The organism is Kitasatospora sp. NPDC036934, from assembly GCF_055608425.1.
The window spans coordinates 154,159-210,726 of the sequence record NZ_JBVJQR010000009.1 but is presented as its reverse complement, the minus strand read 5'-3'; the positions used below and the strand labels follow the sequence as shown (position 1 = coordinate 210,726).

Sequence of the window (56,568 nt, the reverse complement as noted above, 5' to 3'; positions counted from 1 at the left end):
CACGGGCCCTCGGTCGGCTTCCTGGTGCCGGCCATCGGCGCCGGCCTGGGGCTGATCGCGCTGCTGTCGATGCGGCACCTGCTGGTGGCCCCGGGCGGGCCGGGCCGGGTGGTGGCCTCGTCGGCCGAGCGCGGCAACGCGGCGCAGCTGGTCGGCGCGGCCAAGGGCTGAACGCTCGGTGGGCGGTGACGCGGTACCGGCTCATCTCACACCGGATTCGCTGGACTGATCCAACGGAATACCGCATCATTGACCATCGTTAGCACTCATCAGGCGAGAGTGCCAGGAGGAAGACAAGTGCCCACGTACCAGTACCAGTGCACCGAGTGCGGCAGCGGCCTGGAGGCGGTGCAGAAGTTCACCGACGAGGCGCTGACCACGTGCCCCGAATGCCAGGGACGACTCCGCAAGGTCTTCTCGGCCGTGGGCGTCGTGTTCAAGGGCTCGGGCTTCTACCGGACCGACAGTCGCTCGTCCTCCAGCAGCTCGGTGGGCGCGGGTTCGTCCGCCAGCTCCTCGACGTCGTCGACCTCGGGTTCGGGCTCGGGCTCGTCCGGTTCGTCGAGCTCTTCCAGCTCGTCCAGCTCATCGACCAGCCCGGCTCCGGCCGCCGGCTGACCTCGGTCTCACGAGAAGGCCCGTCGGCCCCGCTTCGCGCGGGGGCGGCGGGCCTTTTCGCGCACCATCGTCAACCTTCGAGGGTCGGATTAGCTCGTGTGAGTGTACGAAGTTATCCACAGGGGCGGGTTTTCCACAGGCTGTGGGAATCGATTTCCCAGCCGAGGCGGGAACGCGCAGGGTAGGGGTCACCGAGCAAGACCCGACCGAGTCCGGAGGCCCCCATGACGACCACGAGCCTGCCCTTCTCCCTGCCCCTGCCCGCGCCCTCCGTGCCGCCCCGGCGGGAGGTGCCGAGCTTCCCGCCGATCCGGCGCGGGTGCGGCGGCTGGTACCGCTGGCGCCGGGCCGTCCGACGGCGGGGCGGGGTGCCCGCGCTGGTGCTGCTCGCGGTCGCCGCGGCGCTCGCCTCCGGGCCCCTGCAGGCCGGACTGCCACCGCCCTCGGGGGCCGCGGTGGGCCGTACGGGTTGTCAATCCGGGCTCCCGGAAGATCACCCGTAACCCCGGAACGACTTCGTCGTTCGAGGCGGCATGAAAGGCTTCAAGGAATTCCTGCTGCGTGGAAATGTCGTCGAACTCGCCGTCGCCGTGGTCATCGGTGCGGCCTTCACCAACATCGTCAACGCCTTCGTCAAAGGCGTGATCAATCCGATCGTCGGCGTGTTCGGGACGAAGGACCTGGCGTCCTACAGTTCCTGCCTCAAGGGGCCCTGCGGGGTGAGCGCCACCGGTGAGGTCACGTCCGGAATCCTCATCCTGTGGGGGACGGTGCTCAGCGCCGCCCTGCAGTTCCTGATCACCGCCGCCGTCGTCTACTTCGTCCTGATCGTGCCGATGAACCGGATGGCGGCCAGGCGCAAGAGCGTCGCCGAGGTGGCGGCCGAGGCCGAGGCCAAGGAGGTCCAACTGCTGACCGAGATCCGCGACGCGCTGGTCACGGCGCGTTAGAACAACGTCTTCAGTCCCCGTGGTGCGGCGGGCGCTGGCTCAGGTACCAGTCCAGCCCCCGCCCACCACTCTCCCCAGCACCCGGGCGGTCGCCCCAGCCGGCGTCGGTGTCGTCCCGGGACTGCTGGTCCAGCGGGTCGCGGAAGACGAGCCGGGCCTTGGCGGGGGCGGGGGTGGAGGGAGGGGAGGAGGGGGAGGGAGGGGCCGGGGTGCCCCGCTCGCCCCGCGTCCCGTCCCGGCCCTGTTCGCGTCCCGGTTTCTGTGCTTGCTCTTGTTCCTGCTCGCTCACCTTGTCCACTCCCCTACTCGCGGTCCGACCCTGTCCTTTCAGCCTAGAAGCCTTGCGAGGCTCCCGATGACATGCGCCGGCCCGGGTGCGGAGCACTCCGCACCCGGGCCCGGGCGGTCGACCTCGGCCGTCGGTCATCAGGCGGCTTCGAAGCCCGCGTGGTCCGCGATCTTCTTCAGTTCGGCCAGCGCGTGCTTCTCGATCTGCCGGATCCGCTCGCGGGTGAGCCCGTGCTGCTTGCCCACCTCGGTGAGGGTGCGTTCGCGGCCGTCCTCCATCCCGTAGCGGGAGCGGATGATCGAGGCGGTGCGGTCGTCCAGCCGCCCGATCAGGCCGTCCAGCTCCTCGCGGCGGAGCATGACCATCACGGCGTCCTCGGGGGACGTCGCCCCGGTGTCCTCCACCAGGTCGCCGAACTGGGTCTCGCCCTCGTCGTCGACGGACATGTTGAGGCTGACCGGGTCGCGCGCCCAGTCCAGCACGTCCTTGATCCGGGCCTCGGTGGTGTCCAGCTCGGCCGCGATCTCGGCCGGCTCGGCCTCCCGGCCCAGCTCCTTGGACTTCTCCCGCTGCACCCGGCGGATCCGGCCCAGTTCCTCGACCAGGTGCACGGGGAGCCGGATGGTGCGGGACTGATCGGCGATCGAGCGGGTGATCGCCTGGCGGATCCACCAGGTCGCGTAGGTGGAGAACTTGAAGCCCTTGGCGTAGTCGAACTTCTCGACCGCGCGCACCAGACCCGCGTTCCCCTCCTGGATGAGGTCCAGCAGGGGCAGGCCACTGCGCGGGTAGCGCCGGGCGACCGCCACCACCAGGCGGAGGTTCGAGCGGATGAAGACGTCCTTGGCGCGCTCGGCGTCGGCGGCTATCGCCTCCAGCTCCTCATGGGTGACGCCGTCGGGGAGTTGACCGTCGGGGCGTTCGCTCTCGTCCAGCAGGTGCTGGGCGTACACACCGGCCTCGATCCGCAGCGAGAGCTCGACCTCCTCGGCGGCATCGAGCAGGGGCGTCCTGGCGATCTCGTCGAGGTACATACCGACCAGGTCGCGGTCGGCCTCAAGGTTGGTCGGGCGGGCCGCGCGAGTCCGGTCGGCCCTGTCTCGAACGACGGCACGGGTGGCCATGCTTGCTCCCTTTGACTGGTGTTGCCGAGGTCTGCTGCCTGCCCCCCAGGAGGGCAAGAAGTGCGGGCCCCTGGGGGCTCACACGTAACGATCCAACGAACAGATTCCGGACAACATTCCCAAGTCGTTCAGATTCTTCCTCGCGATGCAGTATCCTGCCGGTTTTCACTCCGGTCTTCGACAATCGGTGACCGACCGGGCACCTCTGGTGCTCGCGGACGACCACCCCGAAAGGGGTTCTTCACCGTCCGCACACCCGATCGCCGCCCCTTGGTTGAACAGGCGGACGATCGCGGGCGTTCCCGTGCGCCCCCGATTCCCGCCCGCGCCCACCCCCCGGCGCACGCAGTCCCTCCGCACAAAAGATGCCGAATCGCTATCACTCCAGCTCCCGATCGGCACGGGACGCTGGGAAGGTGTCAGGCATGCACCTGACCAACAGCACGACTCCCGTCACCGTGCGTCACCGCCGTCTCCTCCGGGACGTGTCGCTCGCGCTGGGCTGTGCCGCGCTGTTCGGCATCCTGGCGATGCTGGTGACGGGCCACTGGCACCCCCTGCACGAGTTCGACCAGGACTGGATCGGCGGACTCCACAGCTACGCGAGGGAACACCGGATCTGGACCGCCGCGGTGCAGACCCTCTCCGACATCGGCGGCCCCGTCACAATGCGTTCACTGCTCGGCCTCGCCGCTGCCTGGCTCTGGCTGATCGGCGCCCGGATGCTGGCCGGCTGGGTGGCCGCCCAGGCACTCGTCGGCTGGGGTGCCCAGTGGGCGCTCAAGCTGGCCGTCGACCGGCAGCGGCCAGCCTTCTCCGACCCGGTCTCACACGCCGGCGGCCCGGCCTTCCCCTCCGGACACGCCATGGCCTCGGCGATCACCTGTGCCGTCCTGGTCGGCCTGATCTGGTACCGGGTCGACCGCCGCGGCCGGACCGCCGCCTGTTCGGTGGCCGCCGTCACCGTGCTGACCATCGGCTGGACCAGGACGGCCCTCGGGGTGCACTGGCCCAGCGACGTGGTGGCGGGCTGGCTGGCCGCCGGCGCCGTACTGGGCGTCGTGACCGCCGTGATCGAACTCTGGCGGCCGGGCGCGCTGGCCCGGGACGTCCGGCGGGTCAACTGGCGCACCAGGCCCAGGGTCCAGCGGGTCATCGTGCCGTCCGTCCGGGCGCCGCGGGCCGACGAGCCGCTGGAGGCCGCCGAGTTCGACGGTCGCGGCGCCGACGGACCACGCGGGAACCGGAGTTGACGCCCAGGAACGCCTCAGGTCCCCCGCCGGAGCCGACGGAGGGCCTGCGAGCGGACGGTGGCGGTCAACCCTTCGCGGGGACGGTCCGCACCGTGCGCCAGGCGTAGCCGAGCAGGACGGCGGTCAGCACCAGGAAGACGGCTCCGGCGACCAGTCGGGCCTCCCAGAAGTAGCCGTCCGGCTGCTACGCCACCGACGCCCCGCCGTCCGCGAACCTGCTCTGCGAGGTCTGGTGCCCGTCCGGGACCGCGCCCCGGTAGTGGGTCACCCCCCCCCGCCCGAAGGTCGCGGTGGTGGTGGGCGCGACCATCGTCGCCAGCTACGGCACCACCAGGGTCAGCTACCGCTTGCCGGCGCCACCGCGAGCGGGACAGGGGATTCCGAGCTCCGTCAGGGGCCCCGGCCCGGTGCGGCCGGGCGATGTCCGGTGGGACGGGCGGGGTGGCACGTGGGGTGGCAGGAGGGCGGGAATGCCGCAGGCCCTCCGTCCCGAGTGGATGGAGGGCCTGTGAGCTGCGGTTCTGTTGTGCCCCAGACAGGAATCGAACCTGCGACACCGGCTTTAGGAGAGCCGTGCTCTATCCCCTGAGCTACTGAGGCGTGGCCGGTCGGTGACCAGGCCGTTCACAGCGTACCGGATCGGGGGTCGGCTGGGGGTGGCGGTCCGGGTGGCTGACGGGAGGAGGGCTGAGGGGAGCCGGGCGGGCCGGCTCCCCCTTCGGGGTTGCTGCGGGGAGGGGTCAGAGGAGGCGCAGCAGGCGGGACTGGATGGACGGCGGGTTGAGGTCGTTCTGGAGGGCGACCCGGACCTCGGTCTTGCCGTCGCCCGCGCCCACCCGCAGGGTGCCGACCTCCTTGCCGGCCTTCTCGTTGTGGTGCAGCGCGTACGGGTCCAGGGTGATCGTGCCGGTGACGCCGGGGAAGCCGGGCACCACGAGGTCGTTGGTCGCGACGACCGGGACCTTGCCGCCGAGCCCGTCGTCCACGCTGCCGACGACGTCGCCCTTCTTCACCAGGGTCTGGCCGGTCAGCCCGTTCTGCGCGGCCTGGATCTGCTTGCCGCTGACCTTGAGCACGGTGGGCAGGATGCCGTCGCCGGGGTTCGGGGAGGTGGCCTGCTGGCCCAGGGTGACGCCGAGGATCAGCCGCTTCACGCCGCCGATGTCCTTGTAGGCGGCCCACATCAGGCAGCCGCCGGCCGGGGTGCTGGAACCGGTCTTGACGCCGATCACGCCGGTCTTCGGGTTGATCAGGTTGTTGGTGTTGGAGATCTTCGTGTTGTTGAAGTTGGTCTCCGGGGTGGCGACGATCTGCCGGAAGATGTCGTCCTGCATCACCTGCTCGGCCAGCTTCAGCTGGTCCTTCGCGGTGGACTTGGTGTCCGCGTTGAAGCCCGCCGGGTCGGCGTAGGTGGTGTTGGCCATGCCGAGCTTGGCCGCGGTGTCGTTCATCAGCTTGACGAACGCCTCCTCGGAGCCTGAGTGGTAGCGGGCGAGCAGCCGGGCCACGTTGTTGGCGGACGGCAGCATCAGCAGTTCCAGTGCCTGGTACTCGGTGAGCACCTGGCCCTCGGTGAGGGTCACCCGGGACTCGTCGCTGTTGCCGGACTCCTGCGCGGCCTGCTTGTCGACGACGATCTTCGGGCCGCTCTCCCCCTTCTTCAGCGGGAACTTCTGCAGCACCAGGTAGGCGTTCATCACCTTGGTGACGCTGGCGATCGAAGCCGGGGTCTCCTGACCCGAGCTGCCGAGGTTGCCGACGCCGACCACCTCGGCGGCGGACTGGCCCTTGGCCGGCCAGGCGAGGTCGAGCTGGTCGCCGGCGAAGCTGAAGCTGCCCGGGGTCGTCATCCGCAGTTCCGGGTCCGGCAGCGGACGCAGCAGCTGGGCCACCACCACGGCACCGAGCACCACGGCCAGGAAGACCGTCCAGATGGTGACCCGCTTGACCGCGCGCCGCAGCGGGGAGACCGGGCGGGCGTTGAGGGTGGCCAGCACCTCCATCGCCTCGGCCGTGTTCTCGGGCGAGGGCAGCGGCTGGGGCTCGGACGTCGGCGGCTGGGTCGGCTGCTGCGGCTGCTGCGGCTGCTGGGACGGCAGTGGCTCGGGCCGGGGCAGCGGTGTCGGCGCGGGCGGGGGCACGGGGCCCTGGACCGGCTTCGGGGCCGGCTCGGGCATCGGAGCGGGCTTCGGCGGCTCGGGCGCGGTGACGGCAGCCGGGGAGGCGGCCGGGGCGCGCAGCGACTCGGGCTTCTCCAACTTCTCGGCCCGGCCCGGTTCCTGGCCCGGTTGCCCGTTCTTGGTCAGGGGGGCGGACGCGGATCCCGGCGCAGGCGCGGGCGCGGCGGGAGCGGCCTGCTCCGGCGTGTCGGCCTCCTCGGCCCCCTCGGCCTTGTCGGCGGTGCCGGCCGTGGAGGTGTCGGGTGTGGAGGTGTCGGGTGTGTCGGCCTTTTCGTCGGCCTCCTCCCCTTCCTCCTCCGCGGCCTTCCCGACGGCCTTCCCGACGGCCTTCTGGGCGGTCTCGGCGGCGGGGCCCGCCTTCACCGCAGCCGTCCGCATGGCGAGACGCGGGTCGGCGACGGACGGCCGTTCGGCGGCCGGCTGCTCCTCCTCCGCGACCTCGGGCGAGTCCTTCTTCTCCTCCGTCGGATCACCAGAACCACCGTCGTCGGCGGGCTTCAGCAGCTCCTCCGGCAGCCGCAGCGCGGTGGTCTTGTTGTCCACCGGCAGCCGCAGCATCGTCGTCCGGCTGTCCACATCCCGGACACGGAGCTGTACGGTCGAGCCGCCCTTGACACCCGCCTTCGGCGCGTCGGCAGAAGCGTCGACGGAGGCATCGGTGGAAGCGTCCGCGGGGGTCTCCGCAGAGGCTCCGGTCGACGCCTCGACAGTCGCCTCGACAACCGCATCGACAGCCGGCTCGGCCGACGACCCGGCGGGACTCGCCGCCGGGCTCTCCCCGGCGGCTGCGCCGGCTGACGCCCCGCCAGCCGCCGGACCCGTCCGTTCGCGTTCGCGCCCCTGCTCCCGCTCGCCGTCCCTCAGCACCCTGTCGGGGGACTCGCCCACGTATCCCAGCCTCCTCAACGCCCGGCGGGGCATCGGCAGACCCGATTTCGGGAAGCCGAAGCCCCGCCCCGTGTACCTGTACAGTCTCCGCCACCGACGGCCGTCCAGCCGCGCACACCCCGCCCGACCGGCGCATATTGCCGTCGCAAGGCCGCAACGTGGTCTGTTCATGGGTCAGACGCCGGGCCTGTGGCCGCCGGTTCCGCGCCTTCACCGCAAGGTCACGATTCGGAGGCGTACTCGACAAGCCCGTGTGAGAGGCGTCACCCTGTCTCTCATCCACGCGGGGAGGCTTGGATGGGCAAGAGCCGCAGAACTGTTCCCGAGGAACTCTTGCTGCTCGCTTTGGACCCGACCACGGGTACCACGGCGCAGCCGCAGACCCTCGACCTCGGACTCGCCGGGGCGCAGCTCGTCGAGCTGTCCCTGGCCGGACGGATCGTACCGGAGGGCGACCGGATCGCCGTCGTGCTCGCACGGCCGACCGGCGACCCGACCCTGGACCACGCACTGGAACTGCTGCGCCGACGCGGCAGTCCGGTCCGCGCGGCGCACTGGATCGGCGGGCCGCGGCTGGGCCTGCGGCAGACGTACCTGGCACACCTGGAACGCTGCGGCATGGTCACGGCCGTGCCGGGGCAGATGTGCGGGGTGCTGCCGACGACCCGGTACCAGGCGTCCGACGACTGCACCAACGCCGCGATCAAGCAGCGGCTGGACACCGCGATCCGCACCGGCGTGCCGCCGGACCCGCGGACGGCCGCGCTCGCCGCCCTGGCCCACTCGGTGGGGCTGGGCAAGCACCTGTACCCGGGCAACGAGGGCCGGTCCTCGCGGTCGCGGCTGCGCGATCTGATCCGGTACGACCCGCTGGGCGGGATGGTCGCGCACGCCGTGATGGACGTGCAGAACGGCCTGCCGACACAGCAGAACCGTTCTTCCCAGGATTCCGGGGCCGGTTCCGGTCGCTCCGGCGCCCGGGCGACGGGCCGGGCGCCGGGCGGACGGGTCTCCGCTCCCCGGGTCGGGGTGCGCTGAGCCCGACAGTCCGAACAGCGCGACAGCCTGAACAGTCCGACCGCTCCGGCCGGTCCGACCGCACGAACAGTTCAACCGGCCCGACGGGGCCGGGCAGCCCAACGGCGCACACCGCCCGGTTCACGCCCCCGGAGGGCGCTGGACCACCGGCCGCACCGCTGCGCACCATCCGAACCACCGGCACGACCCGGCATCACCGGCGCCACGAACGGCACCGAGGGGCGGTCGCCCCGCGACGCAAGTCGCCCGGCGACCGCCCCTCTGCCGTTCCCTGAGGCCCGTCGAGGCCCATCGCAACTACCGGTCCTAGTCGCCGAGCCGCATTACCACCCGGGGGCCGTCGCTGTCTCATGGACGCGCTTTTCCGATGGTCTGTTCTACTGCGCTGCTGTGATTCCCCGGCGCCGACCTGGCCCAAGGTGACATGCTGCTCCAGTCAGGGGGGTTGGTCCCAATGTCCGAAGTGTCCCGAGGGCTGCCGTTCCAACGATCACCAGAGGTCCGGCCGGAGGTCGACGTGTCCGCGAACATCAATCCCACCGTGCGCCGCCGGCGCCTGGGCTCCGAGCTGCGCAAACTCCGCGAGGGCCTCGGGATGACGGCCGAGGAGGTGGCCGGCCGCCTGATGGTCTCCCAGTCGAAGATCAGCCGGCTGGAGAACGGCCGCCGCAGCATCAGCCAGCGTGATGTGCGCGACCTCTGCGACGTGTACAACGTGGCCGACGAGCAGATGCGCAACAGTCTGATGGAGATGGCCAAGGAGTCCCGTCAGCGCGGCTGGTGGCACGACTTCAACGACATGCCGACCCCCTACAGCGTCTACATCGGCCTGGAGGCCGAGGCCTCCTCGATCCGCGCCTACGAGTCCTCCTTCATCCCCGGCCTGCTGCAGACCGAGCACTACGCGCAGGCGGTGGTCGAGGGCACCCAGCCGGACACCGACGCGAACGCGGTGCAGCGCCGGGTGCAGGTGCGAATGAAGCGCCAGGAGCGCGTCCACGGCGACAACCAGCTCGGCAGCCTGTGGACCGTCATAGACGAGGCGGCGCTGCGCCGCGAGGTCGGCAGCCGCGAGATCATGGCCCGCCAGCTGCGGCAGATGCTGGAGCTCAGCCTGCGCCCGAACATCACCATCCAGGTGATCCCGTTCTCGCACGGAGCCCATCCCGGAATGACCGGGACATTCTCCCTGCTGGAGTTCCCGGAGTCAGCCGATTCCACGGTTGTCTACTTCGAAGGTGTGACGAGCGATCTCTACCTGGAGAAGGAGGCCGATGTGCGCCGCTATACCGGTCTCTACGACTACCTGAGAGCGGCCGCGCTCGGTGTCGCGGAGAGCCGGTCGCTGATAGCCGACATCGAAAAGGGATACCACGAATGAGCACCCCCGCCGAGCACGGAGTCCGTTGGCGAAAGAGCAGTCACAGCGGAGGCCAGGGCGCCTGCGTGGAGATCGCCGGACCGGCCGCGGGAGCGGTCGCGGTCCGGGACTCCAAGGACCCGGCCGGCCCGCAGCTGCGCTTCTCCACCCAGGCCTGGAACGCGTTCGCGTCGGCCGCGGCGGCGGGGTCCTTCGGCGAGGTCTGACCAGACCGGTTCCGTGCTCGGCCCAGTTGCCCGTAGCGCTGTCCGTCGCCCAGAGCGGCGGACAGCGCTACGGGCAACTTGCGTTACGGCGACTTGCGTTCCGGGCGGCTGCGTTCCGGGCGCCGCGCGCGGATACGGCGGCGGGCCGGGTTCAGTGCGCCACCGGGTACCGGCCGGCCCAGTCGGCCCCCTCCGGGCTCCGCCGGTCGTGCAGTTCGGTGCCGTGCATCAGCTCCAGGGCGAAGTCGTCGGCGAGTTCGAGGATCGCGCCGCGCCCCTCCAGCCCCGCCACCAGGCCCGGCGGCAGCGCGGTGTCGCCGTGCAGCACCCCGAGCAGGTTGCCGCAGATCGCGCCGGTGGAGTCGCTGTCCCCGGAGTGGTTGACGGCCAGCAGCAGGCCCGAGCGGACGTCGTGGGCGACCAGCGCGCAGTAGACCCCGATGGCCAGCGCCTCCTCGGCGACCCAGCCCTCCCCCAGCGCCTCGACCCGCTCGGCGGACGGCTCGCCGGCCCGCACCGCGTCCAGCGCGGCCCGCAGCGCGTTGGTGGTCTCCTCGTGCGCCTGCCGTTCGGAGAGCAGGGCCAGCGCCAGGTGGACGCCCTCCTCCAGGGTGCCTCCGCGGGCGACCGCCTGGACGATCACCGCGAGCGCGCCCGCCGCGAGGTAGCCGGTGGGGTGGCCGTGGGTGAGCACCGAGCACTCCACCGCGAGTTGGAACACCAGGCCCGGCTCCCAGGTGGTGAGCAGCCCGAACGGCGCCGACCGCACCACCGTTCCGCAACCCTTGGAGTGCGGGTTCTTGGGGTGTTCCAGGGTGCCGAGCCGCTCGCCGTCCGGCCCGGTGAGGCCGGTCAGGCAGCCCTGGCCGGGGGCGCGCTGGGCGTACAGCCACTCCTCGCGGCCGAGCCAGCCGAGGTCGGGGCGGCGCTCGTCCGGGCCCCAGTCGCGCTGGGTGGCGGCCCAGCGCAGGTAGGCCAGGTGCAGGTCGGTGGGCGGGTGCCAGCTGCCGGTGTCGCGCCGGATGTGGGCGCGGATCAGGCCGTCCACGGTGAACAGGCTGAGCTGGGTGTCGTCCGTTATCGCGCCGGTGCGCCCGTACGCGGGGACGTAGCCGGTGACACCCTGCGGGCCGTGCTGGGCCCGGATCTTCTCCAGGGGCTCGAACTCGACGCCCGCGCCGAGCGCGTCACCGATGGCACCGCCGAGCAGGCAGCCGCGGACCCGGCTGCGGAAGTCCTGCTGCTGGGCTCGTGACCACAGTGGCATCACGGCGGGGCGCCTTTCGTCGGGTTCGGGGGCCGCACGCGGCACCCACGGCGGCCGACGCGCCCTGGCACTGTACTTCGAAGGTTCGAACGGAGAGACGGCATCCCTGGTTGTCCGGCACCCCCGTTGTCCGGCGCCCCCGGGGGCCCGGCCCGCCGGTGGTGCGGCGGACCGGGCAGGCGGACGGGCGACCGGCCTCAGTCGAGGACCGGCAGCAGTTCCGGCAGGTGCCCGTCCGAGGCCAGCGCCGCCGCCCGCCGCTCGGCCGGCACCTCGCCGTAGAGGGTGGTGCGCTGGCGGTGCGGGCGGCCGGCCGCCTCGGCGATCGCCTGGAGGTCGCGCACCGACTTGTAGCTGCCGTACGCCGAGCCGGCCATCCGCGAGATGGTCTCCTCCATCAGCGTGCCACCGAGGTCGTTGGCGCCGGAGCGGAGCATCTCGGCGGCGCCCTCGGCGCCCAGCTTGACCCAGCTGGTCTGGATGTTGGGGATGTGCGGGTGCAGCAGCAGCCGGGCCATCGCGACCACCGCGCGGTTGTCCCGGGCGGTCGGGCCGGGGCGTGCGATGCCGGCCAGGTAGACCGGGGCGTTGGTGTGGATGAACGGGAGGGTGACGAACTCGGTGAACCCGCCGGTGCGTTGCTGGATCCGCGCGAGCAGCCGCAGGTGCCCGAGCCAGTGCGCGGGGGTGTCCACGTGCCCGTACATCATGGTGGAGGAGGAGCGGATGCCCAGTTCGTGGGCGGTGGTGACGACCTCGACCCAGGTCGCGGCGGGCAGCTTGCCCTTGGTGAGCACCCAGCGGACCTCGTCGTCGAGGATCTCGGCGGCGGTGCCGGGGATGGTGTCCAGGCCGGACTCCTTGGCCCGCTGGAGCCAGTCGCGGATCGACAGGCCCGTCCTGGTGGCGCCGTTGACCACCTCCATCGGGGAGAAGGCGTGCACGTGGATGCCGGGCACCCGCTCCTTCACCGCGCGGGCGATGTCGAAGTAGGCGGTGCCGGGCAGGTCCGGGTGGATGCCGCCCTGCATGCACACCTCGGTGGCGCCCACCTCCCAGGCCTGGGCGGCCCGTTCGGCGACCTGCTCGAGGGAGAGGGTGTAGGCGTCGGCGTCGGTGCGGCGCTGGGCGAAGGCGCAGAAGCGGCAGCCGGTGTAGCAGACGTTGGTGAAGTTGATGTTCCGGGTGACGCAGTAGGTGACGTCCTCGCCGACCGCCGCCCGGCGGACGTCGTCGGCGATCCGGCACAGGGCGTCCAGGGCAGGGCCGTCCGCGTGGAACAGGGCCAGCGCGTGGTCGTCGGTGAGCCTCTCCGGGTCGTCGGCGGCCACCGCGAGCGCCTCGCGGAGGTCCCCGGAGAGGCGCTCGGGCGCGCCCTTGGCCAGTACCTGTTCGCGCAGCACCTCCCAGTCGCCGTAGACGTCCTCGAAGTCGGCCCGGCGGTCGCCGGTGCGGCCCTCGGTGTCGACGGCGGTGTGCAGGTCGGTCCGGCCGTACGACTCCGGGAGGTCCTCGGGCTCCTGCCAGGGGTGGCCCTGGACGGTCGCGTCCGGGTTCGCCAGTCCGGTGGCCGGGTCGGCCAGGGCCCGGACGTGCGGCAGCACCCGCGGGTCCAGCCAGGGTTCGCCGCGCAGCACGTACTCGGGGTAGACGGCGAGGCGCTCGCGCAGGGCGAAGCCGGCCGCGGCGGAGCGGTCGGCGAGCCGGTCGATCTGCGGCCAGGGGCGCTCGGGGTTGACGTGGTCGGGGGTGAGCGGGGAGACGCCGCCCCAGTCGTCGATGCCGGCCGCGATCAGCCGCTCGTACTCGCCGTCGACCAGGTTGGGCGGCGCCTGGAGGCAGGCGGTCGGGCCGAGCAGGTGCCGGGCGACGGCCACCGTGGCGACCAGTTCGTCCAGTTCGGCGTCGGGCATGCCGCGCATCGCCGTGTCCGGCTTGGCGCGGAAGTTCTGAAGGATCAGTTCCTGGACACCGTGGTAGGCCCGGGAGACCTTGCGCAGCGCGAACAGCGACTCGGCTCGCTCCTGGTACGTCTCGCCGATGCCGATCAGCAGGCCGCTGGTGAAGGGGACTGAGCTGCGGCCGGCGTCCTCCAGCACCCGCAGCCGGACGGCCGGCTCCTTGTCCGGGGAGCCGTGGTGCGGGCCGCCGGGCTCGCTCCACAGCCGGGTGGCGGTGGTCTCCAGCATCATGCCCATCGAGGCGGAGACCGGCTTGAGCCGCTGGAAGTCCGTCCAGCTCAGCACCCCGGGGTTGAGGTGCGGGAGCAGGCCGGTCTCCTCCAGGATGCGGATGGACATCGCCCGGACGTAGGCGATGGTGTCGTCGTAGCCGTGCGCGTCCAGCCACTCGCGGGCCTCCGGCCAGCGGTCCTCGGGCTTGTCGCCGAGCGTGATCAGGGCTTCCTTGCAGCCGAGTTCGGCCCCGCGCCGGGCGACGTCCAGCACCTCGTCCGGGGACATGAACATCCCGTGCCCGGCCCGGCGGAGCTTGCCGGGGACGGTGACGAAGGTGCAGTAGTGGCACTTGTCCCGGCAGAGCCGGGTGAGCGGGATGAACACGCTCTTGGAGTAGGTGATGACACCGGGCCGGCCGGCCGCCTCCAGGCCGGCGTCGCGCACCCGGGCGGCACTCGCGCAGAGGTCCCGCAGGTCATCGCCTCTGGCCTGGAGCAGCACGGCGGCCTCGGTGAGGTCGAGGGCGACGCCGTCCCTGGCGCGGCGCAGGGCGCGCCGCATCGCGTTCGCGGTCGGAGGGTTGCTTGCGGCCGTAGCGGTTCCGTCCATGGCGCGACCCTATGCCAGGGTCGTACGACGGGAGTACACAACCCTGAGGCCGTCTCAGGGTCGGCGTACCCCGTCAGGTTCACCTCGAAGTGCCCCCGCAGGGCGATGACGTGGCGACGGCGGCGGCCTCTAATGGAGGGGCAGGGCCAAGCGCACGTGTTCGAAGAGGAGTTGAGGACGCCATGACCAATGAGACGGCGGTGGACGACGCCATGGACGGCGGGGTCCCGTACCGCTCGCGACGGCGCACCCTGGTGCGGGCCGGGGTACCGCTGGCGGTGGGGGCGGTGATCGCCGCCGGAGTCGGGCTGGTGCCGGCGCTGGCCGCCGACTCGCCGCCGAACCTGCCGCAGCTGTCCGCCGAGCAGGTGGTGGCCAAGGCGCTGGGCTCCGACGCCCAGTCCCTGTCCGGGACGGTCTCCGTCGCCACCGACCTCGGCGTGCCCAGCCAGCTGCTGGGCGCGGCGGCGGGCGGGCTCGGCGCGGCGGCCGGCCACGGCGGCGGCCAGGGCCAGGGCGCGTCCGCGGACCCGCAGGCCAAGCTGCTCGGCCTGCTCGGCGGCGACCAGACGCTGCGGGTCGCGGTGGACGGCCCGGACCGCCAGCGGGTGGACCTGATGGAGAACATGGCGGGCTACACCCTGGTCCGCAACGGCGACCAGAGCTGGGCCTGGGACAGCTCGACCAACACCGCGCTGCACATGACCGGGCGCCCGGCCGGGCACGCGGAGGCCGGGAAGTCGCCGAAGGCGCCGCTCACCGGGGTGCCGACCACCCCGCAGGAGGCCGCCGAGCAGTTCCTGACCGGCAGCGCCGGCACCACCGCCGTCACCGTCACCGGGACGGCCAACGTGGCCGGGCAGAAGGCCTACCAGCTGAGCGTCAAGCCGACCCAGTCCGGCTCGACCATCGCCGAGGTGCGGATCTCGGTCGCCGCCGACAACGGGGTGCCGCTGGCCGTGGTGGTGAAGGCCACCGACGGCTCCACCGTGCTGGACGTCCACTTCACCGACGTCTCCTTCGCCAAGCCGGCCGCCAAGACCTTCGACTTCACCGCGCCCAAGGGCGCCAAGGTGACGGAGAAGAAGGCGGACGAGGCGGCCAAGGGCGCCGAGGCCGAGCACGCCAAGGGCCGGGGCGAGCCGGGCAAGGGTGAGCAGGGCAAGGGCCACGACGGGGTGAAGGTGATCGGCGAGGGCTGGACGGCCGTCGTCTCCACCCAGCTGCCCGCCACCGTCGAGGAGCCCGACGCGGCGCCGAAGGCCGACGGCAAGAAGGGCAAGCACCAGAGCCGGGCGATGAACCCGCAGGCCCTGGTGAAGTCGCTCGGCAAGCCGGTCGGCGGTGGCACCCTGATCAGCACCAAGGTCGTCAACGTGCTGCTCACCGACGACGGCCGGGTCTTCGCCGGCGCGGTGACCCTGCCCGTCCTCCAGCACGCCGCCGGGGTGAACTGACGGATGACCGAGACTCCCGTAACGGGGGACGTTACGGAGTCGGCCGGGGGCTCGGGCGCGGCGTCGCGCCCGGCCCCCGTTCCGTCCCCGGCCACCCCTCCCGGTCCCGTTCCCCGCTCCGCTCCCAGCTCCGCCGATGACGTGATCAGGACCCGCGGCCTGACCAAGCGCTTCCGCGGCGGCCAACTCGCCGTCGACGGCCTGGACCTGAGCGTGCCGCGCGGCTCGGTGTTCGGCTTCCTCGGCCCCAACGGCTCCGGCAAGACCACCACCATCCGGATGCTGATGGGCCTGATCGCCCCCACCTCCGGCGTGGCCACCGTGCTCGGCGAGTCGATGCCGCAGTCCGTCGCCGGCGTGCTGCCCCGGGTGGGCGCGCTGATCGAGGGTCCGGCGCTGTACGGCTTCCTGTCCGGCCGGGACAACCTGGTCCGCTTCGACGCCGCCGACCCGACCGCCGACCCGCGCACCCGTCGGCAGCGGGTCGAGACCGCGCTGGAGCGGGTCGGCCTGAGCGCCGCCGCGGGCAAGAAGGCCCGCGCCTACTCGCTCGGCATGAAGCAGCGTCTGGGCCTGGCCTCCGCGCTGCTGCAGCCGCGCGAACTGCTGGTACTGGACGAGCCGACCAACGGGCTGGACCCGCAGGGCATGCGGGAGATCCGGGCGCTGGTCCGGGAGGTCGCGGCGGAGGGCACCACGGTGTTCCTCTCCTCCCACCTGCTGGACGAGATCGAGCAGGTCTGCACCCACGCGGCGGTGATGTCCCGGGGCCGGCTGGTGGTGCAGGGCACCGTCGCCGAGCTGGCCGCCCGGGCGCAGGGCCGGCTGGTGGTCCGCACCCCCGACGTGGCGCAGGCCGCCGAGGTGCTGGCGGCCCACCAGGTGGTCGCGCTGGCGCCCGGCGAGGGCCGGGTGGACGGCGAGCTGGGCGCGAGCGGCGACGAGGCGCTGCCCAAGCTGTGCGCGGCGCTGGTCGAGGCCGGGGTCCGGGTGCACGGGTTCGGGCTGGAGCGGGGCACGTTGGAGGACGCCTTCGTGGCGCTGACCGGGGAGGGCTTCGATGTCGCAGGCTGAGGCTCCGCAGGCGGAGCCGTCTCAGGCGGAGCCGTCTCAGGCGGAGCCGTCTCAGGCGGAGCCGTCTCAGGCCGGGCCGGTGCTGGTGACCGGTCGGCGGCCGCAGACCGCGTCCGGCTTCCTGGCGCTGTTCCGCAACGAACTGCACCTGACCTTCCGCCGGATGCGCACCAAGGTGCTGCTCGGCATCCTGGCGGTGCTGCCGATCCTGATCGGGGTGGTGGTCAAGCTCAACACCGACAGTCCGCGCGAGGGCGGCGGTCCCAGCTTCATCGCGCAGACCACCCAGAACGGCCTGTTCCTGGTGTTCACCGCGCTGGCGGTGGCGCTGCCGGTGTTCCTGCCGATGACGGTCGGCGTGGTCGCCGGGGACTCGGTGGCGGGCGAGGCGGCCACCGGGACGCTGCGCTACCTGCTGGTCGCCCCGGCCGGGCGGACCAGGCTGCTGGCCGCCAAGTTCACCGCCGGGCTGGTGTTCTGCCTGGCGGCGACGGCGGCGGTCGCGGTCACCGCGCTGGCGGCCGGCGCCACGCTGTTCCCGCTCGGCGAGGTCACGCTGATCTCCGGGGACACCATCGGCTTCGCCGACGCGCTGCTGCGGGCGGTGCTGGTGGCCGGGGTGGTCGCGGCCTCGCTGGCCGGGCTGGTGGCGATCGGGCTGTTCGTCTCCACCCTGACCGGCAGCGGCATCGCGGCGATGGCGGCGACCGTCGGGCTGGTCATCACGGTGCAGATCCTGGACGCCTTCCCGCAGCTGGACGCGATCCGGCCGTTCCTGTTCACCCACTACTGGATGAGCTTCTCGGACCTGCTGCGCCAGCCGATGTACTGGGACGGCGTGTGGAAGGACCTCGGCCTCCAGGCCGCCTACGTCGCCGTGTTCGGCTCGGCGGCCTGGGCCCGGTTCACCAGCCGGGACATCAGCGCGTGACCGACGCCGGCGGGAGCCGCCTCAGCGCGTGACGGCTTCCCGGACGGCCTCGGCCGGGACGGGCTGCGGCAGCGCCGCGGCCCGCCCGGCGCGGTCGGCCCGCACCTGGCGCAGCGCCTCCCAGGTGAGCAGTGCCAGCGCGGCCCACACCAGGGCGAAGCCGGCCCAGCGCGCCGGCGGCATCGACTCGTGGAACACCGCGACGCCGATCAGGAACTGGAACACCGGCGCCAGGTACTGCAGCAGGCCCAGCACGGTCAGCGGTACCCGGACGGCGGCCGCGCCGAAGAACAGCAGCGGGATCGCGGTGATCACCCCGCTGAGCATCAGCAGCCCGGAGTGCCCCCAGCCGTACGAGCCGGCCACCGTGTGCCCGAAGGTGCCGCGCCCGCTGACCTCCAGGTAGACGAGGTAGCCGAGGGCGAAGGGGAACATGAAGGCGCTCTCCGCGGCCAGGCTCTCCAGCCCGCTCAGCCCGACCTGCTTCTTCAGCAGGCCGTAGGTGGCGAAGGAGAGCGCCAGGGTGAGCGCGATCCAGGGCAGCTGGCCGAAGGCGGCGGTCAGCACCACGACGGCGGCCGCGCCGATTCCGACGGCCGCCCACTGCACGCCGCGCAGCTTCTCCTTGAGCACGAGGACGCCGAAGCCGATGGTGACCAGGGGGTTGATGAAGTAGCCGAGGCTGGTCTCCACGACGTGGTCGTTGTTGACGGCCCAGATGTAGACGCCCCAGTTGACGGAGATCACCATGGCCGCGCCGGCCAGCATGGCGACCCGGCGGGGCTGGCGCAGCAGCGGGCGTATCCAGCCCCAGTGCCGCTGGGCGACCAGCATCAGCACCACCGCGACCAGGGACCAGACCATCCGGTTGGCGAGGATGTCGTCGGCGGCGCCGGGCTCCAGCAGCGGCCAGAACAGCGGGAACAGGCCCCAGATGCCGTAGGCCGCCACGCCGTACCAGAGGCCTCGGCCGTTGTCCTGCTGGGTTGTCTGTGGCATGGCCGAGTGCCCTCCCGCGCGCGCGAATATCGAGGTGACGGTAGCGGGCGGGAGGGCAGCCTGTCATCTCCGTTTCCGGATTTTGGTCATGACAGCGCTTGGATGCTGGACCGTTGCGGCGTCTTCGCTGGTCAGACGACAACCAGAGGGCGGCCGGACGACAACCGGACGGCGGCCGGACGGCGGGCCAGTCGGGCAGCCGACCGGCTGCCTCAGGCCCCGAGCGCGGTACGGACGGACTCCGCCAGCGGAACGGTCGGGCGGCCGATCAGCCGGGCCAGGTCGCCCGGGGTGCCGGCCAGCTCGCCGCGCGCGATGCCCGCGTCCACGTCGACCAGGGCCTCCGCGAAGCCCTGCGGCAGGCCCGCGCCGACCAGGACCTCCAGGTGCTCGGCCGGGGTCACGTCACGGTGGGCGACCGGCCTGCCGGAGGCCTGTGCCAGCTCCGCGGCGAGCTCGGGCAGGCTCCAGGCGGTGTCCCCGCTCAGCTCGTAGGCCTTGTTCTGCTCGCCACCGCGCAGCAGGACGGCGACCGCGGCGTCGGCGTAGTCCCGGCGCGGGGCGGTGGCCACCCGGCCGTCCCCGGCGCTGCCGAGCACCACACCGCGCTCGACCGTGCCGGCCGCGTCGCCCAGGTAGTTCTCGGTGTACCAGCCGTTGCGCAGGAAGGCGTACGGCAGTCCGGAGGCGATGATCAGCTCCTCGGTCGCCTTGTGCTCGTCGGCCAGCCCGAAGGTGGCCGCGGCCGGGATGCTGGTGTAGGCGAGCAGGGCGACCCCGGCCGCCCGCGCGGCCTCGACGACGGCCCGGTGCTGGGGGATCCGGCGGCCGACCTCGCTGCCCGAGATCAACAGCACCCGGTCACCGGCGGCGAAGGCGCCCGCCAGGGTCTCCGGCCGGTCGTAGTCGACCACCCGGACGTCGACCCCGCGCGCGGCCAGGTCGGCGGCCTTCCCGGCGGAGCGGACGGCCACCGCCACCTCGTTCGCGGGGACGGCGGCCAGCAGGCCTTCGAGGACGAGACGGCCGAGCTGGCCGGTGGCTCCGGTGACGACGTACATGGGGTGCTCCTACTTCTGGGGGCTTCTGACCTTCGAACTCACCCTAGGGGCCGTACTAACCTTTCGAAAGTACGCACTTCGAAGTAGGGTACTGATATGAAGGTAAGCACGAGGGTTCCGGACGGGCTCCCGCCCGCGAACGTCTTCGACCGGATGTGCCCGTCCCGGGGCGTGCTGGAGCACGTCACCAGCCGCTGGGGCGTGCTCGTCCTCGGCGCGCTGCGCGAGCGCGGCTACCGGTTCAGCGAACTGCGGCGCCGGGTCTCGGGGGTCAGCGAGAAGATGCTCGCCCAGACCCTGCAGACGCTGGAGCGGGACGGCTTCGTGCTGCGCGAGGCGCACCCGGTGATCCCGCCCAGGGTCGACTACAGCCTCACCCCGCTCGGGCGGGAGGCGGCGGAGCTGGTCGCGGCGCTCGCGCACTGGTCGGAGCAGCGGGTGGCCTCCGTGGTCGCGGCCCGCGAGGAGTACGACGGGCGGGCCACCGCCTCCTGAGACGGCGGGCCACTGCTCCCCGAGGCCGGGCTACTGCTTTCCGATCAGGGCCTCCAGGCCGTCCAGGACCCGGGCCAGCCCGAAGGCGTACGCGTGGTCCGGGCTGTACGCGCCGCCGTGCGCCTCCCCGGCGGCGGCCCCGACGCGGGCGGCGACGGGGTGGCGCTCGGGGTCGAAGACCCGGGCCAGCAGTTCGGCGTTGGCCTGCCACCACTGGGCGTCGGTCAGCGCGCTGTCCTGCTGGGCGGCCCGCTCGTCGGCGGCCATCCGGGCGCAGGTCTGGACGAAGCCGAGCAGGTGGGTCAGCGCGGCGTCCAGTTCGACGTCGGGCAGGCCGGTGCCCTCCAGGGCGCGCAGCTCGTACTCGTACTTGGCCATCAGGCCGGGGCCCAGCGGCGGGCGGCTGGTGGACACGGCCGCGACCCACGGGTGGGCGCGGTACAGCTCCCGGTTGTCGTCGGCGACGGCGGTGGCCCGGGCCCGCCAGCCGTCGTCCGCCGGGGTGCTGCGGGGCATGGTGGCGTAGACCGTGTCCAGCATCAGGTCCAGGAGTTCGGCCTTGCCGGGCACGTAGGTGTAGAGCGCCATCGCGGACAGCCCCAGCTCCTGGGCGACCCGGCGCATGGTGACGGCGTCCACGCCCTCGGCGTCGGCCAGGGCGATCGCTACGGCGGCGATCTCGCCGGTCGAACGGGCCTGCCGGGGGCCGCGCCGGCCCGGCTTCTCCTCGGCGGTCAGCCCCCAGAGCAGGGCGAGGGTGCGCGCCGGATCTCCTGCGCTGCTGCGGTCGGTGGCCATGCGGAGGATCCTTTCACGGCCGACGGCCGCTACCGTCTCTCCATGACCAGCCCCGAGCCACTGCCCGGCACGGACACCACCGAGGCGCTCCGCCCCCGGGTGACCTGCCGACGCTGCCACCGGCCGCTGCACGACCCGGAGTCGCGGATGCTGCGGCTGGGGCCGGAGTGCCGCGATCCGGCGGAGCGGGTCGCGCGGTTCGACGTGGAGCAGGAGACCCTGCCGGGGGTGTGACGCCGGGCCGGAGCGTCACGAGCGGACACCGGGTCGGCGCGTCAGGAGCGGCCGAAGAGGCGGCGGAACAAGCCGGGGCGGGGTCGCCCCGGATCCCGCGCGGGCCCTCCGCCGGTCTCCTGGGCATCATCCGTGCCGCCAGTGCCGTCGGTCCCATCCGTGCCGCCAGTGCCGTCGGTGCCGTCAGTACCGTCGGTGCCGTCGGTGTCCGCCGGTCCCTCGGCGTCCCGGGCGTCCGCCTCCGCCAGCAGCTGCCGGGCGAGCGCGAGGTCGGCCGGCTCCGCCCACGGCGCGGCCAGCACCAGGGCGCAGTAGGAGCGGAGGATGGTCACCACCCGGCTGCGGCTCGCCCGGGCGCTGTAGTGCAGCCGTTGCCGCAGCAGGGCGGCGATGTCGGCGCGGGCGGCGGGGTGGGTCCAGCCGATCGCGACCAGGGCGAAGCCGGCCGCCTCGACCACCCAGTCCTCCGGCCCGAGCAGCAGGTCGCGCAGCACCCGGCGGCGCTCGGAGCCCTCCCAGGGCTGGTCGGTGCGGTGATGGGCGATGCCGAGGCAGGCGAAGGACTGCACGGCGCGCACCCACAGTTCGGGCTGGTGGGCGAGCAGCGCGCGGCCGAGGTCGTCCTCACGGGGCGCCGGCGGGTGGACGAGCACGCCGAGCAGTTCGTCCAGTGGCAGCCCGGCCAGCCGGACGGCGTGGTCGTAGGCGGCGGGCACGGTCGGCCAGACGATCTCGGCGGTGGCGCGGACGAGTTCGGAGCTGGACGGGGCGGGCGCGGCGACGGCCGGGCGCGGGTCGGTGCCGTCCCAGGCCCAGATCCGGGTGGTCGGCTCGGTCAGCGGCAGCCGGGGGTCGGGGTCGCCGACGGACCGGTAGGACACCGTGGAGCGCGGCAGCGCGAGCCGGACGGCCAGCACCGAGCTGGGCGGCTCGACGGCGGAGGCGGTGCAGTCGATCTCGGTGCCGGTTCCCGTGCCGGTGCCCGTGCCCGTGCCGGCCGAACCGAGCACCTGGTGCAGCACGTTGACGGTCGCCTCGGTGGCGCCGGTGACCATGCCCAGCCAGGGCTCCCGGTGGCTGAGCCGCTCCAGCAGGTCCTGGGCGTACGCGTGGTCGGGGTGGTCGCGGTGGTGGTCGGCGAGGGCGAGCAGATGGGCGGCGTCGCCGTCGACGGCGTGTCGCAGTCCGTGCCGGGCGGGGGCGGCCTTGGGGTGGTCGGGATCGGCGGCGAGGACGCGCTCCAGCCAGGGCAGGCCCTCGGCGGGGCGGCCGAGGGTGCCGTACAACTCGGCTACGTCCACGGCGAGGTAGCCGCTGGAGTCGCCCTCCTCCGGGGCGGCCCGGGCGAGTTCGGCCTCCCAGACGGCGAGCGCCTCCTCGGGGCGGCCGTCGGCACGCAGGGCGTTGCCGAGCATCACCGCGGGCAGGTAGCCGGGGGCCAGCCGGTGGGCCCGCTCGGCGAGTTCGACGGCGCGAGTGGTGGCGCCGAAGCGGCGGGTCAGGCCGGAGGCCATCGCCAGTAGCAGCGGGTGCTCGGGGTGGCGGGCCACCACGGCCCGCAGGAAGCGCTCGAAGGGCCTTACGGTGTCGGCGATTTCGGCGGGCAGCGGGTCGGGCAGCGCACCGGCGGCGCGGGCCACCGCCTGGGCGACGGCGTCCGGGTCGACCAGGGCGGGCAGGTCCTCGCGGGCGAGCCAGGCGGCGTGCGCCCAGGGGCGGCCCGGCTCGTACTGGATCGCCGAGGCGAGCAGGCTGACGGCGGTGTCCCAGTCCCCGGCGGCGGCCTCCACGTGGGCCCGGCAGACGACCGTACCCAGGTAGACCTCGCCGTCCAGCGGGAACAGCTCGCGCGCTTTGGCGGGCCCGCCCGCGGCGGCGGACAACTCGGCCAGCGCCTCGTGGAGTTCGGGCAGCTGGGGGTCGGCGAGGATCGCGTCGGAGAGGTGGTCGGCGGCGTGGGTGAGGTCGCCGGAGTCGATGGCCAGCCGGGCGACGGCCACCTCTCCCTCCGCCGCCAGCCGCTCGTCGCCCCCGTCGTCGGTGTGCGCCATGCCCTGTCCCCCGGTCCGCTCTCGTGCCGTGCGCGGATGAGGCTATCCGGTGCGTATGACGGACGGATGATCACCCCGCAGTGGGCGCGACGACAACTACCCGGCTGGATAAGACCCGTACGAGTGGTTTGGACCTCGGCCCGGTTCGAACCGGGGACGGCGGCCACCACGATGGCTCCGGTACTTCGAGAGCGAAGCACCCCCCGCCCCTGACTCCCGACGAGGAACGATGAAGCTCTCCCGCACCCTCTCCGCCGTGGCCTCCGCCGCCGTCCTGAGCACCCTCGCCCTGACCGGCCCGACCACCGCCCCGGCCTTCGCCGCGGGCTCATTCGTGGTCAGCGAGGCCCAGTTCAACAAGATGTTCCCGAACCGGAATTCCTTCTACACGTACAAGGGCCTGACCGACGCGCTGGGCGCCTACCCGAAGTTCGCCACCACCGGCGACGACGCCACCCGCAAGCGCGAGGCGGCTGCCTTCCTCGCCAACGTCAGCCACGAGACCGGCGGGCTCCGCTACGTCGTCGAGCAGAACACCGCCAACTACAGCCACTACTGCGACACCACCCAGCCCTACGGCTGTCCGGCCGGGCAGTCCGCGTACTACGGGCGCGGGCCGCTGCAGATCAGCTGGAACTTCAACTACAAGGCCGCGGGCGACGCCCTCCACCTCGACCTGCTGCACGACCCGTACAAGGTCGAGAAGGACCCGGCCGTCGCCTGGAAGACCGGCCTGTGGTTCTGGGACGCCCAGAAGGGCGCCGGGACGATGACCCCGCACGACGCCATCGTCAACAACAAGGGCTTCGGCGAGACCATCCGCAGCATCAACGGCGACCTGGAGTGCAACGGCAAGAACCCGGACGAGCGTAACGACCGGATCAACCTGTTCAAGCAGTTCGTCGGCGTACTGGGCACCAACGTGGGCGGCGGCGACATCTCCTGCTGAGCCGGCCTCAGACGGCCTCCGACGGCACGCGCGGAGCGGGAAGTCGGCCGGGCCGACGGCCCGCTCCGTGACACGGTCGATCGGGTGAACGGTGTCAGTCGAGCCCCGCCAGGCGGCGGTGCCGGTGACGGAGAAGGCGAGCCGATCGGCTCCGGACCGCGGTCTGGCTCAAGTCCCCTTCGTGGCGGCGGGGGCGGGCCGGGACCGGTGGACACCGTCGGGGCGGAGCTGGAACGCTGGGCGGCGGGGGATCTCGCGGCACCCCCGGCCCCGAAGCGGCAGGACGGCAGGACGGCAGGAGCGATGAGCGGTTCGATCGAGTGGGCGGGCGACCGGGTCTCGTTCCGGCCCGCCGCGCCGGAGCACACCGGCGAGGTGTTGGACGTGCTGGACGAGGCGGCCGGGTGGCTGGGCGGGCGGGGCATCCGCCAGTGGCCGGGCAGCTTCCCGCCCGAGTGGGTGGCCGACGCGATCGAGCGCGGCGAGACCTGGCTGGTGGACGTCGGGGACAAGACCGCCGGGACGGTCACCCTGGACTGGGCCGACGACCTCTGGGCGGACGTCGGCGGCGAGGCCGGCTACGTGCACCGGCTGGCCGTGCGCCGGTGGGCGCGCGGCCTGGGCGGGCTCGTCCTCGGCTGGGCCGAGGAGCGGGCCCGGCAGCGCGGAGTGGACGCGCTGCGGCTGGACTGCGTCGCCCACAACCGCTCGCTGCGCGACTACTACGAGGGGCGCGGCTTCGTACACCGCGGTGACGCCCGCTGGCTCGGCCTCCCGGGGCAGTCGCCGGAGGACGTCCCCGTCCTCTGGATGAGCCGCTACGAGCGACCGGTCCCCGGCTCCCGAACCTGAATATTTCAGGACGAGAAATATTCAGGTGGAGACCGGCGTTCCGGTAACCGTCGGCGCGGACGGTCCGCGCGGGACCGGAAGGAGTACGGCGCCGTGCGCGTGGAGATCTGGAGCGACATCAACTGCCCGTGGTGCTACATCGGCAAGGCCCGGTTCGAGCAGGCCCTGGCGGTGTTCCCGCACCGTGACGAGGTGGAGGTCGTCCACCGCTCGTTCGAACTGGACCCGCACGCGCCGCGCACGGCCCGTCCGGTGATCCCGCTGCTCGCCACGAAGTACGGGATGAGCCTGGAGCAGGCCGAGGCCGCGGAGGCCCGGATCGCCGAGAACGCGCGCGGCGAGGGCCTGCCCTACCTGGACGACGGGCGGGACGCCGCGAACTCCTTCGACATGCACCGGCTGCTGCACTTCGCCAAGGAGCAGGGCCGCCAGGCCGAGCTGCTGGACGCGCTGTACCGGGCCAACTTCGCCGAGGAGCGCTCCGCCTTCGACACCGGCCGGCTGGCCGAGCTGGCCGTCGAGGCCGGGCTGGACGCCGCCGGATCGGCCGCCGTGCTGGCCGACCCGGAGGCCTACGCGGCGGCGGTGCGCGAGGACGAGGAGACGGCCGCCGCCATGGGGGCGACGGGCGTGCCGTTCTTCGTCCTCGACCGGCGGCTCGGGGTCTCCGGCGCCCAGCCCGCGGAGACGTTCACCCGGGCGCTCGAGCAGGCCTGGGGCAGCCGGGTGCCGGCGCCGCTGATCCCGCTGGCCGAAGGCGGGGGCGACGCGGAAGCCTGCGGCCCGGACGGCTGCGAGCTGCCTCCGCGGTGACCGCCCCGGCCGCCGGCCGTCAGCCCTTCCCGACGGTCCGGGTGAGCCAGGTGAACACCGCCGGCACCAGCGGCTGCCAGGTGGAGGTCAGGTGCGGACCGTTGACCTCCTCCAGGGTGACGGCCGTCGGCGCCTTGGCGTTCTTCTGCAGCGCCAGGGCGTCCTCGTAGCCGTCGCCCTTCTTCCCGGTCACGTACAGGGCCACGTTCGGCGGCGTCTGCGCGTGCTGCAGCAGGTAGACCGGGTTGGAGACCTCGCGCAGGTGCGGGTCCTTGGCGGTCAGCGAGTCCGGCTCCCCCATCGGGTCGTTGTACCCGGACAGGCTGACGCCCGCGTGGTACCGGTTCGGGTGCCCCAGGGCCAGCCGGACGGCACAGTGCGCGCCCGCCGAATAGCCGGCCACCGCCCACCGCTCCGGGCCCGGCTCGGCGCGGAAGTTGTCCAGCACCATCTGCGGCACGTCGCGCGCCAGCCAGGTCTCGGCGTTGGCCTGGCCCGGCACGTCCGCGCAGCCGGTGTCCACGTGCCCGGCGAGCAGGACGACCCGCGGAGACACCAGGATGAACGGCGCGACCTGCCCGGACTTCATCAGCGGCTCCAGTTGCTTGGAGACGTTCATGCTGCCGAACCAGGCGCTGGACGAACCGGGGAAGCCCGCCAGCAGCTCCACCACCGGGAACTTCTTGTCCTTGTAGGCCGGGTCGGCGTACTGCGGCGGCGTCCACACCAGCACCTCGCCGTCGACGCCGGACACCCGGCCCTTCAGCTGGGTCGTCCTCACGTCCTTCGGCACGGCGGGGTCGTCCACCGGCCCGAACTGCTGCGTCACCTTGGGCTGGTCCGGTGCGTTGGCCGCCGCCGTCGCGTCCGCCGGGGGCGGTACGGGCACGGCGCGGACGTGGCTGCCGGTGCCGAGCAGGTCGTCCCAGCTGCCGTACAGCTGGTTGTCGTTGTTCACCACCACGAACACCAGCGTCACCGCCGTCAGCTGTGCGAAGGCCACCATCAGCAGCCGCGACCCGAAGCGCAGCGCGTGCGGCCCGCGCACCCGGTTCCACAGGTACATCAGCAGCCCGATGGAGATCGGGACGAGGACGAGCGCGAGAACGAAAAACGGGGTGCCGGTGAGCTTCACACCAGCTGAAACGGGTAACACGGGTGTTCGGTTGCACCCGAGCCGGGTCGGTTGCGGAGCGGGAGGTCGGCGGGTCCGACTTCCCGCTCCGGGGCGTCATCAGTCGTAGAAGAACTGCCGGAGGTCCTCGACGGAGCCCGGCCCGAAGAGGAAGGCCTCCGCCCGGCCGACTTCGGCCACCGGCGGCGGGCCCTGCGTGCGGAGGGCGTCGAGCCAGATCTCGCCCTGCTCCCCGACGGCGTAGACGGCGGAGAGCAGGGTCGCCATCCCGGCGGGCCGGGCCGGGGCCGCGCCCGCGACGGGCACCAGCTCCCAGCCGCCGGCCCGGGCGGCGAGCCGCAGCACGGCGGCCCAGCGGACGATGCGGGCGAGCCGGGCCCGCCAGGGGAGTTCACCGGCCGGGTGCGGACAGCCCACGGTCGCGGCGGCGATGTCGTCGATCGTCCGGCGTTCGGCGTCGGTGCGGATCCACCTGCCCTCCTGGGAATCCTCGATGGCGGCGTGCCACCACTCCCAGGCGCCGTCCAGGCGGCGCGTGAACTCGTCCATGGGGCGAGGGTTTCACACCGGCGAGCGCGGGTGGAGCCGGGCGGCGGGCCAGGGGGCGTTGCGGCCGGCGGCCTCGCGGTAGGCGATGCGCTGGACCACTCAGGGGCGCCGGGCTTCCCAACGTAGATCTCCAGGTGCTGCCGTTCACCGCCCCCGAGAGCCCGCCCTTCTCCGGTTCCTTCGTCTTCAGCGATCCGGGCTGCCCTGAACTTTCGACGGTCATCACGGATGGCCCCGAGCAGGCAGAGCACCTCATCGATCAAGCTGAACTGGCCGCCCACAGCCAGATGTTCCAGCAGCTCACCGCGCACGCTCTACCGGCCGCAGACCGGGAGACGGCACTACACGGGCTCGTACGGCAACGCGGAGGGAGGCGATGACCGCCTTGAGCCGGCTCCCGGATCAGACGACCTTCGCCACGTCCGCGAGTTCGACGCCCCCTCCCTCGTCATCACCACGACCACCGCCGAACTCCGCGCCCTCCTCCTCGGCGTGAAGCCCGGCGAGTTCGACCACCTCGCCTGACCCTCCCTGCCCGCTCGCCGCCCCGGCGAGCGGGCAGGCCTCAACGTCCTGTTTATCTTTTGTCTACCGCCCTCGGCCATGATCCGTACACCACAGGGCGCCCGCCACCTTCACGGGCGCACCCACACGTGAGAGAGGCAGCACGGGGATATGAAGACGATGCGGCACATGGCCATGGCAGCAGCAGCGGGCGCCCTGGCGCTGGCCGGGACGATGACGGCGACGGGGACCGCCCAGGCGGACACCATCGTCAACCCCGACCTGGCCCCCAGGGTGACCCAGAACGCACCCGTGACGCTCCTGCCCGGCCAGGCCATCGACACCGGCTACACCCGGCTGATCCTCCAGACCGACGGCAACCTCGTCGTCTACCGGACCGACAACCGGTACGTCGCCAAGTGGGCCGCGCCGGGCAGCTGGGGCTGCGGCACCCGGGCGACCCTGCAGACCGACGGCAACTTCGTCGTCTACGGCGCCAACGACCGCGTCTGCTGGAACAGCAACACCTTCAAGTCCAACCCCAACGACGGGGTCAAGCTGGAGGTCTGGGGCTTCGGCGGCGTCAAGATCGACTACATCTCCCAGTTCGAGAGCGGCCCGAGCTACTCGGTCATCAGCAGCACCGACCCGTACTAGGAGCACCACCGCGGCCCGGCCCTCACCCCCGTTCGGCGAACCTGGTCACCAGGTCCGCCACCGACCACCAGGGCCGGGCCGCGAGCCGCGTCGCCGCCGTCCGCAGCAGGACGGGAAGGTGGCCGCAGATCCCGGCCAGCTCCTCCACCGCGGCCGGCTCCCGGCCGATCCGCTCCACGCCCACGATCCGCGCCAGCAGCTCGTGGGCGTCGTGCGGTTCCAGCGCCCCGACCGTCAGCCGGACCGCGTCGCCCGGCAGGGCCCCCGGCTCCGCCCCCGTGACCACCACCGCGCACCCGCTCGTCGCGGGCAGCAGCGGGCCGGGGTCGGCCACTCCGTCGAGCACCACCAGCACACGCCGTCCGGCCAGTGCGGAGCGGTACCGCACGGACAGTTCCCCGACGGTGTCCGAACCCGCGGGCCGCTCCCCCAGGGCCCGCAGGAAGGCGGCCAGGACCGTGCCCGGCTCACCCCCGCTCGCGTACAACTGCCCGTCCGGGAAGGCGTCCTGGGCAGCGTGGGCGATGTGCACCGCCAGTGCCGACTTCCCGCTGCCCGCCGGACCGGACAGCCCCACCACCGGCGAGCCGCCGACCGCCCGCAGCGCCCGTTCCGCCTGCCCCGCCAACCCGGCCCGCCCCACCAGGTCGGGGATGTCGGGCGGCAGCTGGCTCGGCCGGGGAAGCCGCCGCAGCGACACCGGGGCCTCCCCGCGCCGGATCCGGTCGGCCAGCTCCACGACCGCGACGGCCGGTTCGAGCCCCAGCTCCCGGCCCAGCCGCTCCCGCAACGCCCCGTACTCGGCCAGGGCCTGCGCCGTTCGGCCACAGCGGTGCAGCGCCAGCAGGTGCAGCCGGTGCACCTCCTCGTCCAGCGGGCACTCGGCGGCCAGCGCGCCCAGCTCCTCCAGCGCCTCGACGTGCCGCCCGAGCGCCAGGTCCAGGTCGTACCGCACCTTCCGCGCCGCCAGCCGCCCGGCCGCCAGCCGCTCCCGGGCCCGCTCCGCGAGCGGCCCCGGCACGCCGTCCAGCGCCCGGCCGCCCGCCCAGGCCCCGAGCGCCTCGCCCAGCAACTCCCACGCCCGCAGGGGCTCCTGGTGACGCAGCGCAACTGCCTCGGCCACCGCCGCCTCGTAGCGGAACAGGTCCACCGAGCCGCGCGGCACCGACAGCCGGTACCCGCCGGCCGCCGCGACCACCAGTCCGGGCGCGCCCAACGCCCGCCGCAGCCGGTGCACATGGGTGCCGATCTGGCCCACCGGATCCTTCGGCCAGCGCGCGTCGTCCTCCCCCCACACGCCCTCGACCAGCCGGTCCGTCGACACCAACTGCCCGGGCGCCAGCAGCAGCGCCGCAAGCACGGCCCGCTGCTGCGGTCGCCCGAGGTCGACCTCCACGCCCTCGCACCGGGCCCGCAGGGACCCCAGCACGCGGAATTCGAGCACCACTCCCCACCCCTCGGAATTCCGACGTCCGGTGCACAATCTGTGAGCAGAGCATACGAGGCCGGGACGGGGGGCGCCGCAATCCGGACGGAAGTGGCGGGATCCCGGCACGGGACGACTCATCGGGACGGGACGACATGGTGGACAAGGGGGGCCCCGGGCTGCGCTTCGCGCTGCTCGGCCCACTGCGGGCCTGGTACGGGACCGAGGAGGTGGAGCTCGGCCGCCCCCAGCAGCGCGCCGTGCTCGCCGTACTGCTGGACGCCGCCGGACGGACGGTGGCCACCTCGGTACTGATCGAGGGCGTGTGGGGCGGCACCCCGCCGGCCGACCCGCGCAAGGCCGTCCAGCTCGCCGTCTCCCGGCTGCGCGCCGCGCTCAAGCCGCACACCGGCGACGCCCCGGAAGACATGCCGCTGCTGCGCGTCGGGGACGGCTACGCCCTCCGGCCGGTACCGACCGACGCCGACGAATGGCAGGCCCTGCTCGCCGAGGCCGAACGACTGCGCCGGGCGGACGCACCCCCGCAGGACGTCCGGGACGTCCTGCACCGCGCCCAACGGCTCTGGGTCGGCGAGGCGCTCGCCGGGCTGCCCGGACGGCACGCCGAAGCCGTCCGGGCCCGACTCGCCGAACAGCGGATCTCGGCCAAGGAGACCCAGCTCGAACTCGACGCCGACCTCGGCGACCGCACCGACCTCATCGCCGAGGCCACCGCCCTCGCCCTGGAGCACCCCGGCCGGCCCCGGCTCACCGCCGTCCTGATGCGCGCCCTCTACCGGGCCGGCCGCAAGGCCGAGGCACTCGCCGTCTACGAGGACGCCCGCCCGTACCTGCCCGCCGACGACCACGGCCCCGCCGAGCTCCAGCTGCGCATCCTGCGCGAGGACACCGCCCTGCTGCCGCCGAAGGCCGACCCCGAGCCCGCCGCCGACCGCTGGCAGGCCCCCGACCAACTCCCCTCCGGCCTGCCCGACTTCACCGGCCGAGCCGAGGAACTCGACACCCTCGCGGAGCAGCTCGCCGGCGCCGGCGGGCGGGCCGTCATGATCTCCGCCCTGGACGGCATGGGCGGCGTCGGCAAGACCACCCTCGCCGTGCACCTCGCCCGGCAGGTCCGCGACCGCTTCCCCGACGGGCAGCTCTTCGTCGACCTGCGCGGCGCCGACCGCACCCCGCCCGACCCGGGCACCGTCCTGACCGGCTTCCTGCGCGCCCTCGGCATCGCCCCCGACGAGATCCCCAACGACACCGGCGAACGCAGCGCCCTCTACCGCTCGGCCCTGGCCGGGCGACGCGTCCTCGTCGTCCTCGACAACGCCGCCACCCGCGACCACGTCGAACCGCTGCTGCCCGGCGCGGCCGGCTGCGCCGTCCTGATCACCAGCCGGCTGCGGCTCACCGGCCTCTCCGGCGCCCACCACCTGCGACTGGACACCCTGCCGCCCACCGAGGCCCTCGACCTGCTCACCCGGATCGTCGGCGCCGAACGCGTCACCGCCGAACCGCAAGCCGCCGAGGAGGTCGTCCGGGCCTGCGGGCTGCTGCCGCTCGCCGTCCGCATCGCCGCCTCCCGGCTCGCCGCCGACCCCGGCCTCACCCTCGCCGCTCTCGCCGAAGGACTGCGCCGGGAACACCGGCTCGCCGAACTCAGCGACGGCGAACGCACCGTGGAAGCCACCTTCGCGCTCTCCTACCACCGCCTCGACCCGGAACTCGCCCGCGCCTTCCGCCTGCTCGCGCTGCCCGAAACCCCCGACCTGCCGCTGCCCTGCGCCGCCGCCCTGCTCGGCCGCACCGAGGACCAGGCCGACCAGCTCCTCGAAACCCTCGTCGACCTCAACCTTCTGCACTCCCCCCGCTTCGGCCGGTACGGCTTCCACGACCTCGTCCGCGACTACGCCCGCGGCCGGCTCGCCACCGAGGAGCCCCCCGCCGAACGCACCGCCGCCGCCGCCCGGCTCACCGACTTCTGCCTGGCCACCGCCCGCAACGCCGACCGGGCCGCCCGCAAGGCGGAACCCGCCGAACTCAGCCTGCTCGGCGTGTCCGTGACCGCGGCCGGCCGGCCGATCACCGACGGCGCCGAAGCCGTGCGCTGGATGCGCGACCAGGCCGAGGTGCACGCCGCCGCCATCGTGCTCAGCTGCGCCGACCCGGCCCTGCCGCTCGACCGGGCCGCCGAACTGGCCGACCGGATGGGGGCCGTGCTCTCCGAACGCGCCCAGACCGGCATCCTCGGCGACCTCGCCGGACGCATCGCCCAGGAGGCCGAGGCCCGCGGCGAGGACGGCCCGCTCGCCCTCGCCCGCTACCTGCGCGGCACCATGCTCTGGCACATCAACCGCTACGCCGAGTCCGAGCAGGAGATCCGCCGGGCCGTCGACCTCTGCACCGACCCGCGAACCGAAGGCGTGCTCGCCAAAGCCCTGATCAACCTCGGCAGTAACGCCCGGGTCCAGGGCCGCTACGCCGAAGCCGCCGAACACGCCGGCCGCGCCGCCGAGCTGTTCCACCGGGTCGGCGCCCAACGGGCCGAGGGCAGCGCGCTCGGCGAGTTCGCCTTCAGCGCCGCCCACACCGGGCGCCTCGCCGAGGCCCGGGACGCCGCCGAACGCAGCGCCCGCCTGATGAGCGGCTCCGGACCGGTGTCCGCCGCGATCGGCCGCTACTACCTCGCCCGGGTCCTGCGGCTGTGCGGCGACCCGGAGGCCGCCCTCGCCGACGCGCTCGGCGCCCGGGACGAGTTCGCCGTCCTCCAGGTCACCGTGTTCGAAGCCGCCGCCGGAGACCTCGCCGCCCGCATCCACGCCGAAGCCGGGCGCTGGCTGCTCGCCGCGGACCTCGCCGAAGCCGTCCTGCCGCAGGCCCGCCGCACCAGCGCCGCCCTGGAGGCCGCCCTGCTGCGCACCCTCGGCACCGCCCTCGCCGGCCTCGGCCGCCCGCGCCAGGCCCGCGCCTGCCTCACCGACGCCCTGGACGGCTACCGGCGGCTCGGCCTCGACGAGGACGCCGCGCAGGTCGAAGGGCAGCTGGCCGGCCTCGGCTGACCGAGCCCGGCCGACCGGGCCAGCGCAGGTCGAAGGGCAGCCGGCCGACCTCGGCCGACCGAGCCCGGCCGACCGGGCCAGCGCAGGTCGAAGGGCAGCTGGCCGACCTCGGCCGACCGAGCTCGACCGACCACCGGCTACGCGCGTTGACCGGCTGTCTACCGTGGTCCGGGACCGTACTCCTCGTCCGGCCCCGGACCGCGCCGCCCGCGGCCCGGGGCGACACCCGAGGAAAGGCGCGACCCATGACCACGCTCGTGCGCAACGGCCGGATCCTGACACCCGCGGCCACGCCCTGGACCGCCACCGGCGGCGACTTCCGCACCGAGATGCTGACCTCCGCCAACTTCCGGCGCGTCCACGCCGGCGCCCGACTGCTCAACCTGGACGAACGGCTCAACACCGCCGCCCAGCGCCACGCCGACGACCTCGCCGCGCACGACCTCCTCCAGCACGACGGCACCGACGGCAGCACGCCCTGGCGCCGGATCCGGACGGCCGGCTTCGCCTTCCGCTTCGCCGCCGAGATCGCCGCGGCGGCCAACAGCGTGCCCGAGGCCATGCAGCGCTGGATGCACAGCCCGCAGCACCGCGGCGCCCTGCTCGACCCGCGCTTCAACCACCTCGGCATCGGCCGCGCACCCCGCCGGGGCGACACCCGGGGCCGCTACGTGCTGACCCTCGGCCAGGTCTGACCCGGCTCGGCCACCCCGCGGCCTGGTCCGTCCGTTCACCGACGGACCAGGCCCAGGGATCGTTCAGACCCGCCCTAAGCTCGACCCCGTGCCCCTCATCAGCCTGCACGACCGCGCCGCGCTCGCCGAACGGTTCCGCCCCGACCCGGCCCTGCACCTGTTCGAACTCGGCGACCTGGACGACACCCTCTGGCCCAACACCACCTGGTACACCACCGATCCCGACCGCGGACCGGTCGCCCTGCTCTACAGCGGCGGCGACACCCCCGTACTGCTCGCCTTCGCCCGGCCCGCCGCCGTCCCCGCCCTGGAGGAACTGCTGGGCGCGCTGCGGCCGTTCCTGCCGCGCCGCTTCACCGCCGGGCTGCCGGACGGCGCCGAGCGGGCCCTCGCCCCGGACTACAGCGTCGAGCGGCGTACCCCGCTGCTGCGGATGATCCTCCCGGCCCCGGGCCGCCTCCCCGCCGAACCCGTCCACCGGACCGAGCAGTTGACCCTCGCCGACCTGGACGCCCTGCACACCCTGCTGGCCGAGGCCTACCCCGAGTCCTGGTTCGACCGGCGACTGCTGGCGGCCGGCGGCTACGTCGGCGTCCGCGAGCACGGCCGACTGGTGGCCGCCGCCGGGGTGCACGTCCACTCCCCCGCGCACCGGGTCGCCGTGCTCGGCAACGTGGTCACCCACCCCGACGCCCGCGGCCGCGGCCTGGCCCGCTCCTGCGTCACCGCGCTGGCCCGGCACCTCGCGCCGACCACCGACCACCTGGGCCTCAACGTCCGTACGGACAACGCCCCGGCGATCCACCTCTACCGGCGGCTGGGCTTCGGCACCGTCACGACGTACAACGAACTGGTGCTGCGGGCCGCTTAGGGCGTGTCCGGTGGATCGTCCGAGGTGGCAGGCGGTTCGGGTACCACTGATCACGACTCGGCATCCCTTGTCACGGACCCGCGCAGGACTCGTCACGGCAGCGTCAAGACCACCTGGAAAGCGTGGCGTCCCGCACGGCCCCTGCGCTATGAACATCCCACAGGAGGACCGTCGCGACGGCGGTCCGCAATAACGGGGGACATCACGTGAAGACCATCCGCAACAGTCGCACCTTGGCCCTGGCCGGCCTGGCCGTGGTCGGCGCGCTCACCATGAGCGCCTGCAACGACGACGCCGCTTCGTCCGACAGCGCCACCACCCCGCCGGCCACCCAGGCGCCGGCCGCGCCGACCGCCGCGCAGACCACCCCGGCCGCCCCCACCTCCGCGGCCGCGCCGACCGGCGGCGCCACCGGCGGGGCGACGGGCGGCGCCACCGGCGGGGCCCCGGCCCAGGCCGGTCCGACCGCGGCGCCCGGCACCACGGTGAAGATCGGCCAGGCCGCCACCATCCCGTTCTCCTCGGGCAGCACCAAGGGCACCGTCTCGCTCACGGTCACCTCGATCGACAAGGGCGACCCGGCCGACCTCACCCCGCTGAAGCTGGGCGACAAGGCCGCGGGCATGGTGCCGTACTACGTCCGCTTCAACGTCACCAACACCGGCAGCACCGACCTGTCCTTCTCCAGCCTGACCCAGGTGAAGGGCACCCTGCCGGACGGCTCGGAGGCCTCCGAGGTGATGCTGATCGGCACCTTCGACAAGTGCCCGCACCCGTCCTTCCCGAAGGGCTTCACCAACGGGCAGTCGATCACCTCCTGCGTGCTGGCCCTGGCGCCGCAGGCGACCAAGGTCTCCGGCGCCGAGTACTGGGGCGAGCCGTACACCCTGGGCAAGGGCGTCAACTGGAAGTGACCCGCGCCTTGAGGTGACCGCGTCTTGAGGTGACCTTCGCGCGACGACCGGTGGGCGGAGCGGCCCGATGCCGCCCCGCCCACCGGCGTGTGCCCGGCCTGCCCGCCCGGTCAGCCCGGTCAGCCCGGTCAGCCCGGTCAGCCCGGTCAGCCCGCGGCAGGGCCGTGGATCGTCAGGAAGGCGTCCACCCCCTGCTCCGCGACCCGCTCGACTTCCGCCCCGGCCACCGGCAGCGCGCCCCAGAAGGAGCGTTCGGCCACGCCGTGGAAGGTCAGCAGGGTGAACTGCTCGGCGGCCAGCTCCGGGTCCCGCACGGCCAGCAGCCCGCGCTCGGTGAGCGCCGTGAGGCGCTCCGCGAGGTCGCGTTGGGAGGCCACCGGACCAGCCTCCAGCCAGGCCTCCAGGACGTCCGCCGGGATGTTGGCCACCTCGGCGCGGATGGCCCGGCCGAGTGCCCCGTGCTCGCCCGCGGCGAGCACGGCGTTCGCCCGCTCGACCGCGAAGGCGACCAGGTCGCGCCGCAGGTCCAGCACCCGGTCGAGGTGCCGGGCCATCAACTCGCGGATCAGCTCGGTCAGTTCGGCCGAGTTCTGCAGCGCCACCGACAGGAAGAGGGTCTCCTTGTCGGCGAAGTGGTTGTAGACCGTGCGCTTGGACACCCCCGCCTCGGCCGCGATCGCGTCCATGCTGGCCCGGACGTAGCCTTCGCGCCCGAACACCGTGGTCGCGGCCCGGGTGATCGCCTTGCGCTTCTCCGGTCGTCCCGCTCCGCCCGTGGTCGCCACGACGTTCTCCTTCTCCGTCGGCACCCGCGCCGACCCCTCAGAAACTGCCCGGTGTAGTGTATGCAGGCCTGTTCACGAACGGACTTGCCACCGAACAGGCGTGCTCTATGCTGCGTACGATCTCTACACCTCTGTAGAGCAAATCCGAAAACGTGCCTGCCCCCGAGCAGCAGCGGGAAACCGAGAACGGGAACCGGCCGGCCGACCACCAGCGTCCCGTACTGGCAGCGCCGCTACCGCTCTTCCACAGCAGACCCGGCGCGGCGCCGAGACGGCGCACCAGGCACGGGAACACCGGGGGTGAGTGAGTGGCGGGGCAGCGAGGACGGTCCACCGACCAGGGATCACGGCGGCGGCCGGCGAGCCGGCCCGCCGGCCCCGCGCGTCCCTTCTCCGGCGGGCCCACCCTGCCCGCGGTCGCGGCCCTCGGACTCCCGCTGGTCGGGGCGGTGGTCGACGAGCTCTCAGGGCCGGGCATGGGCCTGGTCTTCGCGCTCTGCGCGGCGCTCGGCACCGGCCTGGCGGCCGCGCTCTGCACCCACCGCGGCTGGTGGTGGGTGCTCGCCGCCTCGCCGGTGGTCGTACTCGGTGTGACGGCGGTGGTCGAATTCTCGGCGAACAGCGAGAAGTACCAGGGCAACGGCCTGGCCACCGGCTCCGCCAAGTGGGTGGTGCACGGGTTCCCCGTGATGGCGCAGGCCGCGGCGGCGGCCCTGCTGGTGATCGTGGTCCGGGTGGTCCGGGACCGGAGGAGGCGGCATGGCTGAGGACCGTGAGCAGCAGGACGGCGGCCGTACCGCCGGGCGCCGGGGCGCGAAACCGGCGCCCCGCAAGGGTTCCCCACTGCTGATCGCCGGGCGGGTGGTGGCCGCCACCGTCGGCTTCGCGGTGTTCGCGGCGAGCGGGGTGGTCTGGTACGAGTACACCTCGCTCACCGACGGGATGACCACGTCCAACGCCATCTCGGAGACCAAGAAGGACGCCCCCAAGCACCTGGACAACTCGGTCAACCTGCTGCTGATCGGCCTGGACAGCCGCAAGGCGATGGACGGCTCCGACCTGCCCCCGCAGTTCGTCCAGGACGAACTGCACGCCGGCCACAGCTCGGACATCGGCGGCTACAACACCAACTCGCTGATCCTGCTGCACATACCGGCCAACGGCGGCAAGGTGCAGGCGATCTCCATCCCGCGCGACGACTACGTCATGACCTACAACGGGGACGGCACCCAGCAGGGCATGCACAAGATCAAGGAGGCGTACGGGATCGCCAAGGAGAAGGCGAACCCGGGCCTGCAGAAGAAGGGCCTCAAGGGCGCCGACCTGGAGAAGGCCGGGCGCGACGCCGGCCGCGCGGCCACCATCCGCACCGTCCAGACCTTCGTGAACCAGCCGGTGGACCACATCGCCGAGGTCAACCTGATGGGCTTCTACGACATCGCCAAGGCCGTCGAGCCGATCCAGGTCTGCCTGACCCACGACACCAAGGACCCGGCCATGGAGGGCCAGGGCTCCGGCGCCGACTTCAAGAAGGGCATCAACACCCTCAACGCCTCCCAGGCGCTCGCCTTCGTCCGCCAGCGCCACAACCTGGACGACGGCAAGGGCAACACCGGCGACTTCGCCCGCACCCACCGCCAGCAGGCCTTCATCTCCTCCGTCGTGCACAAGCTCAAGCAGGACGGCATCATCAGCGACCTGGGCAAGCTCAAGGACCTCTTCGGCGTCGTCCAGAAGGACCTGGTGATCGACAACGAGTGGAACGTCCTGGACTTCGCCCAGCAGGCCCCGGCCCTCACCGGCGGCAACGTCGAGTTCAACACCCTGACCTTCGACGGCTTCGGCACCAAGAACGGCCAGGACGTCAACCTGGTCACCCCGTCGAAGATCCAGAAGGTGGTCAAGCAGTTGTTCGGCTACGCCGACGCGGCCGCGCCCGCCGCCCCGGCCGACGGCGCCACCGACGCCCCGGCCACCGACGCCCCCACCCCGGCGCCGACCGCGACCACCCCGACCAAGGCCGCCTCCCCGACCACCGTCGACGTGTACAACGCCTCCTCGGCCGCCGGAGTCTCCTCCGGCAACGAGGCCAAGGCACTGGTCGCGATGGGCTTCAAGGAGGGCGCGACCGGCCCCGCCCGCACCAAGCAGAAGACCACCACGGTCACCTACGGCAAGGGCGGCAAGGACGCCGCCGACCAGGTCGCGGCCCGCTACGGCGTCACCGCCACCGAGTCCGCCACCACCGCCGCGGACCACGTCGTGGTCACCCTCGGCACCTCCTTCACCGGCGTCGCGGCCGACAAGCCCACCACCCCCGGCCCCGCCCCCACCGGCGACCCGGCCGCCAACCTGCCCATGCAGGGTCCGGGCGTCGACGCCACCTCCGACGGCGGCATCCCCTGCGTCTTCTGACGCCACCGGCACCACTCCTGAGGGAGGTCCCCCATCGGGGGGCCTCCCTCAGGCCTTTCCGGGCGGAGCTCTGGCGAGATTCTCCGTACTATGTATAGTGTACTGCGTACGGGATAACCGTGCGCCATGACGAGAGGGCTCCGCCATGCAGATCACCACCACCGTCGTCACCCTGACCGTCGAGGACACCGCCGCCTCCGCCGCCTTCCTCCAGCGGCACTTCGGCTACACCGAGCAGATGTCCGCCGACGGCTTCGTCTCGCTCGGCCACCCGGGCGGCGGGGTCGACGTCGTCTACCTGCGCCGCGGCCTGGAGGTGCTGCCCGAGGACCAGCGGGACCGCACGGCGGACGGAGTGATCCTGGCCTTCACCGTCGAGGACCTCGCCGCGCAGGAGCGGCGGCTGCGCGAGGAGGGGGTGGAGATCACCATGGCGCTGCGCGAGGAGCCGTGGGGCGAGAAGCTGTTCCAGGTCGCCGACCCGAACGGGGTCGTGATCGAACTGGTCGAATGGGCCGCCGCCGACAGTCAGTAGTAGGGGCCGGAACGTGCGTCGGCGCCCCCGCCCGGTGAGGGGCGGGGGCGCCGAGGGGCGCGGCGGAGCGGTCAGTCCACCGTCCAGGTGTCGCCGCCCGCCAACAGGGTCGCCAGGTCGCCGGGGCCGCGCTGGGCGACGGCGGTGGCCAGCTGGTCCTCCATCAGCTCGTCGTAGACCGGCCGGCGGACGTCCCGCAGCACGCCGATCGGCGTGTGGTGCAGGGTGTCCGCGTCGGCGATCCGGGAGAGCGCGAAGGCCGTCGCCGGGCCGGCCGCGTGGGCGTCGTGCACCAGGACGTCCGGCTCGTTCGAGGGCGTGACCGGCGCGACGAACAGTTCGCCGTCCGGGCCCCGGAAGACGCCCTCGGCCGCCTCCGCGCCGAACCGGATCGGCCGCCCGTGCTCCAGCCGGATCAGCGCCTCGTCCCGGGTGCCGGCGTCCTTGAGCACCTCGAAGGCGCCGTCGTTGAAGATGTTGCAGTTCTGGTAGATCTCCACCAGCGCGGTGCCCTCGTGCTCGGCCGCCGCCCGCAGCACCGACTGGAGGTGCTGGCGGTCCGAGTCGATGGTGCGGGCCACGAAGGAGGCCTCGGCGCCGATCGCCAGCGACAGCGGGTTGAACGGCGCGTCCAGCGAGCCCATCGGGGTGGACTTGGTGATCTTGCCGAGTTCGCTGGTCGGCGAGTACTGGCCCTTGGTGAGGCCGTAGATCCGGTTGTTGAACAGCAGGATCTTCAGATTGACGTTCCGCCGCAGGGCGTGGATCAGATGGTTGCCACCGATCGACAGCGCGTCGCCGTCCCCGGTCACCACCCACACGCTCAGGTCCCGCCGGGAGGAGGCCAGCCCGGTCGCGATCGCCGGCGCCCGGCCGTGGATCGAGTGCACCCCGTAGGTGTTCATGTAGTACGGGAAGCGCGAGGAGCAACCGATGCCGGAGACGAACACCGTGTTCTCGCGCCGGATGCCGAGCTCCGGCATGAAGGACTGCACCGCCGCCAGGATCGCGTAGTCCCCGCAGCCGGGGCACCAGCGCACCTCCTGGTCGGTCTTGAAGTCCCGGGCGCTCTGCGGACCTTCCGACTTGGGCACCAGCTTCAGCGACGGGAAGCCACGCCCCTCGACGGTTCGCTCGCTCCGCTCACTCATCGGTGGTCCTCCTCGTCCAGGCTGCCGATCGCCGCCCACAGCACGTCCGCCAACTGCGCCGCCTTGAACGGCAGCCCGCGCACCTGGTTGTAGGACTCCGCGTCCACCAGGTACTTCGCCCGCAGCAGCAGCGCGAGCTGGCCCAGGTTCATCTCGGGCACGATGACCTTCTCGTAACTGCGCAGCACCGCACCCAGGTTGGCCGGGAACGGGTTGAGGTTGCGCAGGTGCGCCTGGGCGACCTCGCCGCCGTCCGCGCGCACCCGGCGCACCGCCGCCGTGATCGGGCCGTAGGTCGAGCCCCAGCCGAGCACCAGCACCCGGGCGTCGCCGGTCGGGTCGTCGACCTCCACCGGCTTGACGGTGATCCCGTCCACCTTGGCCTGCCGGGTGCGCACCATCAGGTCGTGGTTGGCCGGGTCGTAGGAGATGTTCCCGGTGCCGTCCTGCTTCTCGATGCCGCCGATCCGGTGCTCCAGCCCGGCCGTGCCGGGCACCGCCCAGGGCCGGGCCAGGGTGTGCGGGTCCCGCAGGTACGGCCAGAAGGCGCCGTCCTCGCGGTTCGGGGCGGTGGCGAACGCCGGGTCGATCTCCGGCAGTTCACCGACCTCCGGGATCCGCCAGGGCTCCGAGCCGTTCGCCAGGTAGCCGTCCGAGAGCAGGAACACCGGGGTGCGGTAGGTCACCGCGATCCGGGCCGCCTCCAGGGCCGCGTCGAAGCACTCGGCGGGCGTGGCCGGGGCGACGATCGGCACCGGTGCCTCGCCGTTGCGGCCGAACATCGCCTGCAGCAGGTCCGCCTGCTCGGTCTTGGTCGGCAGCCCGGTTGACGGGCCGCCGCGCTGGATGTCCACCACCAGCAGCGGCAGTTCCAGCGAGACCGCCAGGCCGATCGTCTCCGACTTGAGCGCCACGCCCGGCCCGGAGGTGGTCGTCACGCCCAGTGCTCCGCCGAAGGCCGCGCCGAGCGCCGCGCCGATGCCGGCGATCTCGTCCTCGGCCTGGAAGGTGCGCACCCCGAAGTCCTTGTGCCGGCTCAGCTCGTGCAGGATGTCCGAGGCCGGGGTGATCGGGTACGAGCCCAGGTACAGCGGCAGGCCGGAGCGCTGCGCGGCGGCGATCAGCCCGTAGGACAGCGCCAGGTTGCCGGAGATGTTGCGGTAGCGCCCGGCCGGGAGCCGGGCCGGCGGCACCTCGTAGGAGACCGCGAAGGACTCGGTGGTCTCGCCGAAGTTCCAGCCCGCCCGGAAGGCGCTGATGTTCGCCTCGGCGATCTGCGGCTTCTTGGCGAACTTGCCGCGCAGGAAGGTCTCGGTGCCGTGGGTGGGCCGGTGGTACATCCAGGACAGCAGCCCCAGGGCGAACATGTTCTTCGCCCGCTCGGCGTCCTTGCGGGCCAGCCCGCTGTCCTTGAGCGCCTCCAGGGTCAGCGCGGTGAGCGGCACCCGGTGCAGGTGGAAGCCGTCCAGCGAACCGTCGCCGAGCGGGTCCGCGGCGTAACCCACCTTCGCCAGCGCCCGCTTGGTGAACTCGTCGGTGTTGACGATGATCTCCGCGCCGCGCGGCAGGTCCGGCAGGTTCGCCTTCAGGGCCGCCGGGTTCATCGCCACCAGCACGTTCGGGGCGTCGCCCGGGGTGAGGATGTCGTGGTCGGCGAAGTGCAGTTGGAAGGACGAGACGCCGGGCAGGGTACCGGCGGGGGCCCGGATCTCGGCCGGGAAGTTCGGCAGCGTGGAGAGGTCGTTGCCGAACGCGGCCGTCTCCGAGGTGAAGCGGTCACCGGTGAGCTGCATGCCGTCACCGGAGTCGCCGGCGAATCTGATGATCACCCGGTCGAGTCTGCGGATGGGCTTGGCCCGCCGCTCCGGTGCGCCGTCCGGGGCGTGCGCGCCGACGGGCCCGGTCGCTCCGGGGTGTCCGGCATCGTCACCGGTACGACCCTCGTCGCCGTCCGATCCGTCCACTGCCTCTGACTGATCGACCTGACTGGTCACTGCCGCGGACCTCCTCGTGGGCACACCACCGCGGGCGCGGCCCCGTGCCCCGTCCGCCTGGTGCACCGCTCGCATCCTATGCGCGCGAACTCGGCCCAGGCCGGAACTCCGGCAGGTTTCACCCGCCCACGCCGGTACCTCTCCTCCGCACAACATCCGGCCGCCGGAGATCATTCCGCACACGCCCGAACGGGCCGCCGCCCGGGCCTCGGCGGGCCGGCCCGGGCGGCGGGCCTCAGGAGTCGGCGGGCCTCAGGAGTTGAGGTAGGTGAGCACCGCCAGCACCCGGCGGTGGTCCTCCGGGCTCTGCGCCAGGCCGAGCTTGAGGAAGATGTTGCTGACGTGCTTCTCCACCGCGCCGTCCGAGACCACCAGCTGCTTGGCCACCGCCGCGTTGGTGCGCCCCTCCGCCATCGCCGCGAGCACCTCCCGCTCGCGCGGCGTGAGGTTGGCCAGGACGTCGCCCTTGCGGCTGCGGCTGAGCAACTGCTGCACCACCTCCGGGTCCAGCGCGGTGCCGCCGTCGGCGACCCGCACCACCGCGTCGGCGAACTCGCGCACCTCGGCGACCCGGTCCTTCAGCAGGTAGCCCACGCCCCGGGTGGAGCCGGCCAGCAGCTCGGAGGCGTACCGCTCCTCCACGAACTGCGACAGCACCAGCACGCCCAGCCGGGGGTAGCGTCCGCGCAGCTCCACGCAGGCGCGCAGGCCCTCGTCGGTGTGGGTCGGCGGCATCCGCACGTCCGAGACCACCACGTCCGGCAGGGCGTCGGAGGCCGCCAGGTCGTGGATGGTCTTCACCAGGGCGGCGCCGTCCCCGACCCCGGCCACGACTTCCAGGCCGCGGTCGGTGAGCAGCCGGGTCAGACCTTCCCGCAGCAGTACGGAGTCCTCGGCGATGACGACGCGACGCATGGTGACCTTCCGGGCAGGCGTGAGCTGACGGGTGCCAGTCTCCCCCATCCCGGCGGGGCGCCGGGGCGGTAGCGACGGATCGTCCCCGGCGTCAGCTCCTGGCGTCAGCCCCCGCGTCACACGGCGCGGACGGCCACCGCGTCACATGGTGCGGATGGCCACCGCGTCGCAGAGCCCGTCCAGGGCCGCCTTGGCCGCGCAGTCCGGCAGCGGGGCCAGCAGCGCCCGGGCCTCCTCGGCGTGCCGCAGGGTCTCCCGGCGGGCGCGCTCCAACGCCGGGTGGGCGCGCAGCAGGCGCAGCGCCTCGGCGTGCAGGTCGTCGTCGGAGAGGTCCTGGGTGAGCAGTTCGCGCAGCCGACTGTCGTCCGGGTCGGACGGGTCGGCGGGCATCTGCTCCAGCAGCAGGGTCGGCAGGGTCGGCACGCCCTCGCGCAGGTCGGTGCCGGGGGTCTTGCCGGACTCATGGCCGTCGCTGGCGATGTCCAGCACGTCGTCGGCCAGCTGGAAGGCGATGCCGATCCGCTCGCCGAACTCGCCGAGGGTCTCCACCAGGTCCGGTGCGGCGCCGGCCATCAGCGCTCCTATCCGGCAGGAGACGGCGATCAGCGATCCGGTCTTGCCCGCGAGCACGTCCAGGTAGTGCAGCAGCGGGTCCATCTCCGGGCCGGGGCCGCGGGTCTCCAGGATCTGGCCGGTGACCAGCCGCTCGAAGGCCTCGGCCTGCATCCGCACCGCCTCCGGGCCGAGGTCGGCCAGCACCTGGGAGGCCCGGGAGAACAGGAAGTCGCCGGTGAGGATGGCCACCGAGTTGTCCCAGCGGGAGTTGGCGCTCTCCGCGCCGCGCCGCACCGGGGCCTCGTCCATCACGTCGTCGTGGTACAGCGTGGCCAGGTGGGTCAGCTCGACGACCACCGCGGCCGGCACCACGCCGGGCGCCCCCGGGTCGCCGAACTGGGCGGCCAGCAGCAGGAGCAGCGGACGGAAGCGCTTGCCGCCGGCCTCGATCAGGTGGCTGGCGGTGACGGTGATGAACGGGACGTCGCTCTTGACGGCCTCGGAGAGCGCCGCCTCCACCGCGTCCAGTCCGGCCTGGACGTCCCGGGTCAGGTCGCGGTCCTGCACGCTGAGCCCGAAGGGTCCCACGACGGTCACGAAGACCACTCCTCTGTCCCTGGTCGATCTAGCGGCCTGGTCCCTGAGTGCCGCCGCTGGCCATACAGGCAGGGTATCCGGTCACGAGTGGATCACTGCACGGGCGTGCGGATCCTGTCATGCCCGAACCGGAAGGCCTGGTCAGAGGGGCTCCGCGGGCAAAGCGGCGGTGGGGGCGAATTCCACTGGAAACAAAGGCGGAAGGTCGGCCCGGACTTCCGGACCGACCTCCGGCAAACCGAGCGGCGCCGACCGGCGCGCGCATCGGCGCACCGGTCGGCGCGTCGATCAGCGCACCGATCGGCAGGCGGATCAGTACGCGGATCAGTAGGCGAACAGCGAGGCCTTGGACGCGAGGTCCAGGAAGTACTGCGGCAGCAGGCCCAGGCCCAGCGTGACCAGCACCCCCACCCCGATCGCGGTCGCCGTGAAGGCGCTCGGGATCGCCACCGTCGGGCCGCCCGGCTTCGGGTCGGAGAAGAACATCAGCACGATCACCCGGATGTAGAAGAACGCGGCCACCGCCGAACTCAGCACACCGACGATCACCAGCGGCGTCGCCCCGCCGGCCGCCGCCGCCTGGAACACCGCGAACTTCCCGGTGAAACCGGAAGTCAGCGGAATCCCGGCGAAGGCCAGCAGGAACAGCGCGAACACCGCCGCCACCAACGGCGAGCGCCGCCCCAGCCCGGCCCAGCTGGACAGGTGGGTCGCCTCGCCCTTGGAGTCGCGCACCAGGGTGACCACGGCGAAGGCGCCGAGCGTCACGAAGGAGTACGCCGCCAGGTAGAACAGCACCGAGGACAGGCCCTGCTTGTTGACGGCGATCACCCCGGTCAGGATGAACCCGGCGTGCGCGACCGAGGAGTACGCCAGCAGCCGCTTGACGTCCTGCTGGGTCACCGCCAGCACCGCGCCCACCACCATGGTCAGGATCGCCACCCCCCACAGCACCGGCCGCCAGTCCAGCCGCAGACCCGGGAAGGCCACGTAGAACAGCCGCAGGAGCGCGCCGAACGCCGCCACCTTGGTGGCCGAGGCCATGAAGCCGGTCACCGGGGTCGGCGCGCCCTGGTAGACGTCCGGGGTCCAGGAGTGGAACGGCACCGCGCCGACCTTGAACAGCAGGCCCACCGCCAGCATCGCCAGGCCGGTCAGCAGCAGCACGTCGCTCCGGGTGCTGCTCAGCAGCGCCGGGGTGGTCATCGCCTTGCCGGAGATGACGTCCGCGATGTCGCCGAGCTTCACGCTGCCGGCGTAGCCGTACAGCAGCGCCGTGCCGAACAGGAAGAACGCCGACGCGAAGGCGCCCAGCAGGAAGTACTTGACCGCCGCCTCCTGGGAGAGCAGCCGGCGGCGCCGGGCCAGCGCGCAGAGCAGGTACAGCGGGAGGGAGAAGACCTCCAGCGCCACGAACATGGTCAGCAGGTCGTTGGCGGCCGGGAAGAGCAGCATCCCGCCGACCGCGAACATGGTCAGCGGGAAGACCTCGGTGGTGGTGAAGCCGGCCCGGACCGCGGCCCGCTCCTGCTCCCCGCCGGGGGTGGCGGCGGCCTGGGCGGCGAACGCGTCGGCGGGCAGGCCGCCGGCCTTGGGCTCCAGCCTGCGCTCCGCGTAGGTGAGCACCGCCACCACGGCGACCAGCAGGATCACACCCTGGAGGAACAGCGCCGGGCCGTCCAGCGCGACCGACTCCATGGCCAGCAGGTCGATCCGCGGCGCGCCGTGGCCCTGCGTTGCCAGCACCACCACGGCGGCGAAGGCACCGGCCAGCGCGACCAGGGCCAGGGTGACCTGGGTCCAGTGCCGCAGCCGGCGCGGGACGAAGGCCTCGACCAGGACGCCGGCCACGGCGGCGCCGAACACCACCAGCATCGGGGAGAGTTGGCCGTACTCGAGGTGCGGGGCCGGGATGCTCGGGGTGTTGCCGCCGGCGGCGGCGAGCACTGCGCTGGCACTCACTTCTGCTCACCTCCTGAGGTGGCGGCGACCGGGTGGGCCGGCGCCGGGTCGGTCCGGTGGACCTGCGAGAGCGTCGCGTCCACCGAGGGGTTCACCAGGTCGGTGAGCGGCTTGGGGTAGACGCCGAGCAGGATCGTCAGCGCCACCAGCGGTGCCACCACGGCGAGTTCGCGGACCTTGAGGTCGGGCATCGCGCGCACGCCCTCCTTCACCGGGCCGGTCATGGTGCGCTGGTACAGCAGCAGGGCGTACAGCGCGGCCAGCACGATGCCGAAGGTCGCGACGATCCCGATCGCCGGGTAGCGGGTGAAGGTGCCCACCAGCACCAGGAACTCGCTGACGAACGGGGCAAGCCCGGGCAGCGACAGGGTGGCCAGGCTGCCGATCAGGAACGTCCCGGCGAGCACCGGGGCGACCTTCTGCACACCGCCGTAGTCGGCGATCAGCCGCGAACCGCGGCGGGAGATCAGGAAGCCGGCCACCAGCATCCACGCGGCGGTGGAGAGGCCGTGGTTGACCATGTAGAGGGTCGCGCCGCTCTGCCCCTGGCTGGTCAGGGCGAAGATGCCCATGATGATGAAGCCGAAGTGCGAGATCGAGGCGTAGGCGACCAGCCGCTTGATGTCCTTCTGGCCGACCGCCAGCAGCGCGCCGTAGACGATCCCGATCAGCGACAGGACCAGGATCGCCGGGGCGAAGGTCTTCGAGGCGTCCGGGAACAGCCCGAGGCAGAAGCGCAGCATCGCGAAGGTGCCGACCTTGTCCACCACGGCGGTGATCAGCACGGCGGTGCCCGCCGTCGCCTCGCCCATCGCGTTCGGCAGCCAGGTGTGCAGCGGCCACAGCGGGGCCTTCACCGCGAAGGCGAAGAAGAAGCCCAGGAACAGCGCGTTCTGGGCGGTGCCGGACAGCTTCAGGCTGCCGTCGGCGATCGCGGTGGTGAGGGTCCGCAGGTCGAAGGTGCCCAGGCCCTGGTCCTGGGCGATCACGTACAGGCCGATCACGGCGGCCAGCATCACCAGGCCGCCGAGCAGGTTGTACAGCAGGAACTTGACGGCCGCGTAGGAGCGCTGGCGCGCGGACTCGGGGCCGCCGGCCCGGTCGCCGAAGCCGCCGATCAGGAAGTACATCGGGATCAGCATGGCTTCGAAGAACACGTAGAACAGGAAGACGTCGGTGGCGTAGAAGGAGACGATCACCATCGCCTCCACCGCCAGGATCAGGGCGAAGAAGGCCTGGGTGCGGCGCCCCCCTTCGAACGTGGCAGCCTCGAAGGTGCCGTCGGGGCCCGGCGCGGCCGGGTCGGCGTCGTGCCAGGAGGCCAGCATCACCATCGGCACCAGGACGGCCGTCAGCAGGGCCAGCACCGCACCGATGCCGTCCACGCCGAGCGAGAAGGTGATGCCGAAGGAGCGGATCCAGCTGTACGACTCGGCCAGCTGGTAGCGGGCGCCGTGCGGGTCGAACCGCAGCGCCACCACCGCGGCCAGCACCAGGGTGACGGCCGAGACCCCCAGCGCGACGGCCTTGGTGGTGCGCCGCCGGGCCTCGTTCGAGCCGGCCGGAAGCGCGGCGGTCAGCACCGCACCGGCCGCCGGGACGGCGCAGGTGACGGTCAGCAGCGTGCTCATGCCCCCACCCCTCGACGTGTTTCCCCGCCCCGAGCCGAAGGGCGCGCCGGTGCCGAGAGCGACGAGCGACCAGCGAGCGGCGAAGGAGGGAGCGCCGGAGCCTGGGGGCACCTCCCGGCCGCCAGGCCGGGGAAGAGTGTCGGCGCCGGGACAGCGCGCCCGGAGGCGAGCGGGCGAGTGACTGTCATCACACGGACCTCATCAGGAGAGTCGAGGCGACCAGCACCAGCGTGCCGCCGAACATGGAGAGCGCGTACGAGCGGACGAAGCCGTTCTGGACCCGCCGCAGCCGGCCGGACAAGCCCCCGATGAGGGCGGCCAGGCCGTTGACGAACCCGTCCAGGCCGCGGCTGTCGAAGTAGACCAGGGTCGCGGTGAGCGCCGAGCCCGGCCGCACCAGCACGGCGTGGTTGAAGTCGTCCTGCAGCAGGTCGCGGCGGGCGGCCCGGGTGAGCGGGGAGCCGACCGGCGGCACCACCGGGACGGGCGAGCGCCCGTACATCGCGTACGACAGGCCGACGCCGGCCAGCATGCAGACGGTGGTCAGCCCGGTGACGGTCCAGGTGCCGAGCGGGGAGTCGCCCTCGCTGTGGCCGGTGACCGGCTCCAGCCACTTCAGGAAGGAGCCGTGGAAGGCGAACAGCGCACCCGCGAACACCGAGCCGAAGGAGAGCAGGACCATCGGGATGACCATGGTCTTCGGCGACTCGTGCGGGTGCGGGAGGTTGCCCTCGTCGTCGGGCTGCCAGCGCTTCTCGCCGAAGAAGGTCAGCAGCATCACCCGGGTCATGTAGAACGCGGTGACGGCCGCGCCGACCAGCGCGCACAGGCCGAGGATCCAGCCCTCGGTGCCGCCCTTGGCGAAGGCCGCCTCGATGATCTTGTCCTTGGAGAAGAAGCCGGACAGGCCCGGGAAGCCGATGATGGCGAGGTAGCCGAGGCCGAAGGTGACGAAGGTCCACGGCATGGACCGCCACAGGCCGCCGTAGCGACGCATGTTCACCTCGTCGTCCATGCCGTGCATGACCGACCCGGCGCCGAGGAACAGCCCGGCCTTGAAGAAGCCGTGGGTCACCAGGTGCATGATCGCGAAGGCGTAGCCGATCGGGCCGAGCCCGGCCGCCATCACCATGTAGCCGATCTGCGACATGGTCGAACCGGCCAGTGCCTTCTTGATGTCGTCCTTGGCACAACCGACGATCGCACCGAACAGCAGCGTCACCGCACCGACCACCACCACGGCGGTCTGCGCGTCCGGCGCCAGGTCGAAGATCGCCGAGGAGCGGGTGATCAGGTAGACCCCGGCCGTCACCATGGTGGCCGCGTGGATCAGGGCCGAGACCGGGGTCGGGCCCTCCATCGCGTCCCCGAGCCAGGACTGCAGCGGCACCTGGGCCGACTTGCCGCAGGCCGCCAGCAGCAGCATCAGGCCGATCGCCGTCAGCTTGCCCTCGCTCGCCTGGTGCGCCCCGTCGAAGACCGGGGTGAAGGCGAAGGAGCCGAACTCGGCGAACATCAGCATGATCGCGATCGACAGGCCCATGTCGCCGACCCGGTTGACGATGAAGGCCTTCTTCGCCGCCGTCGCCGCGCTCGGCTTGTGCTGCCAGAAGCCGATCAGCAGGTACGAGGCGAGCCCCACGCCCTCCCAACCGGCGTACAGCAGAAGGTAGTTGTCCGCCAACACCAGCAGCAGCATGGCGGCCAGGAACAGGTTCAGGTACGCGAAGAAGCGGCGCCGGCGCTCGTCGTGCGCCATGTAGCCCACCGAGTACAGGTGGATCAGCGTGCCGACACCCGTGATCAGCAGCACGAAAGTCATCGACAGCTGGTCGAGCCGGAACGAGACGTCGGCCTGGAAGGCGTTCACCGGCACCCAGCTGAACAGGTGCTTCGTCACCGCCCGGTGCTCGGTGTCCCGGCCCAGCATGTCCGAGAACAGCGCCAGGCCGAAGCCGAACGAGAGCGCGGCGAGCGCGGTGGCCAGCCAGTGGCCGAACCGGTCGAGGGCCCGGCCGCCCAGGAGCAGCAGGGCGGCACCGGCCAGCGGGGCCGCCACCAGCAGCGGAATGAGAGAGTTCACCGAAGGTCCTCCGCCTACAGCTTCATCAGGTTGCTGTCGTCGACCGAAGCGGAGTGCCTGGTCCGGAAGATGGCGACGATGATGGCGAGGCCGACCACGACCTCCGCCGCCGCGACCACCATCGTGAAGAACGCGATGATCTGGCCGTCCAAGGTCCCGTGCAGCCGGGAGAAGGTCACCAACGCCAGGTTCGAGGCGTTCAGCATCAGCTCCACGCACATGAACAGCACGATCGCGTTGCGTCGGATCAGCACCCCGGAGGCGCCGATGGTGAACAACAGGGCAGACAGATAGAGGTAGTTGACCGGGTTCACTGAGCGTCCTCCTCGCCGGCCTCGTGGTTGGGCACCGGCTCCAGGGACTTGCGCGGAGCCGCCACCGCCGGCCGCTCCGAGGACGGACGGCCCAGCCAGTCCGCCGTACTGTTCTCCAGCTCCGCCATCCGCTGGAGCATCGCCTGGCTGACGTCCCGCACCTGGCCGCGCTCGCGCAGCGTCGCCATCACCGAGTCCTCGGCGATCGTGCCGTCCGGCAGCAGCGCCGGGACGTCCACCGCGTTGTGCCGCGCGAACACGCCCGGGGCCGGCAGCGGCGGCACCTGGAGGTTGTCCCGCACCCGCTGCTCCGCCAGCTCGCGCTGGGTCTTCGGCGCCCTCACGTGCTCCCGGTGGGTCAGCACCATCGCGCCGATCGCCGCGGTGATCAGCAGCGCTCCGGTGACCTCGAAGGCCCACACGTACCGGGTGAAGATCAGCCGGGCCAGGCCCGGCACATTGCCCTCGGCGTTCGCCTCGGCCAGCCCGGTGAAGTGACCCAGCCTCGCATCGGCGATCCCCGCGATCAGCAGCACCCCGAAGCCCAGCCCGCACAGCACCGCCGCGAACCGCTGCCCCTTCAGCTGCTCCTTCAGGGAGTCCTCGCCGGTCACGCCGACCAGCATCACCACGAACAGGAACAGCATCATGATCGCGCCGGTGTACACCACGATCTGCACCACGCCCAGGAAGACCGCGCCCTGCGCCATGTAACAGACCGCCAGCGCCAGCATCGTCGCCGCCAGGCACAGCGCGCTGTGCACCGCCTTGCGCATCAGCAGCATGCCCAGCGCGCCACCGACCGCGATCACCGCGAGCACCCAGAACTGGACGGCCTCACCCGTGGAGGTCGTCCCGCTCGCCGCCGCCAGCTGTGCGATCACTGCCGCACCTCCTTGTCCCGGTCGGTGCGCTCCTGCTGGACCGTCCCCGGCGCCGCCGCGGTGATCTCGCCCCGGTAGTACGCGCCCTCGTCGGTGCCCGGGAAGATCTCGTGCGGGGTGTCCACCATGCCCTCGGACAGGCCCACCAGCAGCTGCTCCTTGGTGAAGATCAGGTCCTTGCGGGAGGAATCGGCCAGCTCGTACTCATTGGTCATGGTCAGCGCCCTGGTCGGGCACGCCTCGATGCACAGCCCGCACAGGATGCAGCGGGCGTAGTTGATCTGGTACACCGCGCCGTAGCGCTCACCCGGCGAGTAGCGCTCCTCGTCCCGGTTGTCCGCGCCCTCCACGTAGATCGCGTCGGCCGGGCAGGCCCACGCGCACAACTCGCAGCCGACGCACTTCTCCAGGCCGTCCGGATGCCGGTTCAGCTGGTGGCGGCCGTGGAAGCGCGGAGCGGTGGGCTTCTTCTGCTCCGGGTACTGCTCGGTGAGCCGCTTCTTGAACATGGCCTTGAAGGTCACGCCGAAGCCGGCGGCCGGACCGAGGATCGACGGCCGGTCGGCCCGCTCGGGCCGGCCCGTCTGGTCGGACGACATCGCGGATCAGCTCCCTTCGGAATGGTCGGCCCCGTTGAGGGCGTCCTGGAGTTGCTTCGGGGCGCGGCTCGGCCGGCGCGGCACCGGCGGGAGCACCTGACCGGGCAGCGGCGGCACCGGGTACCCGCCCGCCATCGGGTCGAACTCCGCGTTGGGGGGCGGCTGTTCTTCGACCGGCTGCTTCCTCAGGAAGTCCCGGACCAGCGCCAGCAGCAGGATCGCGCCGACCGGCGCCCCGACGTACAGCACCACCGAACCGGAGCCGTACCCCTCGTTGCGCAGCGCCCGCACGCTCGCGATCAGCACCAGCCAGACCAGCGAGACCGGGATCAGCACCTTCCAGCCCAGCTTCATGAACTGGTCGTAGCGCAGCCGCGGCAGGGTGCCGCGCAGCCAGATGAAGAAGAACAGCAGCAGCTGGATCTTCAGCGTGATCCACAGCATCGGCCACCAGCCGTGGTTGGCGCCCTCCCAGAACGTGGACACCGGCCACGGGGCCCGCCAGCCGCCCAGGAACAGGGTCGAGGCCACCGCCGAGACCGTCACCATGTTGACGTACTCGGCCAGCATGAACATCGCGAACTTCAGCGAGGAGTACTCGGTGTTGAAGCCGCCCACCAGCTCTCCCTCGGCCTCCGGGAGGTCGAACGGCGCCCGGTTGGTCTCACCGACCATCGCGATGATGTACACGATGAACGACACCGGCAGCAGCACCGCGAACCACCTCGGCTGCTGGTTCGCCACGATCTCCGAGGTCGACATCGACCCCGAGTAGATGAACACCGCCGCGAAGGACAGGCCCATCGCGATCTCGTAGCTGATCATCTGCGCGGACGAGCGCAGCCCGCCCAGCAGCGGGTACGTCGAACCCGACGACCACCCCGCCAGCACGATGCCGTAGATGCCCACCGAGGCCGTCGCCAGCACGTACAGCAGCGCCACCGGGAAGTCCGTCAGCTGCAGCGGCGTCCGGGTGCCGAAGATCGACACCTCGTTGCCGGGCGGACCGAACGGGATCACCGCGAAGGCCATGAACGCCGGGATCGCGCAGACGATCGGGGCCAGGATGTAGACCGCCTTGTCCGCGCCCTTGACCACCAGGTCTTCCTTCAGCGCCAGCTTCACGCCGTCCGCCAGCGACTGCAGCAGACCCCACGGCCCGTGCCGGTTCGGCCCGATGCGCAACTGCATCCAGGCCACCACCTTGCGCTCCCAGACGATCGCGACCAGCACCGTCAGCAGCAGGAACGCGAAGCAGAACACCGCCTTCAACAGCACCAGCCACCACGGGTCCTGGCCGAAGAAGTGCAGCGTCTCGTACGGCTTCGGGGTCATCGGACCTCCCCTTCCCGGTCCCCGCCCCCGACGACGACCGGCGCGAGCTCCGCCGCCGCGATCGTCACCAGGTGGCCGACGGTCGTACCGAGCGCGCGGTGGGCACCGCCCGGCGTGGAGTTGAGCGGGATCCAGACCGTGCGGTCCGGGATCGACTCGGTGACCTCCAGCGGCAGCGTCAGCGAACCGGCCGGACCGGTCAGCCGCAGCGCCCCCGCCGCACCGGCGTCGACCTCCTTCGCGGTGGCCGCCGACACCCGGGCCACCGCCCGGTGCCGCGTACCCGCCAGATGCGGATCGCCGTCCTGCAGCGAACCCCCGTCCAGCAGCAGCCGCCAACCCGCCAGCACCGCCTGGCCGGTGGCCGGCCGCGGCAGCACCCCCGGGTGCGCCGCCGGATCCGCCGCACGGTCACCCCGCCACGGCTCGAAGCGGTCCAGCTCCAGCCGGGCCGCCCGCACGTCCGCCAGCCCCAGCCGGTGACCCAGCGCGTCCGCCAGCATCGCCAGCACCCGCAGGTCCGACTGCAGATGACGTCCCATCTGCTGGTCCGGCTTCAGCGCGGCCTCGAACATCCGCACCCGGCCCTCCCAGTCCAGGAAGGTGCCCGCCTTCTCCGCCACCGCCGCCACCGGCAGCACCACGTCGGCCCGCTCGGTCACCGCCGACGGCCGCAGCTCCAGCGACACCACGAACGGCACCGCCGCCAGCGCCTCACCGGCCAGTGCCGGATCCGGCAGGTCGTCCGGATCCACCCCGCCGACCAGCAGCGCGTCCAGATCGCCCCGCGCCGCAGCGGTCAGGATCTGGCCGGTGTCCCGACCCGGACGCGACGGCAGCTCCGCCACCCCCCACACCGCGGCCGCCTCCGCCCGCGCCGCCGCGGCCGCCACCGGACGGCCGCCCGGCAGCAGCCCCGGCAGCGCACCCGCCTCCACCGCGCCGCGCTCCCCCGCCCGGCGCGGCACCCAGGCCAACGCGGCCCCGGTCGCGTGCGCCAGCCGCAGCACCGCCGTCAACGCGCCCGGCACCGACGCCAGCCGCTCACCCGCCAGGATCACCGCACCCGGCTGCCGCAACAGCTCGGCCGCCCGCCCGGCGTCGTCGTTCAACGGCTCGTCCGCCGCCAGTGCCGCGAACCATTCCGGCTCGGTGCCCGGAGCCGCCGGCAGCAGCGCACCGCGCAGCTTCGCCAGCCCACGGGAGGCGAACGCCGCCACCGAGAAGACCTTCAGGCCACCCGCCCGGCTCGCACCTCCACGGCTGGCCTTGCGCAGCCGCAGGAAGACGATCGGCGACTCCTCCTCCGGCTCCAGGCCCGCCAGCAGCACCACCGGAGCCTGCTCCAGCCGCTCGTAGCTCAGGCCGGCGCCGTCCACGTCCACCCCGCGCCCGGCGACCGCCGCGGCCAGGAAGTCCGCCTCCTCACCGCTGTGCGGCCGGGCCCGGAAGTCCACGTCATTGGTGCCCAGCACCACCCGGGCGAACTTCGCGTACGCGTACGCGTCCTCCACCGTCACCCGGCCGCCGGCCAGCACCCCCGTACGGGCACCGCGCAGCCCCTGCGCCGCCCGGGCCAGCGCCTCCGGCCAGGACACCGGCACCAGCTCGCCGTCCACCCGCACCAGCGGGGCGGTCAGCCGGTCCCGCTGCTGGGCGTAGCGGAACGCGAACCGGCCCTTGTCGCAGTTCCACTCCTCGTTCACCGCCGGATCCTCGCCCGCCAGCCGGCGCAGCACCTTGCCCCGCCGGTGGTCGGTGCGCTGGGCGCAGCCCGCCGCGCAGTGCTCGCACACGCTCGGCGAGGACACCAGGTCGAAGGGGCGCGAGCGGAAACGATAAGCCGCCGAGGTCAGCGCGCCCACCGGGCAGATCTGGATGGTGTTCCCGGAGAAGTACGACTCGAAGTCGTCCCCCTCCCCGGTGCCCACCTGCTGGAGCGCCCCGCGCTCCACCAGGTCGATGAACGGGTCCCCGGCGATCTGCTGGGAGAACCGGGTGCAGCGCGCGCACAGCACGCAGCGCTCCCGGTCCAACAGCACCTGGCTGCTGATCGGCAGCGGCTTCGGGTAGGTGCGCTTCAGCCCCTCGAAGCGGGAGTCCGCGTCCCCCGTGGACATCGCCTGGTTCTGCAGCGGGCACTCGCCGCCCTTGTCGCAGACCGGGCAGTCCAGCGGGTGGTTGATCAGCAGCAGCTCCATCACGCCGCGCTGTGCCTTCTCGGCCACCGGCGAACTCACCTGGGTGCGCACCACCATGCCCTCGGCGACCGGGATGGTGCAGGAGGCGACCGGCTTGCGCTGGCCCTCGACCTCCACGATGCACTGCCGGCACGCGCCGGCCGGATCCAGCAGCGGATGGTCGCAGAAGCGCGGGATCTGGGTGCCGATCGTCTCGGCGGCCCGGATCACCAAGGTGCCCTTGGGGACCTTCACTTCGGCGCCGTCGATGGTGAGCGTGACCAGTTCTACCGCGGCTCCGTCGTTCATGGAGGCGGTCGGCTCGGTGATCGTCACGCGTGCACCTCCCTCTCGGTGGCGGACTGGTGGCCGGGGCGGGGGCCGTCGGCCCAGACGGTGGAGGCAGCCGGGTCGAACGGGCAGCGGCGCTCGGCCAGGTGCTGCTCGTACTCGGCGCGGAAGTGCTGGAGCGAGGAGACGATCGGGCTCGCCGCGCCGTCGCCCAGCGCGCAGAAGGACTTGCCGTTGATGTTGTCGGCGATGTCGAGGAGCTTCTCCAGGTCACCCTCGACGCCGCCGCCCGCCTCGATCCGCTTCAGCAGCTGGACCAGCCAGTAGGTGCCCTCCCGGCAGGGGGTGCACTTGCCGCAGGACTCGTGGGCGTAGAACTCCGTCCAGCGGGTCACCGCCCGCACCACGCAGGTGGTCTCGTCGAAGACCTGCAGCGCCTTGGTGCCCAGCATCGAACCGGCCGCGCCGACGCCCTCGTAGTCCAGCGGGACGTCCAGGTGCTCGTCGGTGAACATCGGGGTGGAGGAACCGCCCGGCGTCCAGAACTTCAGCCGGTGCCCGGCCCGGACGCCGCCGCTGAGGTCCAGCAGCTGGCGCAGCGTGACGCCCAGCGGGGCCTCGTACTGGCCCGGGTTGGTGACGTGGCCGGAGAGCGAGTACAGCGTGAAGCCCGGGGACTTCTCGGTGCCCAGGCCCTTGAACCACTCCTTGCCCCGGGCCAGGATCGGCGGCACCGAGGCGATCGACTCGACGTTGTTGACCACCGTCGGGCAGGCGTACAGGCCGGCGATCGCCGGGAACGGGGGCCGCAGCCTCGGCTGGCCGCGCC

The 56,568-nt window shown here is 72.7% G+C and carries 50 protein-coding genes, 1 tRNA gene and 1 pseudogene (2 of these 52 cut by a window edge); 25 read left to right on the top strand and 27 right to left on the bottom strand.

Annotation, left to right across the window (positions count from 1 at the left end):
* The 4 genes from ACZ7BZ_RS16420 to mscL form a co-directional block, all read left to right on the top strand.
* On the top strand, nt 1-171 hold the 3' portion of the coding sequence (locus ACZ7BZ_RS16420) for an MFS transporter (protein ID WP_470358978.1). It extends 1,089 nt beyond the left edge of the window; 171 of the gene's 1,260 nt are visible here — the last part of the coding sequence; its start codon lies off the left edge, out of view; its stop codon occupies nt 169-171.
* 126 nt (nt 172-297) lie between these two features.
* Nucleotides 298-618, top strand: a complete 321-nt coding sequence (locus ACZ7BZ_RS16415; RefSeq protein WP_470358922.1) for an FmdB family zinc ribbon protein — start codon at nt 298-300, stop codon at nt 616-618.
* A 224-nt stretch (nt 619-842) separates the two neighbouring features.
* The gene (locus ACZ7BZ_RS16410; protein ID WP_470358921.1) at nt 843-1,121 is read left to right on the top strand and encodes a hypothetical protein; all 279 of its coding nucleotides are present in this window, start codon (nt 843-845) and stop codon (nt 1,119-1,121) included.
* A 30-nt stretch (nt 1,122-1,151) separates the two neighbouring features.
* Entirely contained in the window at nt 1,152-1,568 is a 417-nt protein-coding gene (gene mscL / locus ACZ7BZ_RS16405) for a large conductance mechanosensitive channel protein MscL (protein ID WP_470358920.1), read from the top strand.
* 10 nt (nt 1,569-1,578) lie between these two features.
* Here the strand turns inward: mscL and ACZ7BZ_RS16400 are convergent, their stop codons facing one another.
* Nucleotides 1,579-1,857: a hypothetical protein gene (locus ACZ7BZ_RS16400; protein WP_470358919.1), complete on the bottom strand. Its 279-nt coding sequence runs from the start codon at nt 1,855-1,857 to the stop codon at nt 1,579-1,581.
* Nucleotides 1,858-1,994: 137 nt separating this feature from the next.
* Nucleotides 1,995-2,981: a sigma-70 family RNA polymerase sigma factor gene (locus tag ACZ7BZ_RS16395; RefSeq protein ID WP_470358918.1), complete on the bottom strand. Its 987-nt coding sequence runs from the start codon at nt 2,979-2,981 to the stop codon at nt 1,995-1,997.
* 425 nt (nt 2,982-3,406) lie between these two features.
* On the opposite strand from ACZ7BZ_RS16395, the gene ACZ7BZ_RS16390 reads away from it, so the two are divergent.
* Nucleotides 3,407-4,234, top strand: a complete 828-nt coding sequence (locus tag ACZ7BZ_RS16390) for a phosphatase PAP2 family protein (RefSeq protein WP_470358917.1) — start codon at nt 3,407-3,409, stop codon at nt 4,232-4,234.
* A 527-nt stretch (nt 4,235-4,761) separates the two neighbouring features.
* Here ACZ7BZ_RS16390 and ACZ7BZ_RS16385 read toward each other — a convergent pair.
* Nucleotides 4,762-4,834 (bottom strand) — tRNA-Arg (locus tag ACZ7BZ_RS16385).
* A 140-nt stretch (nt 4,835-4,974) separates the two neighbouring features.
* A complete protein-coding gene (locus tag ACZ7BZ_RS16380; RefSeq protein WP_470358916.1) occupies nt 4,975-6,990 on the bottom strand; it encodes a serine hydrolase in 2,016 nt (671 codons plus the stop codon).
* 609 nt (nt 6,991-7,599) lie between these two features.
* Here ACZ7BZ_RS16380 and ACZ7BZ_RS16375 point away from each other — a divergent pair.
* From ACZ7BZ_RS16375 to ACZ7BZ_RS16365, 3 genes are all read left to right on the top strand, one after another.
* On the top strand, nt 7,600-8,340 hold the full coding sequence (locus ACZ7BZ_RS16375) for a GOLPH3/VPS74 family protein (RefSeq protein WP_380456948.1): 741 nt from the start codon (nt 7,600-7,602) through the stop codon (nt 8,338-8,340).
* Between the two features lie 517 nt (nt 8,341-8,857).
* Nucleotides 8,858-9,721: a helix-turn-helix domain-containing protein gene (locus ACZ7BZ_RS16370; protein ID WP_380456950.1), complete on the top strand. Its 864-nt coding sequence runs from the start codon at nt 8,858-8,860 to the stop codon at nt 9,719-9,721.
* Entirely contained in the window at nt 9,718-9,927 is a 210-nt protein-coding gene (locus ACZ7BZ_RS16365) for a DUF397 domain-containing protein (RefSeq protein WP_380456952.1), read from the top strand. Before ACZ7BZ_RS16370 ends, ACZ7BZ_RS16365 begins: the two co-directional genes overlap by 4 nt.
* Nucleotides 9,928-10,078: 151 nt before the next feature.
* Here ACZ7BZ_RS16365 and ACZ7BZ_RS16360 read toward each other — a convergent pair whose 3' ends face one another.
* Nucleotides 10,079-11,194 carry an ADP-ribosylglycohydrolase family protein gene (locus ACZ7BZ_RS16360; protein ID WP_380456954.1) on the bottom strand — a complete coding sequence of 372 codons (1,116 nt, stop codon included), beginning with the start codon at nt 11,192-11,194 and terminating at the stop codon, nt 10,079-10,081.
* Nucleotides 11,195-11,391: 197 nt separating this feature from the next.
* The gene (locus tag ACZ7BZ_RS16355) at nt 11,392-13,980 is read right to left on the bottom strand and encodes a bifunctional FO biosynthesis protein CofGH (RefSeq protein WP_470358915.1); all 2,589 of its coding nucleotides are present in this window, start codon (nt 13,978-13,980) and stop codon (nt 11,392-11,394) included.
* Nucleotides 13,981-14,162: 182 nt separating this feature from the next.
* Here ACZ7BZ_RS16355 and ACZ7BZ_RS16350 point away from each other — a divergent pair, with 182 nt between their 5' ends.
* The 3 genes from ACZ7BZ_RS16350 to ACZ7BZ_RS16340 are packed head-to-tail and all read left to right on the top strand — an operon-like array spanning nt 14,163 to nt 17,442.
* Complete coding sequence (locus tag ACZ7BZ_RS16350) at nt 14,163-15,437, top strand: LolA family protein (protein WP_470358914.1); 1,275 nt, start codon at nt 14,163-14,165, stop codon at nt 15,435-15,437.
* Nucleotides 15,438-15,440: 3 nt separating this feature from the next.
* The gene (locus ACZ7BZ_RS16345; RefSeq protein WP_470358913.1) at nt 15,441-16,511 is read left to right on the top strand and encodes an ABC transporter ATP-binding protein; all 1,071 of its coding nucleotides are present in this window, start codon (nt 15,441-15,443) and stop codon (nt 16,509-16,511) included.
* Nucleotides 16,498-17,442, top strand: a complete 945-nt coding sequence (locus ACZ7BZ_RS16340; protein ID WP_470358912.1) for an ABC transporter permease — start codon at nt 16,498-16,500, stop codon at nt 17,440-17,442. Before ACZ7BZ_RS16345 ends, ACZ7BZ_RS16340 begins: the two co-directional genes overlap by 14 nt.
* 21 nt (nt 17,443-17,463) lie before the next feature.
* Here the strand turns inward: ACZ7BZ_RS16340 and rarD are convergent, their stop codons facing one another.
* Nucleotides 17,464-18,441: an EamA family transporter RarD gene (gene rarD, locus ACZ7BZ_RS16335; protein WP_470358911.1), complete on the bottom strand. Its 978-nt coding sequence runs from the start codon at nt 18,439-18,441 to the stop codon at nt 17,464-17,466.
* Nucleotides 18,442-18,653: 212 nt separating this feature from the next.
* Nucleotides 18,654-19,502 carry an SDR family oxidoreductase gene (locus tag ACZ7BZ_RS16330; RefSeq protein ID WP_470358910.1) on the bottom strand — a complete coding sequence of 283 codons (849 nt, stop codon included), beginning with the start codon at nt 19,500-19,502 and terminating at the stop codon, nt 18,654-18,656.
* A gap of 96 nt (nt 19,503-19,598) precedes the next feature.
* Between ACZ7BZ_RS16330 and ACZ7BZ_RS16325 the strand changes: the two genes are divergently transcribed.
* Complete coding sequence (locus ACZ7BZ_RS16325) at nt 19,599-19,997, top strand: winged helix-turn-helix transcriptional regulator (protein WP_470358909.1); 399 nt, start codon at nt 19,599-19,601, stop codon at nt 19,995-19,997.
* A gap of 30 nt (nt 19,998-20,027) precedes the next feature.
* Here the strand turns inward: ACZ7BZ_RS16325 and ACZ7BZ_RS16320 are convergent, their stop codons facing one another.
* Complete coding sequence (locus ACZ7BZ_RS16320) at nt 20,028-20,795, bottom strand: TetR/AcrR family transcriptional regulator (protein ID WP_380456970.1); 768 nt, start codon at nt 20,793-20,795, stop codon at nt 20,028-20,030.
* A gap of 42 nt (nt 20,796-20,837) precedes the next feature.
* On the opposite strand from ACZ7BZ_RS16320, the gene ACZ7BZ_RS16315 reads away from it, so the two are divergent.
* Nucleotides 20,838-21,029 (top strand): DUF6011 domain-containing protein, encoded by a 192-nt coding sequence (locus tag ACZ7BZ_RS16315; RefSeq protein ID WP_465743809.1) that lies wholly within the window; start codon nt 20,838-20,840, stop codon nt 21,027-21,029.
* Nucleotides 21,030-21,070: 41 nt separating this feature from the next.
* On the opposite strand, the gene ACZ7BZ_RS16310 is transcribed toward ACZ7BZ_RS16315, so the two are convergent.
* Nucleotides 21,071-23,080, bottom strand: coding sequence for a hypothetical protein (locus tag ACZ7BZ_RS16310; RefSeq protein ID WP_470358908.1), 2,010 nt, complete (start codon nt 23,078-23,080; stop codon nt 21,071-21,073).
* 229 nt (nt 23,081-23,309) lie between these two features.
* Between ACZ7BZ_RS16310 and ACZ7BZ_RS16305 the strand changes: the two genes are divergently transcribed.
* From ACZ7BZ_RS16305 to ACZ7BZ_RS16295, 3 genes are all read left to right on the top strand, one after another.
* Nucleotides 23,310-24,029 (top strand): chitinase, encoded by a 720-nt coding sequence (locus tag ACZ7BZ_RS16305; protein ID WP_470358907.1) that lies wholly within the window; start codon nt 23,310-23,312, stop codon nt 24,027-24,029.
* A gap of 303 nt (nt 24,030-24,332) precedes the next feature.
* The gene (locus ACZ7BZ_RS16300) at nt 24,333-24,881 is read left to right on the top strand and encodes a GNAT family N-acetyltransferase (RefSeq protein ID WP_470358906.1); all 549 of its coding nucleotides are present in this window, start codon (nt 24,333-24,335) and stop codon (nt 24,879-24,881) included.
* A gap of 93 nt (nt 24,882-24,974) precedes the next feature.
* On the top strand, nt 24,975-25,694 hold the full coding sequence (locus tag ACZ7BZ_RS16295; protein ID WP_470358905.1) for a DsbA family oxidoreductase: 720 nt from the start codon (nt 24,975-24,977) through the stop codon (nt 25,692-25,694).
* Between the two features lie 19 nt (nt 25,695-25,713).
* Here the strand turns inward: ACZ7BZ_RS16295 and ACZ7BZ_RS16290 are convergent, their stop codons facing one another.
* Nucleotides 25,714-26,700, bottom strand: a complete 987-nt coding sequence (locus ACZ7BZ_RS16290) for an alpha/beta hydrolase (RefSeq protein WP_470358977.1) — start codon at nt 26,698-26,700, stop codon at nt 25,714-25,716.
* Between the two features lie 228 nt (nt 26,701-26,928).
* The gene (locus ACZ7BZ_RS16285; RefSeq protein ID WP_470358904.1) at nt 26,929-27,378 is read right to left on the bottom strand and encodes a hypothetical protein; all 450 of its coding nucleotides are present in this window, start codon (nt 27,376-27,378) and stop codon (nt 26,929-26,931) included.
* Nucleotides 27,379-27,497: 119 nt separating this feature from the next.
* Here ACZ7BZ_RS16285 and ACZ7BZ_RS16280 point away from each other — a divergent pair.
* Nucleotides 27,498-27,758, top strand: a pseudogene (locus ACZ7BZ_RS16280) (Scr1 family TA system antitoxin-like transcriptional regulator); the annotation flags it as partial.
* 313 nt (nt 27,759-28,071) lie between these two features.
* Nucleotides 28,072-28,539: a hypothetical protein gene (locus tag ACZ7BZ_RS16275; protein ID WP_470358903.1), complete on the top strand. Its 468-nt coding sequence runs from the start codon at nt 28,072-28,074 to the stop codon at nt 28,537-28,539.
* Nucleotides 28,540-28,561: 22 nt separating this feature from the next.
* On the opposite strand, the gene ACZ7BZ_RS16270 is transcribed toward ACZ7BZ_RS16275, so the two are convergent.
* Nucleotides 28,562-29,986, bottom strand: a complete 1,425-nt coding sequence (locus tag ACZ7BZ_RS16270) for an AfsR/SARP family transcriptional regulator (protein ID WP_470358902.1) — start codon at nt 29,984-29,986, stop codon at nt 28,562-28,564.
* Nucleotides 29,987-30,120: 134 nt separating this feature from the next.
* Here ACZ7BZ_RS16270 and ACZ7BZ_RS16265 point away from each other — a divergent pair, with 134 nt between their 5' ends.
* The 4 genes from ACZ7BZ_RS16265 (at nt 30,121) to ACZ7BZ_RS16250 (ending at nt 35,513) form a co-directional block, all read left to right on the top strand.
* Nucleotides 30,121-33,033, top strand: coding sequence for an AfsR/SARP family transcriptional regulator (locus ACZ7BZ_RS16265; RefSeq protein ID WP_470358901.1), 2,913 nt, complete (start codon nt 30,121-30,123; stop codon nt 33,031-33,033).
* 245 nt (nt 33,034-33,278) lie between these two features.
* Nucleotides 33,279-33,728: a CAP domain-containing protein gene (locus ACZ7BZ_RS16260; protein ID WP_470358900.1), complete on the top strand. Its 450-nt coding sequence runs from the start codon at nt 33,279-33,281 to the stop codon at nt 33,726-33,728.
* A gap of 88 nt (nt 33,729-33,816) precedes the next feature.
* Entirely contained in the window at nt 33,817-34,599 is a 783-nt protein-coding gene (locus ACZ7BZ_RS16255; protein WP_470358899.1) for a GNAT family N-acetyltransferase, read from the top strand.
* A 206-nt stretch (nt 34,600-34,805) separates the two neighbouring features.
* Nucleotides 34,806-35,513, top strand: coding sequence for a hypothetical protein (locus ACZ7BZ_RS16250; RefSeq protein WP_470358898.1), 708 nt, complete (start codon nt 34,806-34,808; stop codon nt 35,511-35,513).
* A 146-nt stretch (nt 35,514-35,659) separates the two neighbouring features.
* On the opposite strand, the gene ACZ7BZ_RS16245 is transcribed toward ACZ7BZ_RS16250, so the two are convergent.
* Entirely contained in the window at nt 35,660-36,298 is a 639-nt protein-coding gene (locus ACZ7BZ_RS16245) for a TetR/AcrR family transcriptional regulator (RefSeq protein ID WP_470358897.1), read from the bottom strand.
* A gap of 308 nt (nt 36,299-36,606) precedes the next feature.
* Between ACZ7BZ_RS16245 and ACZ7BZ_RS16240 the strand changes: the two genes are divergently transcribed.
* The 3 genes from ACZ7BZ_RS16240 (at nt 36,607) to ACZ7BZ_RS16230 (ending at nt 39,248) form a co-directional block, all read left to right on the top strand.
* The gene (locus ACZ7BZ_RS16240) at nt 36,607-37,065 is read left to right on the top strand and encodes a DUF6542 domain-containing protein (protein WP_470358896.1); all 459 of its coding nucleotides are present in this window, start codon (nt 36,607-36,609) and stop codon (nt 37,063-37,065) included.
* The gene (locus ACZ7BZ_RS16235) at nt 37,058-38,713 is read left to right on the top strand and encodes an LCP family protein (protein ID WP_470358895.1); all 1,656 of its coding nucleotides are present in this window, start codon (nt 37,058-37,060) and stop codon (nt 38,711-38,713) included. The genes ACZ7BZ_RS16240 and ACZ7BZ_RS16235 overlap by 8 nt, the downstream gene beginning before the upstream one ends.
* Nucleotides 38,714-38,858: 145 nt before the next feature.
* A complete protein-coding gene (locus ACZ7BZ_RS16230; protein WP_470358894.1) occupies nt 38,859-39,248 on the top strand; it encodes a VOC family protein in 390 nt (129 codons plus the stop codon).
* A 71-nt stretch (nt 39,249-39,319) separates the two neighbouring features.
* Here ACZ7BZ_RS16230 and ACZ7BZ_RS16225 read toward each other — a convergent pair whose 3' ends face one another.
* The 13 genes from ACZ7BZ_RS16225 to nuoF form a co-directional block, all read right to left on the bottom strand.
* Nucleotides 39,320-40,399, bottom strand: coding sequence for a 2-oxoacid:ferredoxin oxidoreductase subunit beta (locus ACZ7BZ_RS16225; RefSeq protein WP_470358893.1), 1,080 nt, complete (start codon nt 40,397-40,399; stop codon nt 39,320-39,322).
* Complete coding sequence (locus tag ACZ7BZ_RS16220; RefSeq protein WP_470358976.1) at nt 40,396-42,363, bottom strand: 2-oxoacid:acceptor oxidoreductase subunit alpha; 1,968 nt, start codon at nt 42,361-42,363, stop codon at nt 40,396-40,398. Before ACZ7BZ_RS16220 ends, ACZ7BZ_RS16225 begins: the two co-directional genes overlap by 4 nt.
* A gap of 282 nt (nt 42,364-42,645) precedes the next feature.
* Entirely contained in the window at nt 42,646-43,308 is a 663-nt protein-coding gene (locus tag ACZ7BZ_RS16215; RefSeq protein ID WP_470358892.1) for a LuxR C-terminal-related transcriptional regulator, read from the bottom strand.
* Between the two features lie 141 nt (nt 43,309-43,449).
* Nucleotides 43,450-44,460: a polyprenyl synthetase family protein gene (locus ACZ7BZ_RS16210; protein ID WP_380457011.1), complete on the bottom strand. Its 1,011-nt coding sequence runs from the start codon at nt 44,458-44,460 to the stop codon at nt 43,450-43,452.
* Between the two features lie 324 nt (nt 44,461-44,784).
* Entirely contained in the window at nt 44,785-46,422 is a 1,638-nt protein-coding gene (gene nuoN, locus ACZ7BZ_RS16205) for an NADH-quinone oxidoreductase subunit NuoN (protein WP_470358891.1), read from the bottom strand.
* On the bottom strand, nt 46,419-48,053 hold the full coding sequence (locus ACZ7BZ_RS16200) for an NADH-quinone oxidoreductase subunit M (RefSeq protein ID WP_470358890.1): 1,635 nt from the start codon (nt 48,051-48,053) through the stop codon (nt 46,419-46,421). The genes nuoN and ACZ7BZ_RS16200 overlap by 4 nt, the downstream gene beginning before the upstream one ends.
* Nucleotides 48,054-48,240: 187 nt before the next feature.
* Entirely contained in the window at nt 48,241-50,136 is a 1,896-nt protein-coding gene (gene nuoL / locus ACZ7BZ_RS16195; RefSeq protein WP_470358889.1) for an NADH-quinone oxidoreductase subunit L, read from the bottom strand.
* Nucleotides 50,137-50,150: 14 nt separating this feature from the next.
* Nucleotides 50,151-50,450, bottom strand: a complete 300-nt coding sequence (gene nuoK, locus ACZ7BZ_RS16190) for an NADH-quinone oxidoreductase subunit NuoK (protein ID WP_380457019.1) — start codon at nt 50,448-50,450, stop codon at nt 50,151-50,153.
* Nucleotides 50,447-51,331, bottom strand: a complete 885-nt coding sequence (locus ACZ7BZ_RS16185) for an NADH-quinone oxidoreductase subunit J (protein WP_470358975.1) — start codon at nt 51,329-51,331, stop codon at nt 50,447-50,449. The genes nuoK and ACZ7BZ_RS16185 overlap by 4 nt, the downstream gene beginning before the upstream one ends.
* Entirely contained in the window at nt 51,331-51,933 is a 603-nt protein-coding gene (gene nuoI, locus ACZ7BZ_RS16180; RefSeq protein ID WP_380457021.1) for an NADH-quinone oxidoreductase subunit NuoI, read from the bottom strand. Before nuoI ends, ACZ7BZ_RS16185 begins: the two co-directional genes overlap by 1 nt.
* Nucleotides 51,934-51,939: 6 nt before the next feature.
* Entirely contained in the window at nt 51,940-53,268 is a 1,329-nt protein-coding gene (gene nuoH, locus ACZ7BZ_RS16175) for an NADH-quinone oxidoreductase subunit NuoH (RefSeq protein ID WP_380457023.1), read from the bottom strand.
* The gene (locus ACZ7BZ_RS16170; RefSeq protein WP_470358974.1) at nt 53,265-55,757 is read right to left on the bottom strand and encodes an NADH-quinone oxidoreductase subunit G; all 2,493 of its coding nucleotides are present in this window, start codon (nt 55,755-55,757) and stop codon (nt 53,265-53,267) included. Before ACZ7BZ_RS16170 ends, nuoH begins: the two co-directional genes overlap by 4 nt.
* Before the next feature lie 23 nt (nt 55,758-55,780).
* Nucleotides 55,781-56,568: the 3' portion of an NADH-quinone oxidoreductase subunit NuoF gene (gene nuoF / locus ACZ7BZ_RS16165; RefSeq protein WP_380457025.1), read on the bottom strand. 574 nt of this gene lie beyond the right edge of the window; 788 of the gene's 1,362 nt are visible here — the last part of the coding sequence; its start codon lies off the right edge, out of view; its stop codon occupies nt 55,781-55,783.

Bases quoted from the DNA above. Each gene is read 5' to 3' on its own strand.
- ACZ7BZ_RS16410 (WP_470358921.1), top strand. From the start codon at position 843: ATGACGACCACGAGCCTGCCCTTCTCCCTGCCCCTGCCCGCGCCCTCC.
- mscL (WP_470358920.1), top strand. From the start codon at position 1,152: ATGAAAGGCTTCAAGGAATTCCTGCTGCGTGGAAATGTCGTCGAACTC.
- ACZ7BZ_RS16395 (WP_470358918.1), bottom strand. From the start codon at position 2,981: ATGGCCACCCGTGCCGTCGTTCGAGACAGGGCCGACCGGACTCGCGCG.
- ACZ7BZ_RS16390 (WP_470358917.1), top strand. From the start codon at position 3,407: ATGCACCTGACCAACAGCACGACTCCCGTCACCGTGCGTCACCGCCGT.
- ACZ7BZ_RS16375 (WP_380456948.1), top strand. From the start codon at position 7,600: ATGGGCAAGAGCCGCAGAACTGTTCCCGAGGAACTCTTGCTGCTCGCT.
- ACZ7BZ_RS16365 (WP_380456952.1), top strand. From the start codon at position 9,718: ATGAGCACCCCCGCCGAGCACGGAGTCCGTTGGCGAAAGAGCAGTCAC.
- ACZ7BZ_RS16360 (WP_380456954.1), bottom strand. From the start codon at position 11,194: ATGCCACTGTGGTCACGAGCCCAGCAGCAGGACTTCCGCAGCCGGGTC.
- ACZ7BZ_RS16355 (WP_470358915.1), bottom strand. From the start codon at position 13,980: ATGGACGGAACCGCTACGGCCGCAAGCAACCCTCCGACCGCGAACGCG.
- ACZ7BZ_RS16350 (WP_470358914.1), top strand. From the start codon at position 14,163: ATGACCAATGAGACGGCGGTGGACGACGCCATGGACGGCGGGGTCCCG.
- ACZ7BZ_RS16345 (WP_470358913.1), top strand. From the start codon at position 15,441: ATGACCGAGACTCCCGTAACGGGGGACGTTACGGAGTCGGCCGGGGGC.
- ACZ7BZ_RS16340 (WP_470358912.1), top strand. From the start codon at position 16,498: ATGTCGCAGGCTGAGGCTCCGCAGGCGGAGCCGTCTCAGGCGGAGCCG.
- rarD (WP_470358911.1), bottom strand. From the start codon at position 18,441: ATGCCACAGACAACCCAGCAGGACAACGGCCGAGGCCTCTGGTACGGC.
- ACZ7BZ_RS16330 (WP_470358910.1), bottom strand. From the start codon at position 19,502: ATGTACGTCGTCACCGGAGCCACCGGCCAGCTCGGCCGTCTCGTCCTC.
- ACZ7BZ_RS16325 (WP_470358909.1), top strand. From the start codon at position 19,599: ATGAAGGTAAGCACGAGGGTTCCGGACGGGCTCCCGCCCGCGAACGTC.
- ACZ7BZ_RS16320 (WP_380456970.1), bottom strand. From the start codon at position 20,795: ATGGCCACCGACCGCAGCAGCGCAGGAGATCCGGCGCGCACCCTCGCC.
- ACZ7BZ_RS16315 (WP_465743809.1), top strand. From the start codon at position 20,838: ATGACCAGCCCCGAGCCACTGCCCGGCACGGACACCACCGAGGCGCTC.
- ACZ7BZ_RS16310 (WP_470358908.1), bottom strand. From the start codon at position 23,080: ATGGCGCACACCGACGACGGGGGCGACGAGCGGCTGGCGGCGGAGGGA.
- ACZ7BZ_RS16305 (WP_470358907.1), top strand. From the start codon at position 23,310: ATGAAGCTCTCCCGCACCCTCTCCGCCGTGGCCTCCGCCGCCGTCCTG.
- ACZ7BZ_RS16300 (WP_470358906.1), top strand. From the start codon at position 24,333: ATGAGCGGTTCGATCGAGTGGGCGGGCGACCGGGTCTCGTTCCGGCCC.
- ACZ7BZ_RS16290 (WP_470358977.1), bottom strand. From the start codon at position 26,700: ATGGTGGCCTTCGCACAGCTGACGGCGGTGACGCTGGTGTTCGTGGTG.
- ACZ7BZ_RS16285 (WP_470358904.1), bottom strand. From the start codon at position 27,378: ATGGACGAGTTCACGCGCCGCCTGGACGGCGCCTGGGAGTGGTGGCAC.
- ACZ7BZ_RS16275 (WP_470358903.1), top strand. From the start codon at position 28,072: ATGGCCATGGCAGCAGCAGCGGGCGCCCTGGCGCTGGCCGGGACGATG.
- ACZ7BZ_RS16265 (WP_470358901.1), top strand. From the start codon at position 30,121: ATGGTGGACAAGGGGGGCCCCGGGCTGCGCTTCGCGCTGCTCGGCCCA.
- ACZ7BZ_RS16260 (WP_470358900.1), top strand. From the start codon at position 33,279: ATGACCACGCTCGTGCGCAACGGCCGGATCCTGACACCCGCGGCCACG.
- ACZ7BZ_RS16235 (WP_470358895.1), top strand. From the start codon at position 37,058: ATGGCTGAGGACCGTGAGCAGCAGGACGGCGGCCGTACCGCCGGGCGC.
- ACZ7BZ_RS16230 (WP_470358894.1), top strand. From the start codon at position 38,859: ATGCAGATCACCACCACCGTCGTCACCCTGACCGTCGAGGACACCGCC.
- ACZ7BZ_RS16225 (WP_470358893.1), bottom strand. From the start codon at position 40,399: ATGAGTGAGCGGAGCGAGCGAACCGTCGAGGGGCGTGGCTTCCCGTCG.
- ACZ7BZ_RS16215 (WP_470358892.1), bottom strand. From the start codon at position 43,308: ATGCGTCGCGTCGTCATCGCCGAGGACTCCGTACTGCTGCGGGAAGGT.
- ACZ7BZ_RS16200 (WP_470358890.1), bottom strand. From the start codon at position 48,053: ATGAGCACGCTGCTGACCGTCACCTGCGCCGTCCCGGCGGCCGGTGCG.
- nuoI (WP_380457021.1), bottom strand. From the start codon at position 51,933: ATGTCGTCCGACCAGACGGGCCGGCCCGAGCGGGCCGACCGGCCGTCG.
- nuoH (WP_380457023.1), bottom strand. From the start codon at position 53,268: ATGACCCCGAAGCCGTACGAGACGCTGCACTTCTTCGGCCAGGACCCG.
- ACZ7BZ_RS16170 (WP_470358974.1), bottom strand. From the start codon at position 55,757: ATGAACGACGGAGCCGCGGTAGAACTGGTCACGCTCACCATCGACGGC.